A 56,726-nucleotide genomic window follows, 5' to 3' on the forward strand; every position below is an offset into this window, starting at 1 on the left:
TGGTCCCGGCGGTGGCCCGGGTGGTGGTCCCGGCGGTGGCCCGGGTGGTGGTCCCGGTGGCGGCCCCGGCGGTGGTCCCGGTGGTGGCCCCGGCGGTGGTCCCGGTGGTGGCCCCGGCGGAGGCGTTGGCGCCAGCAGCGGTGGGGGCGGTGGCGTTGGTGCTTCAGGCCCCGGCGGTCGCGGCATTGGTGGTTCAGCTGGTGGCAATGGGCTTGCAGCTTTCGGTGGCTCCAGCGGTTTCGGTGGCGGAGGGGGATGTTCAATGAACGGACAGAACGGCGAGGAGCCGTGCCCCTGAGCCAAGGGTGGACAGCCTGCACGTACTCGGCACAGCACGTGCAGGGTCTGTTCCGCAATTCAACGGTATAGCGAGTCTCACAGGTTAATCGTCGGTTCCTGATGCGACCGGCTGGCGGCGTAGCCGCCGGCCGTGCCTCCCCCCCGGCCCGTTATCAGGCTGTTCTCCCGGCGATACGCCCTCTCGGTGATCCGAGGGGGCTTTTTTTTGCGATTTGCCCCTGCCTATCGAAACGAACGGGAGATATGGAAATGCCGATTATGTATTTCGCGTAAACCCGCATCTATGGCAGCATCCGAGGTCTGGGTTGCGCGAGAGGCTAACGGCCACCCGCCACCGCCGCGGGCTCGTGAGGCCCGCTTGATACCGAACAGGCGCTCAACAGGCGCCAGATAAGCAAAAGGAGAAATCGCACATGCTGTCCCGTCAACTGATCAACGCGTTCCTCGGCGCCACGTTTGCGCTGGCATCCCTCGGCGCTGCGGCCCAGACGGCCGACAAGCCCCTGAAGGTCGGCACGATGGCCGGCTCGGACGCGCAGATCTTCGAAGTCGTGAAGAAGGTGGCGCATCAGCGCGGCCTCGAAATCAAGATCGTCGAGTTCAGTGACTACGCACAGCCGAATGCGGCACTCGACGCGGGCGATCTGGACGCCAATGGCTTCCAGCACAAGCCGTTCCTCGACAGTCAGATCAAGGACCGCGGTTACAAGATCGTGAGCGCCGGTCTCACGTACGTCTCGCCGCTGGGCTTCTACTCGAAGAAGTTCAAGTCGCTGGGGGATCTGCCGAGCGGCGCGAAGGTCGGTATCCAGAACGATCCGTCGAACGGCAACCGTGCTCTGCTTCTGCTGCAAAAGGAAGGCCTGATCAAGCTGCGCGCGGGGCTCGACGGCAAGAACGCCACGCCGCTGGACATCGCGGAGAACCCGAAGAAGCTGAAGATCGTGGAACTCGAAGCCGCACAACTGCCGCGCGCCTTGCCGGATCTGGCCGCGGCGTCGATCAATACGAACTTCGCTGCGCAAGCCGGTTTGGTGCCGCAACGTGACGCCATCGCCATTGAAGACCTGAAGGGGCCGTACGCCAACCTGATCGCCGTGCGCACGCAAGATGCGAACAAGCCGTGGGTCAAGCAACTGGTCGACGCCTATCACTCGGATGAAGTGAAGAAGTTCATCGAAACGCAGTTCAAGGGCGCGCTGATTGCAACGTGGTAAGCACTGAAGCCGCTTTCGATGCGCATTGCGCGCATCATTCGCAGTCAATGAAGAACCGGGGTTTCGACCCCGGTTTTTTTACGCCGTCGCCATAGAGAGTGGGATGCGGGCGTGAAAACGGTTGACTAGAATGGAAGCGTGTTCCCGACCGATAGGAGGCCGCCATGTCCATGCTCAACCTTTCGATGATGCTTGTGGCCCTGCTCGTCGGCTTCGCCATCGGCATGGCCGTCGATCATTTCTGGGTGACGCATCACGATGAGCCGTCCGAGCACAAGCGCCTGGACTGGCACGAGATGTGGGATCGTATCCGTCACCAGCATTGACGGCGGAGGTGCATCGGCTCGATGAGGCTCAGCCGCCGCTAGTGTCACGAAGTTTGCGCCAGAGCGTCGAGCGGCTGATGCCGAGCGCTTCGCAGGCGGCGTTGCGCTCGCCGCCGCACGCCGCCAGCGTAGCGTGAATGCGGGCGAGTTCCTCCGCTGCACGCCGGGCTCGGCCCGCCAGGGGCGGCGTTGTGCCGGCATCTGCCTCATCGACGCGAGTTTCGGGGGGGGAATCCCGACCCTCCATTTTTCGTCCGTTGTTCGCTTTTGAAACATCGGATGACGTTATTCCCAACTCTGGCGCAATTTCGATCAATCGCGCGCGGCCGATTTCCCGCGCATCGACGACGTCGGCGCACACGACCGCAATGCGCTCCAGCAGATTCTCCAATTCCCGCACATTCCCCGGCCAGCGATAGGTGGCCAGCAGCGGCAGCAGCGATGCTTGTAGCGCGTCGACGCTCATGCGCGCCCCGGCGCGAGCGAGCGCCCGTTCGAGAAAGAGGGGCGTGAGGCGCGGCAGGTCGTCCATGCGCTCGCGCAGCGGCGGCAACACCATGCGCAGAATGTTGAGCCGGTAGTAAAGGTCTTCGCGGAACAGTCCGGCGACAACTTGCTGCCGAAGATCGCGGTGCGTGGCGGCAATCACGCGCACGTCGCACGGCACGGGTTCGGTCGCGCCAAGACGCAGCACTTCACGTTCCTGCAAGACCCGCAACAGACGTGTTTGCAGCGGCATGGGCATCTCGCCGATTTCGTCCAGGAAGATGGTGCCGTTGTGCGCTGTCTCGAACAGACCCGCCTTGCCGCCGCGCCGGGCGCCGGAGAATGCGCCGTCTTCATAGCCGAACAGTTCGCTTTCGAGCAGCGTCTCGGGAAATGCGGCGCAGTTGATGGCGACGAACGGGTAATCGCGCCGCCGGCTGGCGTTGTGAATGCCCTGCGCAAGCAGTTCCTTGCCGGTGCCGCTCTCGCCGTGGACGAGCACGGTCGAATCGGTCTGTGCGTAGCGGCGTGCCAGCGCGCGCACCTGCGTCATCGCTGCCGAGTCGCCGATCAGGTCGTCGAGGCGGTAGCGCGCCACGAGATGCCGGGGGCGATGACGCGAGCGCAGCGAACGATCCACGCGCGCGAACGACTGCGAGTCCTGGCAGGTGAGCAGCGCACCCGTTAGCGTGCCCTGATCGAGCAGCGGAATGCGGTTGACGACCCACGTCTTGCCCGCCATCGAGACAATGGCCTCGAGTTCCGCGCTCGCGCTCTCCAGCGTACGGGCAATGTCGAGCGCAGGTGCAATGGCATCGAGCGGACGGCCGACGGCGTCGGCGACGGTTACGCCGAGCATGCCTGCCATCGACGCATTGATGGCTTCGATGCGTCCGTTCAGATCGACCGCCGCCACGCCTTCGTGCAAATGCCGCAGCACGGTGTCGAGCCGCTCGCGCCGCTGAGCTTCGATACGCCCGAAGCGCGCAACTTCGAGGGCGGTATCGAACGCGGCGCGTACTGAATCCTGCGAGTAGAGAAAAACGCCAGTGAGTCCGGCGCGCTCGGCCAACTCTGTCACAAGGCCGGGGCCGACGATGACTTCCGCGCCTTCGTCGCGCAGCCGATGCACGAGGTCTTCGGCGTCGTGGGCATCGAAATAGGCGTGCTGCGCGATGTCGAGGTGAAAGGCGCTCTTGAAGCGCTCGAACTCGGGCGCAGGCCGCGCGTAGGACACGAGCGCAATACGCGAGGCAGGCGAGGCGGGCGGGGGTGGGGGCAGGGCACGACGTGCCCTTGCCAGCGCGTGCATCACGTCGAAGCCGGTGACTTTCACCAGCACCACGGGCAGGGCGACGCGCTCGCGCAGAAATGCGCCGTTCGATCCGGCCGCAACGATGCCGTCTACGCTGCCGGCGGGCAAGCGCTCCAATGCCTCGATGACCGCTTCGTAGCCCTTGTCGATGATCTGCACATCGGCTTGCGCAGCGTAGTCGGGCACGATGTCGCGGTACAGCTCGCCGAGCTTGCTGATACCCACCGCCCAGATCACCGGCTTGCGCATGGCGGCCACGGGTTGCGCGAACCCCACACGGGCGCCGCTCGCGGCGGAAGCCGGCAGACGGGGTGGCAAATCGGCGGCGTTGGGCATGACGTAACTCATCGACAATCTTGCGGCGGTGGACTGCTGAGGCCGCAGGGAAAAGATAGCGTATCGTAGCATGATGCGACGTTTTGTTTCATAGTTTGTTTCAAAATGAAACATAATGCGACATGAGCGAAACGCATCAAGCGACAATCGGCTTGACGTAAACGTCACTTCCGCGAAGAATTTCTGCTGACAAATGAACGCGTTAGGTGCGCGACGACGATTACGGCGCGCGCACCGGTGCTCCGCTGGCACGACCATTGCTATAGAAGTGGCCATAACTCAACCCAAGTGCGATTCGGCGGCGTCAGGCTGCCAGTCGCGCACGACACGACCGAGGGACTCAAGTGACGCAAACCATTCGTTCGGCCGGCGCCGCCTTCCGCGAGGCCGTCAAGACCGAGCAACCGTTGCAGGTTGTCGGCGCTATCAATGCCAACCACGCTTTGCTTGCCAAGGCGGCCGGTTTCAAGGCGATCTATCTGTCCGGCGGCGGTGTGGCGGCGGGCTCGCTCGGCCTGCCCGATCTGGGTATCTCCACGCTCGACGACGTGCTGACCGACGTGCGCCGTATCACCGATGTCTGCGATCTGCCGTTGCTGGTCGACGTCGATACCGGCTTCGGTCCGTCGGCGTTCAACATCGCGCGTACGGTGCAGTCGCTCATCAAGTTCGGCGCAGGCGCCATGCACATCGAGGATCAGGTCGGCGCGAAGCGTTGCGGGCATCGCCCCGGCAAGGCCATCGTGAGCCAGCAGGAGATGGTCGACCGTATCAAGGCGGCAGTCGATGCCCGCACCGACGAGAGCTTCGTCATCATGGCGCGCACCGACGCGCTGGCCGTAGAGGGACTTCAGGCCGCCATCGATCGCGCCTGTGCGTGCGTTGAAGCGGGCGCCGACATGATTTTCCCGGAAGCGATGACCGAGTTGCCGATGTACCGCCAGTTCTCCGACGCGGTGAAGGTGCCGGTGCTCGCGAACATCACCGAGTTCGGCTCGACGCCGCTGTTCACCGTGGAAGAGTTGAAGAGTGCACAGGTCGGTCTGGTGCTGTACCCGCTCTCGGCATTCCGCGCCATGAACAAGGCGGCGGAGAATGTCTATCACACGATTCGTCGCGACGGCACGCAAAAGGCCGCACTCGACACCATGCAAACGCGCGCCGAACTCTATGAGAGCATCGGCTACCACGCTTACGAACAGAAGCTCGACGCTTTGTTCGCCCAACAGAAATAACCGAATACCTGATCCTGGAGGAAAGAGCATGAGCGAGACGACTGCCACTGGCTTCAAACCGAAGAAATCCGTTGCCCTGTCGGGGGTAACCGCCGGCAATACCGCCCTGTGTACCGTGGGCCGTTCGGGTAACGATCTGCACTATCGCGGCTACGACATTCTGGATCTGGCCCAGACCTCGGAGTTCGAGGAAATTGCGTATCTGCTGGTGTACGGCAAGTTGCCGACCGTGGCGGAGCTGCGCGGCTACAAGGCCAAGCTGAAGTCGCTGCGCGGCTTGCCGGCTGCCGTCAAGGACGCCCTCGAAACCGTCCCCGCCGCCGCACACCCGATGGATGTGATGCGCACGGGCGTCTCGGTGCTCGGCACCGTGCTGCCGGAGAAGGACGACCACAACGTGCCGGGCGCACGCGACATCGCCGATCGGCTGATGGCCAGCCTCGGTTCGATGCTGCTGTACTGGTACCACTACAGTCAGAACGGCGTGCGCATCGATGTCGAGACGGACGACGACAGCATCGGCGGTCACTTCCTGCATCTGCTGCACGGCGAAAAGCCGTCGGATCTGTGGGTGCGGGCGATGCACACCTCGCTGATCCTGTACGCGGAGCACGAGTTCAATGCGTCCACGTTCACGGCGCGCGTGATCGCGGGCACGGGCTCGGATATTCACTCGGCGATCACCGGCGCCATCGGCGCGCTGCGCGGCCCGAAGCACGGCGGCGCGAACGAAGTGGCTTTCGAGATTCAGAAGCGCTACGACTCGCCCGACGAAGCCGAGGCCGATATCCGTAACCGCGTCGAGAACAAGGAAGTGATCATCGGCTTCGGTCACCCGGTCTACACCGTGAGCGATCCGCGCAACAAGGTCATCAAGGAAGTGGCGCACGAACTGTCGAGCGATCAGCAGAACACGAAGATGTACGACATTGCCGAGCGTCTGGAATCGGTGATGTGGGACGTCAAGAAGATGTTCCCGAATCTGGACTGGTTCAGCGCCGTGAGCTACCACATGATGGGCGTGCCGACCGCGATGTTCACGCCGTTGTTCGTGATTGCGCGCACGTCGGGCTGGAGCGCACATATCATCGAGCAGCGCATCGACAACAAGATCATTCGTCCGAGCGCCAACTACACGGGGCCGGAAGATCAGCAGTTCGTGCCGATCGAAAAGCGCTGAGATTGCCCGACCGGGCATGCCTTGCCCGCACGGCCTGGGGCGGTGGTGACAGGATCTGCGCCACCGCTCCGCACGGGCATCCCGGACATCCACCATGCAGGCACATCGTTTGAACACCGCCACAGGCCGGGCCGACACTTTCCTCACATGATGAACACCGAATACCGCAAAACGCTGCCCGGGACGTCGCTCGATTACTTCGACGCCCGCGCTGCCGTCGAGGCCATTGCGCCGGGCGCTTACGACATGCTGCCCTACACGTCGCGCGTGCTGGCCGAAAACCTCGTGCGCCGTTGCGATCCCGCGGCGCTTACCGATTCGCTCAAGCAACTCATCGAGCGACGCCGCGATCTCGATTTCCCCTGGTTCCCTGCGCGCGTGGTGTGTCACGACATTCTCGGCCAGACCGCGCTCGTCGATCTCGCCGGTCTTCGTGACGCGATTGCCGCACAAGGCGGCGATCCGGCGCTAGTCAATCCGGTGGTGCCCACGCAACTCGTCGTCGATCACTCGCTGGCGGTCGAATGCGGCGGCTTCGATCCGGACGCGTTCGCGAAGAACCGTGCCATTGAAGACCGTCGCAACGAAGACCGTTTCGACTTCATCAACTGGACGAAGCGCGCGTTTCGCAACGTCGACGTGATTCCCCCAGGCAACGGCATTCTTCACCAGATCAACCTGGAGCGCATGAGCCCGGTGATTCAGGTGACGGACGGCGTGGCGTACCCCGACACCCTCGTGGGCACCGACTCGCATACGCCGATGGTCGATGCGCTGGGCGTGATCGCCATCGGCGTGGGCGGTCTGGAAGCGGAGAGCGTGATGCTCGGGCGCGCGTCGTGGATGCGTTTGCCGGATATTGTCGGCGTGGAACTGACGGGCAAGCCGCAGCCGGGCATTACGGCGACCGATATCGTGCTGGCGCTGACCGAATTCCTGCGCAAGGAAAAGGTGGTGTCCGCTTACCTCGAGTTTTACGGCGAGGGCGCCGCCAACCTCACGCTGGGCGACCGCGCGACGATCTCGAACATGGCGCCCGAGTTCGGCGCCACGGCGGCGATGTTCTACATCGATGCACAAACGATCAAATACCTGAAGCTCACCGGCCGCGACGACGCTCTCGTCGCATTGGTCGAGACCTACGCAAAGCAAGCGGGTCTGTGGGCCGACAGCCTGACGAAGGCACGGTACGAGCGCGTGCTCACGTTCGATCTGTCGAGTGTTGTGCGCAATATCGCCGGCCCGTCGAATCCGCACAAGCGCGTGCCGACGAGCGAGCTGGCCGCACGCGGCATCAGCGGTAAAGTCGAGAACGAACCGGGCCTGATGCCCGACGGTGCGGTCATCATCGCGGCAATCACGAGCTGCACGAACACGAACAACCCGCGCAATATGATTGCCGCCGGGCTGTTCGCACGCAACGCCAATCGCGCGGGCCTCGTGCGCAAGCCTTGGGTCAAGAGTTCGCTGGCGCCCGGCTCGAAGGCTGTCACGCTGTATCTGGAAGCCGCCGGGCTGCTGCCGGAACTGGAATCGCTCGGCTTCGGCGTCGTCGCCTACGCCTGCACGTCGTGCAACGGCATGTCGGGTGCGCTCGACCCGATGATCCAGCAGGAAATCATCGAGCGCGATCTGTATGCCACGGCTGTGCTCTCGGGCAACCGCAACTTCGATGGCCGGATTCATCCGTATGCGAAGCAGGCGTTTCTCGCGTCGCCGCCGCTGGTGGTGGCTTACGCCATTGCCGGGACGATCCGCTTCGACATCGAAAAGGATGTGCTGGGTGTCGATGCCGACGGCAAGCCCGTGAGACTTGCAGACCTGTGGCCGAGCGACGAGGAAATCGACGCGATCATCGCGAGCAGCGTCAAGCCGGAACAATTCCGCCGTGTGTACGAGCCGATGTTCGCTGCCTCCGTCGAGCATGGCGAGCCGGCCGAGCCGCTGTACGACTGGCGCGAGATGAGTACCTACATCCGCCGTCCGCCCTATTGGGAAGGAGCGCTGGCCGGTGAGCGCACGCTGCGCGGCATGCGTGCACTGGCGGTGCTGGGCGATAACATCACGACCGATCACCTCTCGCCGTCGAACGCGATCATGGCCGACAGCGCAGCCGGCGAGTACCTCGCGAAGATGGGGTTGCCGGAAGAGGACTTTAATTCGTACGCCACGCATCGGGGCGATCACCTGACGGCGCAGCGCGCCACGTTCGCCAACCCGACGCTCAAGAACGAGATGGTCGTGGTCGACGGGCAGGTCAAGGCGGGGTCGCTCGCGCGCATCGAGCCGGAAGGCAAGATCACGCGCATGTGGGAAGCGATAGAGACGTATATGACGCGCAAGCAGCCGCTCATCGTGATTGCCGGGGCCGATTACGGTCAGGGGTCGTCGCGCGACTGGGCGGCCAAGGGCGTGCGTCTGGCGGGCACCGAGGCGATCGTCGCCGAAGGCTTCGAGCGCATTCACCGCACCAATCTGGTCGGCATGGGGGTGTTGCCGCTCGAGTTCAAACCGGGCACGAACCGCAAGACCCTGGGCATCGACGGCAGCGAAACGTTCGACGTGATCGGTGAGCGCACGCCGCGCGCGGATCTCACGCTGGTCATTCACCGCCAGAAGAAGGACGGAAGCAGCGAACGTGTGGAGGTGCCGGTGACTTGCCGTCTGGATACCGCTGAAGAAGTGTCGATCTACGAGGCGGGCGGAGTGCTGCAGCGCTTCGCGCAGGACTTTCTGGAATCGTCGCAGGCGGCCGCCTGAGGAGAGATGTGATGGCGCATCAGCCACAAATCCGCATTCCCGCCACCTATATGCGTGGCGGCACCAGCAAGGGCGTGTTCTTTCGCCTTCAGGACTTGCCCGACGCCGCACAGGTGCCGGGCGCGGCGCGCGACGCGCTGCTCATGCGTGTGATCGGCAGCCCGGACCCGTATGGCAAGCAGATCGACGGCATGGGCGGGGCCACGTCGAGCACGAGCAAGACGGTCATCGTCGCGAAAAGCGAGCGGCCGGGGCACGATGTGGACTACCTGTTCGGTCAGGTGTCGATCGACCAGAAGTTCGTCGACTGGAGCGGCAATTGCGGCAATCTGTCGGCGGCCGTCGGCCCGTTCGCGATCAGCGGCGCACTGGTCGATCCGGCGCGGGTGCCGCGCGATGGCGTGGCCGTCGTGCGTATCTGGCAGGCCAACATCGGCAAGACGATCATCGCGCACGTGCCGATGACGAACGGTGCGGTGCAGGAGACGGGGGATTTCGAACTCGACGGCGTGACGTTCCCGGCGGCCGAAGTGCAACTCGAATTCCTCGATCCGGCCGCCGAGGAAGACGGTGAGGGCGGTGCCATGTTCCCGACCGGCAATCTCGTCGACGATCTCGAAGTGCCCGGCGTAGGCACTTTCAAGGCGACGATGATCAACGCCGGCATTCCGACCATTTTCCTCAATGCCGAAGACATCGGCTATCGGGGCACGGAGTTGCAGGACGCGATCAACAGCGATCCGAAGGCGCTTGCGATGTTCGAGACCATTCGCGCGCACGGCGCGATCCGTATGGGGTTGATCAAGGACGTGTCCGAAGCGGCAACGCGTCAGCACACGCCGAAGGTCGCGTTCGTCGCGAAGCCGGCCGGTTATACGGCATCGAGCGGTAAGGCCGTGAATGCCGGCGACATCGATCTGCTGGTGCGTGCCCTGTCGATGGGCAAGCTGCATCATGCGATGATGGGCACGGCGGCGGTCTGCATCGGTGCGGCGGCGGCAATTCCGGGTACGCTGGTCAATCTGGCCGCCGGTGGCGGCGCGCGTAGCGCGGTGCGCTTCGGGCATCCCTCGGGCACCCTGCGCGTGGGCGCGGAAGCGAAGCAGGAGGGCGGCGAGTGGACGGTCACCAAGGCCATCATGAGCCGTAGCGCCCGGGTGTTGATGGACGGCTGGGTGCGTATTCCCGGAGACGTGTTTTGACAACGTAATGACAGGAGGTAATCGATGTCTGCCGGTATCTCGAACGTGCGTCCTTCGCCCGACAAGGTTCTCGCGGACATTGTCGATTACGTCCTGACCTATGAGATCCGCAGCGATCTCGCCTTCGACACCGCCCGAAACTGCCTGATCGATACGCTCGGGTGCGGTTTCGAAGCATTGTCCTATCCGGCCTGCACCAAGCTGTTGGGCCCCATTGTGCCGGGTACGGTGGTGCCGAACGGGGCGAAAGTCCCCGGCACGCCGTATCAACTCGATCCGGTGCAGGCGGCGTTCAGTCTGGGCGCCATGATTCGCTGGCTCGACTTCAACGACACCTGGCTGGCCGCCGAATGGGGGCACCCGTCCGACAATCTCGGCGGCATTCTCATGACGGCCGATTGGCTCTCGCGCACCGCGGTGGCGCAGGGTCAGCCGCCGTTGACGATGCGTCATGTGCTTGCCGCCATGATCAAGGCGCACGAGATTCAGGGCTGCCTGGCGCTGGAGAACTCGTTCAATCAGGTCGGCCTCGATCACGTCGTGCTGGTGAAAGTGGCGTCGACGGCGGTCGTCGGCGAAATGCTCGGACTCTCGCGCGACGAACTGATCAACGCGCTTTCGCTCGCGTTCGTCGACGGGCAGAGTCTGCGCACGTATCGTCAGGCCCCTAACACCGGTAGCCGCAAGTCGTGGGCCGCGGGCGATGCGACGAGCCGCGCCGTACGGCTCGCGCTGATGGCGCGCACCGGCGAGATGGGCTATCCGTCGGTGCTCACCGCCAAGACCTGGGGCTTCTACGACGTGCTGTTCAAGGGCAAGCCGTTCGCATTTCAGCGCCCCTATGGTTCGTATGTGATGGAGAACGTGCTGTTCAAAATTTCCTTCCCGGCCGAGTTTCACGCGCAGACGGCCGCCGAGGCGGCAATGACACTTCACAGCCAGTTGCAGGCGATGGGGCGCAGCGCGCAGGACATTCGCTCGGTCAGAATCCGCACGCATGCGGCCGCGATTCGCATCATCGACAAGCAGGGGCCGCTCGCCAATCCGGCCGACCGCGATCACTGTATTCAGTACATGGTGGCGGTGCCGTTGCTATTCGGGCGTCTGACGGCGGCCGACTACGAGGATGCGGTCGCCGCCGATCCTCGTATCGATGCGTTGCGCGCGAATATCGTCTGCGAGGAAGACCCGCAGTTCACCCGCGACTATCACGATCCCGACAAGCGTTCGATTGCCAACGGGCTGAGCGTCACGCTGACCGACGGCACCACGCTCGGCGAAGTGCTGGTCGAATACCCGATCGGCCACATGCGCCGCCGTGCCGAGGGGATTCCGCTGCTCGTGGAGAAGTTCAAGACGAATCTGGCGCGCCGCTTCGCTGCCCGCGCACAAGCGCGCGTCCTCGACATCGCGCTCGATCAGCAACGCTTGGAGGCGATGCCGGTGCACCAGTTCGTGGATCTGATGGTGTGACGTGTTGTTCACGAATCTTGTCGCGCGAGTGCTCGAAGCGAGGCGAGCAGGCGCGCTACCCGAAGCGCTCGCGCGACTCGACAGCGACATCACGGTCGTGCCGGCGATAATCGCCATTGTGACGACCTTGTCCCACCGCGGTTGCGGGCGCAAATTTCCTCCGGTGCTTGCTGATGGGGCTTGATATGTTCGAACCTTACCTCCTGCGATGGAACCTCACGCGTGATGGGGAGGCGTTTGCATCCCTCGCTGGCCATCTTCTGCCTGTGCGTCAGGCAGGCACGCAGGCCATTCTCAAGATCTCGAATGAACGTGAAGAAATTGCGGGCGCGAATGTCATGGCATGGTGGCATGGCGACGGCGCTGCGCCGGTGCTGGCGCATGAGGGCGGAGCCTTGCTGATGCCGCGCGCGCGTTGCTTAGTACGCCGCGTGACGAGGTTGTGCTGCACGGTGATATTCACCACGCCAACGTGCTCGACTTTGGCGACCGGGGTTGGCTCGCCATCGATCCGAAGGGGCTCTACGGCGAGCGCGGCTTCGACTACGCGAATCTTTTCTGCAATCCGGACGGCGAAACGGCACTCACTCCCGGTGTCTTTGTGCGGCGCGTCGACATCGTGACGCACGCCGCAGCGCTCGACCGTCAACGGCTGTTGCAGTGGGTGCTGGCGTGGGCGGGGTTGTCTGCTGTTTGGCGCATGGAGGACGGCGACGATGCCCAGAGCGCGTTAGACGTGGCGCGACTGGCGGCCGCCACGCTCGGCATCGTCGAATGACGCGAGTGCACGGATGACGTGCGCGGCTCAGCCCTTGTGGGTATAGCGCAGGCGAGTCATTTGTTCCGCGCTGTCGGCCAGCAGACCCGCCGCGTCGGCAATCGCCTTCTCCAGCGTAGTGGGGCCGAACGTCAGCGAGAAGCATCCGGAGAACACGCGCGAGAGACTTTCCAGCGCGCTGCGATCGATCGCGCCTGAGAGCAGCGACGCCGTCGCCCCTGCCTTGATCGCCATCTGGGCGGCAATCATCGGCGTCTTGCCCGAAAGCGTCTGCCCGTCGCTGCGGCCTTCGCCGGTAACGAGCCAGTCGGCGCCTTCCACCGCTTGCGGCAGTCCAACGCGCTCGGCCACCACTTCCGCGCCGGAGCGGAACTGCGCCCCGAGCAAATGCAGCGCGAAGCCCAGACCGCCTGCCGCACCAGCACCGGCACGGCTGGCCGCCTCGTTGGCACTGAACGCACGATGGGCATGCCCGGCGAAATGAGCGATGGCACGGTCGAGCGGTTCGACCTGTGATTCGCTCACGCCCTTTTGCGGCCCGAAGATCGCCGTCGCGCCTTGCGGGCCGTTGAGCGGATTGTTCACGTCGGACATGGCGATCAGTTCGCAGTCCTTCAGACGGCCATCGAGCCCGTTCAGGTCGATCGATGCGACGCGATGCAGCGCCGCAGGCACTGGCTGGACGGCTTCGCCAGATTCATCGAGCAAGCGCGCACCGAGACCGACGAGCAGACCTGCGCCGCCGTCGTTCGTACTGCTGCCGCCCAGGCCGATGAGCACACGGCGCGCGCCGGTATCGAGCAGGGCGCGCAACAGTTCGCCGAGGCCGACCGTCGAGCGCTCGGCCACCGGCGTCTGCATGCCGACGGGGTCGGTAATGCTCACCACGTTGGCGCTTTCCAGCACGCCGGTGCCGTCGGGCATGATGCCGTACTCGGCGGTGACCGATGCCTGACCCGCACCGCGCACCGACAGCGGCACTCGTCGACCGCCTGCGGAGAGCAGGGCGTCGAGCGTGCCTTCGCCGCCGTCGGCCATCGGACGCAACCGCAATTCGGCTTGCGGCAGCGCGCGGGCGATGCCGGACGCGATGGCGCGCGCGACTTCCGGGGCACTCAGTGAACCTTTGAACGAATCGGGGGCGATGACGATGATCGGGGCTTGCGCATTGCTGGACATGGAAATCGGGACAGTCGCAAAAGTGGATACGGGTTGGCTGGGTTCACATGCGCCACGTGTGACTATCGGTCCGCTTGTTGTCCTCGCTTATGGCGTACCGGCCGGATGGTTGCTCCAGGGCTCGGTGGGCGGGGTGGCACGTCGGCTCGCAGCAGGGTCGGGCGCGAGGCGGTGCGGCGCAGTGTGACAGAAACCTGCAATATACGCGATTCGGGCCAGCGCGCATTGCGCGAATTGCCATGCTATGAATAACACGAGTAAGATGAGCGCCAACTGGCGGTATGTCGCCCGATAAGCCGTGTGGCCCGCAATGCAAGGCGCGGGGCGTGCGAGGGGGCGGCATTACCAGAGCAGACCGAACAATACGGCGCGAGTTGTGGCCTGACACGGGCGCAAAAGACATTGCGTGGCCAGCAGCCCACCAGTGATAGGGCGCCGGGACCAGATACCAAGCTGTCGTCACGACGATGCCCGGCTTGCCGCAGCGGCTGGAAGACATGGCGCGTGCGACGGCCACTAGCAAGTGTGGAGCGGGGGCATGAACCGGGGAAAAGACAGGAATTCCGGCACGACGCGTGCGGCGCGGCGCGGTGCTACGGGGGCGGTTGCCGCAGCGAGTGTGACGCTCGCTGTGTTGCTGGCCGCTTGCGCGCAGACGCCGCCCGCCGCGTCGTGCAACGATCCGCCTGTGGGCAGCGTCGCCGACGTTGCACCGGAAAATGTAAAAGTCGAGACGTTGCCTGCCTATCGCGATACGGTCGACGACGCGCGCAGTAACGGTGCCGTATGGCAAGGTTCCTCGAAGAAGGCGTTTGCCAGCGTGAGCGCCTGCACGGCGCGTCTCTGGAAGAAGCAACTGCCTTATGCCCGCCTGCAACGGCAGAATGCCGGCACCGGTCAGACACTCCAGCTCTCCTCGCAAGACGACGGCATTCTCGCCATTCTCGATCTCGCACCGCAAAAGCCGGGCAGCCAGGGTTCGCTCTATCTCGGGTCGACCGGCCCGCAGTCGCTTGCCGACGCCGTGCGTCAGTGTCTCTGAGCATCGTGCGACGCGGATAACGGCCGCAGTGTCATGCCGCTGTCACGGCGGCGTCATATAACGGCGGGGTATCATGACGGCGAACGTGCCGCCGGCCGGGCGACACGAAGGCTTTTACCGCATGCGTGCCGATGTCCCATACCGAATCCGTTGATGTCTCAGAAGGGCTCTCCTCCGCTGGCGACGCCGGGCAGGCCCCGCTGAACCCGCGCCAGCAGGCGCTTTTCGACGCCGTTCGCCGCGACGGCTTTCTTACGGTCGACGAACTGGCGGCGCGCTTCGACGTGACGCCGCAGACCATCCGGCGCGACATCAACTTTCTGGCCGAGCGCAAATGGGTGCGCCGCTACCACGGCGGGGTTGGCCTGCCGGGCGGGGCGGAGAACGACGCCTACGACGCCCGTCAGACTCATCTGGCCGATGAAAAGCGCCGCATCGCCGTACGCTTGGCGGAACAAATCCCCGATCACGCATCGATCTTCATCAATCTGGGCACCACGACGGAAGCCGTGGCCCGGGTGCTGTCTCGTCATCGCGGCTTGCGCGTCATCACTAATAATCTGCACGTCGCGGCCATGATGAGCAGCTACGCCGACGCCGAGGTCATTATCACCGGTGGCGTCGTGCGCGCCCGCGACCAGGGCGTGACCGGCGAGGCCACGCTCGACTTCATCCGTCAGTTCAAAGTCGATTTCGGCATCGTCGGCATCTCTGCCATCGACACCGACGGCACGCTGCGAGACTTCGACTATCGAGAGGTCCGCGTGGCCGAGGCGATCATCGCGCACTCCCGCACCGTATTTCTGGCGGCCGATCACAGCAAGTTCGGACGCCCGGCGCTTGTCCGGCTGGGGCACCTGTCTCAGATCGACGCCCTGTTCACCGATCGCCCGGTGCCCGAAAGCATGGCGCAGGTGATCGCCGAGGCGGGCACGCTGGTGCACGTCGCGGACTGACGCAGGTGGCGCTCAGGTCAGATGCGAATTCGCATATTCAGGCAGAGAAATGCGCGAATTCGAAACTCATGCGGCGTGATCTGCTAAAATCCGAGTCTAAATGTTCGTAAACGAATAAAATTTAACGTAAACGAACATTTCCGAACTTTCTCTGATTTAACGCCCATCACACGGGAGTGACGACGTGCAGACATCCACTCAATCGCCATCGGACAACCTGCTTGCGCCTTATGACCTGCTGGTCGTGGGCGGTGGGATCAACGGGACGGGCATTGCGCGCGACGCCGCTGGCCGCGGTCTGCGGGTGTTGCTCGTCGAGCAGGACGATCTGGCGTCTCATACTTCGTCGGCGAGTACCAAGCTGATTCACGGCGGTCTGCGCTATCTCGAGTATTACGAGTTCGGTCTGGTGCGCAAGGCGTTGCAGGAGCGTGAAGTGCTGCTGCGCGCCGCGCCGCACATCATGTGGCCGCTGCGTTTCGTGATGCCGCATATGCCGAATCTTCGTCCTGCGTGGCTGATTCGCGCGGGCCTGTTTCTTTACGATCACCTTGCACGACGCGAAATGCTGCCCGGCTCGCGCGGTATCGATCTGCGCCGGCATCCGGCGGGCGCACCGCTGCGCCGTGAGTTGACGCGCGGTTTCGTCTACTCGGACGGCTGGGTGCAGGACGCGCGTCTGGTCGTGCTCAACGCGCAGGATGCGGCCGAGCGCGGTGCGACGATCCTCACGCGCACGAAGCTCATCGGCGCGGATCGCGGCGAGGCCATGTGGACGGCCCAGCTAGAGACGCCCGAGGGCACGCATCAGACCGTGCGTGCGCGGGCCATTGTCAATGCGGCCGGGCCGTGGGTGGGGCATCTGCTGGGCGACGTACTGCGCCAGAATGCGACGCATCGCGTGCGTATGGTCAAGGGCAGCCATATCGTGACGCGCAAGCTGTTCGATCACGATCACGCCTACATCTTCCAGAACCCGGACAAGCGCATCATCTTCGCGATTCCCTACGAGCGCGATTTCACGCTGATCGGCACGACCGATATCGAGTATCACGGCGACCCCGCGCAGGTCGCCATCGACGACGACGAGATTGCGTATCTTTGCCGGTCGGCCAGCGAGTATTTCACCAAGCCGATCGTGCCTGGCGATGTCGTCTGGACTTATGCGGGCGTGCGGCCGTTGATGGAAGAAGAGGTTTCGAACCCGTCGGCCGTCACGCGCGATTACAAGCTCGAACTGGACGCGCCCGGCACGCGCGCGCCGCTGCTGTCGGTGTTCGGCGGCAAGATCACGACATACCGTCGTCTCGCGGAAGAGGCGATGTCGCATCTGCATGGCCCGCTGGGCTTCACGCACGGCGACTGGACGGCGGGCGCGCCGCTGCCGGGCGGCGACATGGCCGAGCCGGATGCGGGGGCCTTCGAAACGTCGCTGCGCGCCCAGTTGCCGTGGCTGCCGCAGACGCTGGCGCATCGTTATGCGCGCACGTACGGAACGCGCACCCACGTGCTGGTTGGCGAAGCCAATTCGCTCGACGATCTGGGGCAACGCATCTGCGGCGATCTGTATGAAGCCGAGCTGCGCTATCTTGTGCAATACGAGTGGGCGCGCACGGCGCAAGACGTGCTGTGGCGCCGGACCAAGCTCGGGCTACATGTCGGCAAGGACGGCGAAGCTAGCGTGCAGCGATGGTTTGCACAGCACATGGAAATGGCCGCCTGACGCCCGTAGAAAAAAACAGGAGACCAGCGCAATGGCAGGAGGAGCGTACATCCTCGCGTTCGATCAGGGCACGACCAGTTCGCGGGCGTTGCTGTTCGATCGCGATGGCCATGTCGTGGCGACCGCGCAGAAGGAATTCCGTCAGATCTATCCGCACCCCGGCTGGGTCGAGCACGATCCGCGCGAAATTTGGTCGACGCAGGCTGGCGTTGCCGCCGAAGCGTTGACACATGCGGGCGTGGGCGGGAGCGACATTGCGGCCATTGGCATCACGAATCAGCGCGAGACGACTGTCGTGTGGGATCGCCGCACGGGCGAGCCGGTATACAACGCCATCGTCTGGCAGGATCGCCGGACGGCGGATTTCTGCGATGAGTTGCGTGCGCAAGGCAAGGAAAATCTCGTCGCCAGCCGCACCGGACTGCGTGTCGATTCGTACTTCTCCGGCACCAAGATTCGCTGGATTCTCGATAACGTCGACGGCGCGCGCGACGCCGCCGAAGCGGGACACCTCGCCTTCGGCACGATTGATAGCTGGCTCGTATGGCATTTGACGGGCGGCAAGCTGCATGTGACGGATGTGTCGAACGCATCGCGCACCATGCTCTTCAACATCCACACGCTCGCGTGGGACGATGAACTTCTCGCGCTGCTCGGCGTGCCGCGCAGCATGTTGCCGGAGGTGCGCTCGTCGAGCGAAGTGTTCGGACATACGGCCACGCCGCTGTTCCCGGTGCCGGTGCCGATTGCGGGCATCGCGGGCGATCAGCAGGCGGCCCTCTTTGGGCAGATGTGTCTCTCGCCCGGCATGGTGAAGAACACGTACGGCACGGGCTGCTTCATGGTGATGAACACCGGCAGCAAGCCGCAGGCGTCCAGTCATAACCTGCTCACGACGGTGGCCTGGAAGATTGGCAATCGGGTGGACTACGCGCTGGAGGGCAGCATCTTCATCGGCGGTGCGGTTGTGCAGTGGTTGCGCGACGGGTTGGGCATCATCCGCCATTCGCGCGACGTGGAAGCGCTCGCGACCAGCGTGCCCGACGCCGATGGTGTCGTCCTCGTGCCGGCATTCGCCGGGCTCGGCGCACCGCATTGGCAGCCACGCGCACGCGGCACATTGTTCGGCGCGACACGCGGCACCACTGCCGCCCATGTGGCGCGTGCGGCACTCGAGAGCATTGCTTTTCAGACGCTCGACGTCTTGCGCGCGATGGAAGCCGACGCCGGTTTGCATGTGTCGGAGTTGCGGGTCGACGGCGGCGCGGCGGCCAACGATCTTCTGATGCAATGGCAGGCGGATTTGCTGGGGGCGGACGTGGTGCGTCCCAAGGTCATCGAGACGACCGCCGCAGGGGCCGCCTATCTCGCCGGGCTCGCTGTGGGATTCTGGCCGGATATGGACACGCTGCAACGCCAATGGCAGTTACAGCGGCGCTTTTCCCGCAAGCTCTCCGAGAGCGATGTCGATCGTGCTGTCAGGGGTTGGCAGCGCGCGGTGCGCGCCGCCAAGGTCTGGGCGGAAGAGGGCTGAAGCCACCTGACGAGGGTCGGCTTCAGCGCAAGGCTCTTCCGGGCGCCACATGGCGCCGGTCTCCGGCGGCATCATGCCGCCGGTGCCGCCAGCTCGCGCACCGCTCGCGCGGCTGACGGCGGGCTGATTTGGCCGGACTCGCAGGTGCGAGCGACCGGGCGCAGGGACTTAGGGCGCAAGGCCCGGTGCGGCGCATTTGCATAATCCCCTCCCTGTGTATTTCCCATCGTCCGACGTCAATCGATCACTAGTGCAATCCGTCCGCCTCCGGGGCGCTCCCGGCGAGGGATTGGCATCGGGCGTGCCGGGGCCATGTGGCGTGCATGACTTGATTCCCGAGGCGGTCGACCTGGGCGAAGAGACGTTCCCGGAGGCGGACGACTTGCACACTTACCGATGCGAGAAGCATGCCAGTGGCTGCAACTCATTGAATCAACAGGGAAGTTCGATGTTTGATACGGACTGTGCTCAGCCTTTCGGATGAAAACGTTTCAGGAATGAAAGGTGAAGGGGGACGTGGTGCGCGGGACGTAACACGCCGCCGCGGGGGCACCCGTTCAAGGCGTCGGATGCCGCACCGGTGACGGCAAATTGGGCAATGCACTTGACACTCAATGCTGGCGGGCGTTTGCGCCGCCGGCCGAGTACTTATGCAAAGGGTTATCAACAGTAGTTGTGGATATCCTTGCCGGTCTGCCGGTGCGGAACCTGCAAAATCAATTGGATGACGATGGGTCAGGCCGCCGGCTTCTTGCCGACGGTGAAAGCGATCTCGCCCACTCCTGCCACACCGGCGCTGACCTTGTCGCCCGGTTCGAGCGGCCCGACGCCCGCAGGCGTGCCGGTGAAGATCAGATCGCCCGCAGCGAGCTTCACGCTGCGCGAGATCTCGGCGATGAGGTCGGGCACCGACCAGATCAACTCATTGAGATCGCCGGTCTGACGGTTCTCGCCGTTCACGTCCAGCCACACGCGGCCTTCCTTCGGATGACCGACTTCCGCCACCGCGTGGAGCGGGCCGCAGGGTGCCGAGGCGTCGAACGCTTTACCCCAGTCCCATGGACGACGTGTGTCTTTGGCCTGTTGCTGGAGGTCGCGGCGCGTGAGATCGACACCGACACCGTAGCCCCACACCAGCGACAGCGCGTGGCCGGCATCGACATTCTCGCCGTCAGCGCCAATGGCGACGACCAGCTCGATTTCGTGATGCAGCTCGCTCGTGAGCGGCGGGTAGGGCAGCGTGCCTTCGGCGGCAACGACGGCGTCGGCCGGCTTCATGAAGAAGAACGGCGGCTCGCGATCCGGATTGCTGCCCATCTCGCGCGCGTGCGCGGCGTAGTTACGGCCGACGCAGAATACGCGGCGCACGGGGAAACGAGCGTCGCTGCCTGCGACGGCGACCGACGCCTGAGGCGGGGCCGAAATAACAAATTGGCTCATGAGAAGACTCTTGGCTGAAACGAAACAGTAACCGACAAAACACAGGCGCCGACATACGGCGGCGCCTTGAATACCCTCGCGCCTACCGGCGCAAGCGACAGTGGAGTGGCATGAAGCACGGCCTCACTTGGCGAAGACCTGCGACAGGTCGGCAAATGCTTTGAACTCCAGCGCATTGCCCGCCGGGTCGTAGAAGAACAGCGTCGCCTGCTCGCCCACCTGTCCGGCGAAGCGAATATGCGGTTGGATCACGAAACGGGTCCCGGCAGCGCGCAGACGATCGGCCAGTGCATGCCACGCGGGCATGTCAAGGATAACGCCGAAATGCGGGACGGGAACCTCGTCGCCGTCGACCGGATTCGTGATGCGCTTGCCCGCCTCGTCCGGCGAGAGATGCGCGACCAGTTGATGACCGAAAAAATCGAAATCGATCCAGTGATCCGAACTACGGCCTTCGGTACAGCCCATCACGCCACCGTAGAAGCGGCGGGCCGCTTCGAGGTCATCGACGGGAAACGCGAGATGAAAGAGCGGTGTTGCCATGTGGGACTCCGGCGCAATGTGGGGTTGAACGAGATTCGAATGCCGCGTGGACTCGCGGACGTCTTTTTTCCTTGTCCATCGGCGGGCGGAATGCTCTCACCGATTTGCTGTAGATTCTATCCATCGATAAAAATAATCAGAAACGAATAATTCAACCGCTCAGCAACGAAATTTTCGATCAATGATCCGTTACCTGAAAACCTTCGTCACGGCAGCCGAAACCGCTTCGTTCTCGGCGGCGGGCGCGCGTCTCGGACTGACGCAGTCGGCCGTGAGCGCACAGATTCAGCGTCTCGAAGACGATCTCGGCGTGCAGCTCTTCGAGCGAACCGGACGCGCCGTGTCGCTCTCGGACGATGGCCGCCGCCTGCTCGCGCAGGCGCAAGGGGTGATCGCCGGATACCAGGCCATGCGCGGCGAGGCCGGGACGCACGACGCACAAGCAGCACTGGCGCCTATTCATGTCGGTGCGATCCTCACTGTGCAGCTTGGTCTGTTGCCGGGCGCGGTGCAACGCTGGACGGCGCTCGGGGCGATGCCGCATCTGAACATCGTGCCGGGCATGTCGGTGCAATTGCTGGGGCAGCTCGACGCGAAAGAACTCGATCTGGCGGTGATGATCCGGCCCCGCATTGGGGTGCCCGCCGATATGAAATGGCTCACGCTCATGCAGGAGCCTTATGTTGCCATCGCGCCGGAGGGGACTCGCGGCACGGTGGCCGATTGGGTGGCGGAGATGCCCTTCGTGCGCTACAACCGGCGCTCGTACGGTGGCGACCTGGTCGAGCGATACCTGCGACGGCACCGCCTCTGGGTGCGCGAAGGGGTGGAGCTGGACGAGCCCGAAGTCATTCTTCGTCTGGTGCGCGCGCGACTGGGATGGTCGATCGTGCCCGCGACGCTCATCGGCCTGCCCGTCGACGGTCAGGCGGTGGAGAGGGTGGGGAAGGCGGGCAAAGCCGGCGCGGCAGCCGTTCATGGCGTTCGGGTGCTGCCGCTCTCCGGCGCGCCGCTCACACGCGAGCTGGGGGTACTCGTGCGTCAATCGGCGCTCAAACGTGCGCCGGTTGCCACGCTGATGAAATGTCTCGCCGACGAAGCTCAGTCTCTGGGGTAGGTTTCGGCCCTCGATTCCGCTGGCTCCGTTGCTGCTCCGCCCAGTGCTTGCCAAAGCGCGGCCGTGTCTGTCAGACGAGCCCCTTGCGCGTCGAGCCGGGCGCGAGTGGCGTCGAGTGCCTGCCGTTGCGCGTCGAGCAACGAGAGATGGCTGATGCCCCCCACGCGATATCGCTCGCTCGCTATCCGGAACGCCGCTTCCGCCCGGCGGGCGGCATCGTCACGGGCTGTGAGGGCGGCAGCGTCGGCCTCCAGCGCGCGCATGGCGTCGGCGACTTGCGTGAGGCCGAGCAGCACGGTGTCCTGATACGACGCCAGTGCGGCGTCGTAAGCGGCGAGCGCCGAGCGCCGTAGCGCGTGCAACTCGCCGCCGCGAAACAGCGGCTGGAGCAGGTTCATCCCGAGGCTCCAGATGTTGACGCCGTTACCCAGATCAGCCGTTCGCATGCGTTGGGTGCCGAAGCTGCCGGAGAGCGTGAACTGCGGGTAAAGATTCGCAGTCGCCACACCGACGTCGGCGCTCGCCTTGTGCAGCAGCGCTTCCGACGCGCGGATATCCGGGCGTCGCTGGGCCAATGTCGATGGCAGGGAAACGGGAACCGTCTGCGGCAGTGTCAGGCCGTTGAGATCGACGACGGGGGACGTGAACGCCCCCGGGGCTCGACCGGTCAGGCGCGCCAATTGATGATCGTATTGGGCGATCTGCAAGCGCAGCGCGGGTAACTGCGCTTCGGTCTGTGCAACGAGCGCCGCCTGATTCTCGACGTCCAACGGTGCTACGCCTCCCACACGTTGCCGCGCGCGCGTGATACCGAGCTGTGCCCGCTGTGCGCTCGCCATGCCTTCCAGCGCCGAGAGCTGGGCTCGTGCACTGGCTTGCCGCAGGGCCGCCGTCACAACATTGCCCGCGAGCGAGAGCCGGGCGGCTTCCGCTTCGAAGCGCTGGTAGTCGATCTGAGCAGCCAGACCTTCCAGCACGCGTCGATTCCCGCCGAAGACATCCAGCGTGTAAGAGATGTTGACGCTCGCGTTGTATAGGGTGAACGGCCCGGGGCTCGGCACGCTGGTGATGCCGAACGATGCGAGATCGACCTGCTCGCGTGTGCCGGAGAGCTTCAGATCGGCAGACGGCAGCCATCGCGCACCTGCCTGCGCGCGGTAGTCTTCTTGCGCCTGACGCAACTTGGCCTGTGCTTGGCGCAGGGTCGGGCTATCGGCCAGGGCTTGGGCGACGAGCGCGTCCAGCGCGGGCGAGCCGAAGCGGGTCCACCAACGCGATGGCACGTCGTCCCCGGCAGCGAGCGTTTGCGCCGCACCCTGTGTGCCGCCTGTTCCGGCGGTCGAAGAGAGTTGCACGCCGGTCGTGTATCGAGCAACGTCCGTAGGTTCGGGCGTGTGGAAGTCCGGCCCGACCGCGCAGGCGGCGAGTGTTGCGCCAAGCCCGAGTGCGAGCCATCGCAATGCGCTGCGGGCAGGGCGGTGACGATGCGCACGGTGGGCAACTCTCATGATGGCCTCAGTCGAGCGTTCGTTTGTAGAACCTGACGGCCACCGCCATGAGAACGGCGGAGAAGACCAGCAGCGGCCACAGGTCATGCCAGGCGTCGCCCCATCCGTTGCCCTTGAGCAGAATGCCGCGAATGAGCCGGTTGAAATAGGTGAGCGGCAGGACATTGCCGATGGCCTGTGCCCACGCAGGCATGCCGCGAAACGGGAACATGAAGCCCGAGAGCAGCATGTTCGGCAGAAAATAGAACACGGTGAGTTGCATGGCCTGCAACTGATTCTGCGCGAACGACGAGAGTGCGATGCCCACCGTCAGATTGGCCGCGATGAAGACCAGGGCCGCGAGATAGATGGCGATCACGCTGCCTTCGAACGGCACGTGAAAGGCGAAACGCGCGGCGATAAGAATGATGCTTGCCTGAATCAGTCCGATGGCAATGTACGGCACGATCTTGCCCGTCATGACTTCGATGGGCCGCACCGGCGTGGCGAGCAGATTTTCCATCGTCCCGCGCTCGCGCTCACGCACGATGGCGAGCCCCGTCATCATGGCGAGCGTCATCGTCAGAATCACCCCCATTAGTCCGGGGATGATGTTGTATTGCGTGATGCCCTCGGCGTTGTACAGCCGGTGCACCTGCACGTCGAAGGCGCTCTGCCCGCCGGCGAGTGGCGCGAGCGGGCCGGTCAGGTCTTTCTGCGCGACTGACTGCGCGATGGCGGGTAGCGCGCCGAGTGCCGAGGCCATTGCCATCGGGTCTGTCGCGTCGGCCTCGATGAGCACGGCAGGCCGTTCGCCGCGCAACAACCGTCGTGTGAAGTCGGCGGGGATATTCAGCACGAACTGAACGCGTCCCTGCGCCAGCGCGGCGCGTCCCGCTTCCTCGCTCGTGAGCGTCTCGGTCACGTGGAAGTACCCCGAGTGCTCCATTGCCGCCATGAAGCTGCGCGTGAATTCGCTGTCGTCGGCAACGATCGCCGCAGTGGGCATGTGCTTCGGATCGGTGTTGATGGCGAAGCCGAAGAGCGTCAGTTGCACGAGCGGCACGCCCACGATCATCGCGAAGGTCACGCGGTCGCGGCGCAGTTGCAGGAACTCCTTGCACACGATGCTCCACCACCGCGCGATGGAGAACCCCAGCGGCGTGCTCATGCGCGGTCTCCGAAGTTGTCCTTCGCGTGGCTCATCAGGTAGATGAAGACGTCTTCCAGGCTGGTATCGATGGGGGTGACGCGTAGCCCGTGTGTGTCGGCCAGTTCGTGCAGCACCTTGCCCAGCGCGTCGGCGTTCGACCCGCTGACATGCAGCGCGCCGCCGAACGCGACCGTCTGCGCCACGGCGGGTTGTGCGCGCAGTTCGCGCGCCAGATCGACGAGATTGTCGGCATGTACCGTCCATGTCGACAGATGTTGGCTGTCGATGATCTCCGACGCCGTGCCCTTCGCGAGCAACTCGCCGTAGGAGATGTAAGCGAGCTTGTGGCAGCGCTCCGCTTCGTCCATGTAATGCGTGCTCACGAGTACGGAAATGCCGCGTGAGGCCAACTCGTGCAGTTCCTCCCAGAAGTCGCGCCGGGCGCTCGGGTCGACGCCGGCGGTCGGCTCGTCGAGCAGCAACACCCGCGGCTCGTGCAGCATGCACGCCGCGAGTGCGAGGCGCTGTTTCCAGCCGCCCGAGAGTGAGCCGGTCAACTGCTTTGCACGGCCTTTCAGGCCGAGTCCTTCAATGGCGCGATCGACCGCCTCGCGCCGGTTCGGCATGCCGTATACGCGCGCCACGAAATCCAGATTCTCGCGAATCGTCAGGTCTTCCCAGTACGAGAAACGTTGTGTCATATAGCCGACCTGACGCTTGATCTGCGCGCTCTCGCGCACGATGTCGAAGCCCAGGCAGGTGCCGCTGCCCGAGTCGGGCGTGAGCAACCCGCACATCATGCGGATGCAGGTCGTCTTGCCGCTGCCGTTCGGGCCGAGAAAGCCGAAGACCTCGCCGCGCCGCACTTGCAACGATACGTTCCTGACGACGTGCTTGTCGCCAAAGTGCTTGTTCAATCCGTTCACGTCGATGGCGAGATCTTCATGGCCACCGCGACTGCCTCGCAACGCAGCGGTATCGGGCGGCGGTGTGTCGTAGCCGTTCATTGGCGCGTCACCTGCACCGGCTGCCCCGGATTGAGCTTGGCGGCGTCGGCCGGGGCGGGGTGGGCTTCGATCATGTAGACGAGCTTGTCGCGTGTGTCGTTGCTGTAGATGACCGGTGGCGTGTACTCCGCCTGATGGGCGACATAGGTGATGCGGGCGTCGACGCCTGCGCCGCATCCGTCGCAGGCGATACGCACCGTTTGCCCGGCACTCAGGCTGCCTAGCACGGTCTCCGGCACGAAGAAGCGGACCTTGATGTTGCCCGGCGGCAGCAGTCGCACGACGGGGCTGCCTGCCGCAACCCATTCGCCAACGCGATACATCGTGTCGTACACGCGTCCGGCAGCGCTCGCCCCCGGGTGCTTCTGCGCGAGTTGCCAATCGGCCTGTGCGAGTGATGCGCGCGCCGCGTCGACTTGCGCGGCCTGGGCTTGCCGCTGAGCTTCGCGGCCCGGCAACCTCGCCACGGCGAGGCTGCTTTGCAGTTCCTGTACGTGTGCGGTGCTGCTGCGTGCATCGGCACGGCTGGCGTCGAGTTGCTCGCGGGAAATGCCGCCTGCGGCGTATTGCGCCTGATCGCGGTCGAACTGGGCGATCAACTTGTCGCGCACGGCGACGGCCTGCTTGAGTTGCGCGGCCGATACCGCGATTTCGTCGGGACGTTTGCCGGTGTCGAGATCGCGCAATTGCGCTTCGGCGCTGGCGAGTGTCTTGCGCGCGTGGGCCTGTGCGGCAAGTTCGAACGTGGATTCGAGATCGAAGAGGGTGTCGCCCGCTTTGACCTGCTGGCCGCGCCTGACCGACAGGGTCTGAAGCGTTCCGGCCTGCGAAGAGGCGACGTAGACAAACTCGCCTTCTACATAGCCTTGCCACGGCGCGGGGCCGTGATCGCTACAGCCGGCCAGTGCGGCCGTGATGGCAAGGGTCGTCGCGGTAGTGCACATGCGAGTGTATGCCTGCATGACACGCCTCGTGCGTTGCGGTTGTCCGCTGTCACCTTAGCGCAAAAGCGCCGGAGCGAGCAATCCGGGACAATCGGGGCGAGCGCCATGCGCGCGCGGGGACTCTCTGCTATTGTGTGCGCACATGTCCGGCGGCGCACGGGGCGCGCGAGCCGTAGCGGCGCAGCGCACCGGACCTCATGCAAGGAGCTTGATTGATATGCCTCACGACACGTTCGACGAAAACGACTGGAAGCGATTCCTGAAACACATCGGCGAAGACCCGAACCGCCCCGGCCTGCACGAAACGCCGTCACGTGTGCAAAAAGCCTGGCGTCAATGGACGGCCGGCTATGCTCAGGATCCGGCCGAAGTGCTCAAGGTTTTCGAAGATGGGGCGGAGCTGTACAACGAATTGATCGTCGTGCGCGGCATCCCTGTCTATAGCCATTGCGAGCACCATCTCGCTCCGTTCTTCGGCAAGGCGACGATCGGCTATCTACCCAATGGCAAGATCGTCGGATTGTCGAAGCTCACACGTCTGGTCGACTGCTTCGCCCGTCGCCTGCAAGTGCAGGAGCGTCTGACGACGCAGATCGCCGAAGCGCTGATGACGCATCTGCAACCGAAGGCCGTCGGTGTGGTGGTGTCATGCCGTCACATGTGCATGGAAAGCCGTGGCATTCGCACGGCGGGCGAGGAGACGGTGACGTCTGCGATGCTCGGCGAGTTACAGCCCAATCTGGCGTTGCGCACCGAGTTCCTCGCGCTCGCTCGCGACAATTGATCGCGCGACCGACGGTAAGCGGATAAGAAAAAGCGCCGGCGGGGCACTCCCTGCCGGCGCTTTTTTCTTTGTCGAGCGTCTTGGCGTTTGACCGGCTTACCGGCCGTAGCGCGCCACGATGGTCGAGCCGTTCAGCGTATGACCGGCGAGCGCGGCCGAAAGCCCGTTGGCGTCGAGCCCAGCCGGCAACTGACCCGGATCGATATCGGTTGCCGTCACCGTGATGATGTAGTGATGTGGTGTATCGCCGACTGGCGGGCAAGCGCCCCGATAGGCCATCGCCCCGCTGACGTTCTTGCCGACGGTGACTTGCCGGCCAGTTTCGTTACCCGCACCGGCGGCGAGCGACGAGACTGTGGCCGGAATGTTGTAGGCGACCCAATGCACGACACCGCCGCCCTTCGCACCGTCGGGGTCCTTCATCGTGACGACCACGCTGCGCGTGGCTTGGGGCAGATTTTTCCACTCGACGGGCGGGCTGACATTCTTCCCGCCGCACTCGCCCAGTCCGGCGTGAATCGCGGGCAGCAGGCCGCCGTCCGCGAACGCGCTCGACGAGACGCCCATGCCTTCGGCCCGCGCTGTACCTGCGGCGAGCGCCATCGCGATAGCCGCCACGCCTGCCACGCACGTCGCGCCCGTGGATGAAAGCCGTTTCATAAGCATGCCTCCTATTTGGCAGATGCAATGATGAGTTTGAATGGTAGTGCAAGCAGTGCCGTGCCCGCCACACCGGCACACCATAGCCCGATAAACCACCCCCAGCGAATCAGGGTCTGCTGCCACGGGCTGCGTACGACAGCCCGTTCGCGCTGCCTGCGCGCTGCGGGGCGCACGAGATCAGTGATGGTACGCATCGTGAGTCACTTTGCCGCGAAATACCCAGTAGGCGAGCATCGTGTAGGCGATGATCACCGGAATGATGAAGGCCGCGCCCCATAGCGTGAACGACAGACTCGAATGTGGCGCGGCGGCGTCCCAGAGCGTGATGCCGGGCAGAATCGCATAGGGATAGACGCTGATGAGCAGGCCGCTGTAGCCGAGAAACACGAGGCCGATGGCGAGCCAGAACGGTGTCGCGTCGTGCGCACGGCGCAGCACCCGGCGCATGGCGAGCGTGACGCCCCCGACGAGGAACGGCACCGGCAGGCATCGCCAGAACCACTGCTCGTCGAACCAACGCTCGGCCACGAGCGGCAATTGCAGCGGTGTCCACAGCGAGACGACAGCCATGGTCGCCACGAGCGCCAGTGTCAGCGGCCAGGCGAGCACCCGCAGGCGGCGCTGCAAATCGCCCTCCGTCTTGCCGATCAGCCAGCACGCGCCGAGCAGCGCGTACGTCGCGAGCAGGCCCAGGCCGGTGAACAGATTGAAGGCCGTGAGCCAGGCGAAGGCGTCTCCCGCGAACTGGCCGTTCTCCACCGGAATGCCGGACAGATACGCACCGATTGAAACGCCCTGAAAGAATGTCGCCCCCGCCGAGCCACCGATGAAAGCCAGATCCCACCACTGCCGGGTGCGGCGCGATTTGCCGCGAATCTCGAACGCCACGCCGCGAAAGACCAGGCACACCAGCATGAACACGAGCGGCAGGTACAGCGCCGAGAGCAGCACCGAATACGCCATCGGAAACGCGGCGAGCAAGCCGGCGCCGCCGAGCACGAGCCAGGTCTCGTTGCCGTCCCAGACCGGGGCGACGGAGTTCATCATCGTGTCGCGTTCGCGCGCGTCGGGGAAGAACGGAAAGAGAATGCCGATGCCGAGGTCGAAGCCGTCGAGCACCACGTACAGAAACAGGCCGAGGGCGATGATGGCGGCCCAGGCTAAGATCAGATCCATGAAATTCTCGCTAAGGTCGATGTCGTGTCGGGCGAAGATCAGGTCGAGTGCGCGCGGTCGATATCCATCCGCCCGGACAGGCCCGACAGGGCTGGCGCGGTTTGCGGCACGAGGTGCCCGTCGTGCGGCGCATGGCCGTTGCCGGAGGCCGTCGACGGATCGCCGGGCAGTACCGGGCCGTTGCGCAGAATCTTCAGCAGGTAATACACGCCGGTGCCGAACACCAGGAAGTAGGCCAGCACGAGAATCAGCAGCGAGACCTGCACCTGCTGGGCGCTGACCGGCGATAGGGCATGCGCGGTGCGCATCACCCCGTAGACGACCCACGGCTGGCGTCCGGCCTCGGTGGTGACCCAGCCGGCGAGCAGGGCTACGAAGCCTGTCGGCGAGAGCACGAGCATGGTGCGGGCGAAGCCGCGCGATGTGAAGAGCGTGCCGCGACGGCGCAGCCACACGGCGGCGAGTGCTGCAGCGATCATCGCGAGGCCAAGGCCGACCATGATGCGAAAGCTCCAGAACACCAACGGCACGTTGGGGCGTTCGTCTTTCGGAAACTCCTTCAGGCCGCGAATCTCGCCGTCCCAGCTATGCGTGAGAATGAGGCTGCCCAGATGCGGTATTTCGAGCGCGTAGCGTGTGGTCTCGGCCTCCATGTCGGGCCAGCCGAACAGGTTGAGCGGCGTGCCGCCGGTCTTCGTCTCCCAAAGTCCCTCGATGGCGGCAAGCTTGGCAGGCTGATGCTCCCGCGTGTTCAGTCCATGAAGATCGCCCACGACGGCTTGCAACGGCGCGAAGATCAGCAGCAGCCACATGGCCATCGAGAACATCGTTTTGACGGCCGGATCGCGGCGGCCGCGCAGGAGATGCCACGCGCCGGTGCCCGCCACGACCAGCGCGGCCACCACGAACGCGGCGATGCTCATGTGGGCCAGGCGATACGGGAAGGATGGGTTGAATATCACGTCCCACCATGACAGCACGACTACGCGGCCGTCGACGATTTCGTAGCCCTGCGGCGTTTGCATCCAACTGTTCGACGCGAGAATCCAGAACGTCGAAATCAGCGTGCCGATGGCCACACACAAGGTCGCGGCGAAGTGCGCACGCGGGCTCACGCGATTCCAGCCGAACAGCATGATGCCGAGGAAACCGGCTTCGAGGAAGAACGCCGTCATCACCTCGTAGGCGAGCAGCGGACCTGTGACCGCACCGGCGAAGCTTGAAAAGCCCGACCAGTTGGTGCCGAACTGGTAGGCCATCACCACGCCTGAGACCACGCCCATGCCGAAACAGACGGCAAAGGCCTTCGACCAGAAGCGGCAGAGATCGAGATAGTGCTGCTGACGTGTTTTGAGCCAGAGACCTTCGAGAACGGCGATGAAACTCGCCAGACCGATGGTGACAGCGGGGAAAATGATGTGAAACGAGACCGTGAACGCGAATTGCAGGCGGGCGAGGTCGAGGGCTTCCGGAACGGCAGTCATGTTGCGCTCTATGTATGCAAATTAACCCTGTCTTGTATGGCGTCAATAGTCAGAATGCGCCATTTATTTACATGCATATTAGAGGTTGCTGCGTTGCAGCATGCGTGACAAGTCGTCACATGTGGCGCATTGACGCGGCATATGGGAGGATGCCGAGCGACGCTACTTGTATGTTTTTCAAGGGATTTATGTCGGCGTCCCATGCGACGTCATGTCACACGGGAGCGACGTGCCGCGACGCCCGCGTGTTAGCTGAGCAGTCCGGCGCCGATGTTGATCGACAGCCCGAGTACGGCCAGATTGAAGAAGAACGAGAGGACCGCCTGCGCGAGCGCGGCGCGTCGCATGCGGCGCGATTTCAGTGCAACGTCGGCGGTTTGCGACGCCACGGCGATGGTGAACGAGAAGTAAAGGAAGTCCCAGTAATCCGGATCGCAGTCGCGGTCCGGCCACGCCAGTGCATAGGGCGATTCCGTGTCCGTGAAGTACAGGCGTGCGTAGTGCAGCGTGTAGATCGTCGGCACGAGAAACCAGCCGGCGATGAGTGTGGTTGCGGCGAACAGGACATGTTCGGATGTCTGGTGCGGGATGCCGGATTTGGCCCCGGCAAGAATGTGGATGATGGCGGCCACACTCGCAATGGCCGACAGGCTGACTACGCTGAGCACGACGGCGGCGCTCTGGTCTTCTTGTTCGGCGAAGCGCTCGATGCTGCGTTTGGGCGCGGTGACCATCATGAACCAGATCATCGCCAGATAAGACCAGGCGCCTGCGTTCCAGCCGATCAGTGTGCGCGTGACGGCACTGGGCTCGCCTTTCACGACCATCTGAACGAGCAGACCGGCAATGAGGCCAATGACGATGGCAATGAGCAATCGAGGGTGAAAGCGAATCAGATGCGGGAAGAGCTTGGCATTCATGAAGGATGTCCGAACGGTGACAGCGGGCGGTTCGATTATCCACCAACGCCGTCACTTGCCCGATCAACGGGACAGCACCAGTACGACGAAAATCGTATTGATTGCCGCGTGCAGCACGATGGGGGCGGTGAGGCCGCGCGTTTTCTTCGCCAGCCAACCGGCCGTGAGCCCGATCAGCAGATAGAAGAGGAAACGCCGGGCGTCGACGTGAACGGCCGCGAAGATCGCCGCTTGCCACAGGTTCGAGGCGAAGAAGCTCATGTGGCGCGTCAGGCCGCCCAGCAGACAGCCGCGGAAGACGAATTCCTCGACAATCGGCACCGCGACGGCAAGCAGCAACAGGGCGAGCCACGTACCGCCCAGTTGCGCCGCACCGCGTGCGATCACCTCGGCCCACTGAGGCACCTGCCCGCCAGCCGCCCCGTGACGCGTGGCCACCCAGCCACCGAGTGCAGCGAGCGCGACGAGGACGACAGGCCAGATGAACCATCTCACCTTCCACTTGCCGGTGCCGAGCCACTGGCGCCAGCCGAAGCGCCATAGCGTCATGCACAGGGCAAGCGCGATGACGCCGAGCGTTACGGCGTGCGCGACGGCGAGTCTGGGTTCGAGCAGCGGCATATTGTTGCCGACCCGCAGCGTTAATTGTCCCGCCATGAGGACGGGCACGACCCCCGTGATCACGCAGAGCACCGCCAGACCATACCAGGCGTGGCGCAGGCCGATGCCATCGAACAGAGGAACGGTCGGGCGTCCCTTGCGCGCGCGTACGGTGCCGACATAGTGCACGGGGAACATCAGCAGGCCCGGCGACAGGGCGACGAGGAGCACGCTGCCTACGAGCGTGGCCAACAGTGAGAGGAATACCAGTCGAAACGCTGCGGCGGGTTCGATCGTCAGCAGTACCCCGTACGATTGGGAGAGCGGCCAGAGGTTGCCCTTCTCGTGTTCGAGCGATGCCTGGAGGGCAGCCTCCGTCGCCTTGACATCGCCGGCGGCGAGACCGACCTGCAGACGAAGCGCGCGATTCTGGGGTGTCTCATTGGCGCCTTGAGGCGACGTTGCCAGCGCACGCTGCGCGCCGGCAGCGTCGCCTGCCTGAAGCAGGGCACGTGCACTTGCGTGCGGATCGACCTTCAGCCCCGCCTTCTGCATGCGTTGCAACACCTCGCGCGCCGTGGTGCCCGGCAGCACGTCGTGCGCGGTATTGATCCATGAATTCGCGACCCATGGTGTCTTGGGCACAGGGGCATCCATCAGCAAACGCTTTGCCTCGTCCTTCCGGCCCGTCGTCGCGAGATAGCGAACGGCACTCAGCAGCACCGGAGTATCCGGCGCCAGTCTGGCGGCTTCCACTGCCTGCAAACCGGCATTGCGCGTGTCCTGGGTCGCCTGATACGCGGTGGAGAGGGCGGCATGCAGACTTGCGCGATCCTTCTCCGGCCAACGCCCGGCCTTGGGCAGGAGGGCAGTGCCCTGCGCAATCGCTGCCTTGCCATAGACACCCTGTAGCAGATATAGCGCGACCTCCGGTACCTCCGAAAACCTGGTTTTCAGATCCTGCTGACACGCTTCCAGGTCTTTCTGGGCTTGCCCGGCCCATCGCAACTCATCCGACCAGGAGAAATTCTGCATGAACCGGCAGCGCGCCATGGCGAGCACGGCGTCGTCGGGCCGGGCGTGCACGGCAGCGGTGTAGTCCGAGGCGATCTGACGATATTTGGTGAGAGAGGCCGCGTCGACCTGCTTGGACGTCTCGTCGAGGTTCAACAGGCCCTGAGGCGGCGAGGCGGTGGCTTGTGCGGCGTTGAGATGCGCAAGTGGCGAGAAGCCGAGCGCCGCGACCACCAGACAGAGAAAGGTGCGGTACACGCGAGAAGTCCAGGAGTGTTGTTGTCGCTCACCGCTGGAAACGCGGCTAGCCTGAGTGGGAATAACGACCGATAGCGGGTGAACTGTAGCAGGTCAGAGGCAGGTCAGAGCGGGCAGGGCACAGATATGGTGCGCCGCCGCATCGCGATGCGGCATTTTGTGCCCGTTACCGTGTCACCGGTAGCGTGACAGGCGCGCTGCGGCGCACTGTCCATGGCACGCCGCCCATGATGGATCGAGCGGGTGTCAGGCCTTGCGTTGCGGGGCTTGACGAGGAATGCACGCCTGCCGGCGCAGGCACATGGCACGCCACTTGCTAGCCCTTGGGTAAGGCCAAAGGCGGCCGAGTGAAGACAAGCGAATTTTCTGCACCGCATGCATGCCCCCGCGTAAGCGGGGACTTCGGGGCAACGGCGTCCCGAAGCCATAGGCCTGTTCACAGGCGTACGGCTTCGGGACGCTTTTTTTTTGGCATACGAACACGAGGGTATCCATGAGCACGCTCACGCAATCGTTGAAAAGTGGCAACTGGCGCGCGCTGGTTGCGTGTTTTCTCTACTTCGACACGGGTTTCACCGTCTGGGTGATGCTCGGGCCTCTGGCCCCGTTCATCGGTAAAGACATCGCGATGACGCCCGCGCAAACCGGTTTTCTCGTGGCCGTGCCGGTGTTGGGGGCCGCCATTCTGCGCGTCACGCTGGGCAATCTTTATCAGGCCTTCGATGGCCGCAAGATCGCGTTGATGGGACTCGCGCTCTCGGCCATTCCGTCTGTGGTTTTGCTGCTCATGCCGGGCACGCCGTCGTACACACTGCTGCTGGTGCTCGGTGTGCTCCTCGGCATTGGCGGGGCGAGCTTCGCCGTAGCGTTGCCGATGGCAGGCAGCAACTATCCGCCGAAGGTGCAGGGGCTGGTGCTCGGTCTCGCTGCGGCGGGCAACATCGGCGCGGTGCTCGATGGCTTCATGTTCCCCGGACTGGCCGAGCACTACGGGTGGGCGCACGCGGCGGGCGCCGCACTGCCGTTGCTCGGCCTCGCTGCGTTGGCGCTGGTGTTCTGGGCGAAGGATCAGGGTGTGAAATCGGGCAGTGCACCGCGCGCGTTCACGAGCTTCATCATCAGCGTGTTCGGTCTCGTTGCACTCGTGCTGTGCGTGCATGCGGGCGCTTTCGGTGAAGGTAAGGCCGGTGTGCTGTTGCTGCCGGTGCTGGGCGCGCTGCTCGCGATTGCCGTGCTGCCGCGTCATTATCGCGGCGTGCTGGCCGAGCGCGACACGTGGGTCATCATGCTGGTCTACAGCATCACGTTCGGTGGTTTCGTCGGCATGTCGTCGTATGTCACCACGTTGCTTATCTCGTTGTACGGCATGCCGCGTATCGAAGCGGGTCTGTTCATGTCGCTGCTCGCGTTTCTCGGCGCGCTGGTACGTCCCATCGGCGGTTTGGTCGCCGACAAGATTTCCGGTGTGCGCGCACTCGTGCTGCTGCTCGCGGCGATTTCGGCCATCGACCTGATCTTCGCCGCGTGGATGCCTCCGCAAGGTGCCGGTATCACACTACTCGTGCTGGTCTACGTGTGCTTCGGTCTTGGCAACGGCGCGACGTTCCAGCTCGTGCCGCAACGCTGGCAAGGCAAGACGGGCCTCATGTCGGGCATCATCGGTGCTGCCGGCGGCATCGGCGGCTTCTATCTGCCGGTGATCATGGGCATCGCGAAGGAGTCGACGGGCAGCTATCAGATGGGCTTTGCCACGTTCGGTGCATTGGCGGCGCTTGCGTTCGTGCTGGTTGTTGCCCTGCGCACGCACTGGATGTCGTGGGCACTGCCGAAGGAAGTGGCTGGCGGTGCGGTTCTCGCCGGTGGCGTGGCGCACGTCGAGTAAGCCAAGCGCGCTTGTTCCGCACGGCCCGTCGATGCTTCGGCACGGCGGGCCGTTTTGTTTCCCCGCAACGCATCGCATAGACTGTCGGGCAAGATCGTATTCCCGCAGGAGACACCATGCGTCTGGGCGTTCCCAGCCTCTCGGCGTTGCAGGCCTTCGAGGCCAGCGCCCGTCATCAGAATTTCGCGCAGGCCGCACAGGAGCTTGCGCTCACGCATGGCGCCGTCTGCAAACGCGTCGGCGAACTCGAGAAGCATCTCGGCGTGGCGTTGTTCGAGCGCGTGAAGCAACGGCTGGTCCTGACACCGGCCGGTGCGGAGTACGCCAAGCGCATTCGCGTGCATCTCGACCAGATTCGACGCGACACGCTCGACGTCGTCCAGCAAGGGCGGGAGACGGCGTTGGAAATTGCCGTCGGCGTGACATTCGCCGCGCAATGGCTGATTCCACGACTGGACGATTTCTACGCGAACACACGCGACGTTCGCCTTCACATTCTCGGGCGCGATCAACCGGTGTTTTTTGAAGACTCCGCGTTCGACGCCGCGATCTACTTCAGCACGCGGCTATGGCCCGGCATGCCGGGTACCGCGCTCATTACCGACGATTCGCTCGTGCTTGTCGCGGCACCCCGTCTGCTGGAGGGGCGGGCGTCGCTCTCGCTGGAACAGATCGGCGCATTGTCGTGGATCTGCCCGCGCGACCTGCCGCGCGTGTGGGACGACTGGCTCGCGTCGCTGGGCGTGCACGACGCGTCTGCCGTCGGGCAGGACGTCAAACCCCTGCGCAGCGCGCAGCGTTACGACATGTTCATCATGGCGATCAACGCGGCGGCGGCGGGGCTTGGCATTGCCTTGCTGCCGCGCGTGCTGATCGAGCGCGAACTGGCCAGCGGCACGCTGGTGCAGGCGCATCCGCATACGCTCGCCAATCCGCAGACCATCTACTTCTCCTATCCGGCGCAGCGCCGCGACTGGGCGCCGTTGCGTCAGTTCGACGCCTGGCTGCATCAGGCGGTCGAGACTTATCGGGCAGACAGTGCCGACAGATCGGGGTTTTCGCGCAGCACCTGTTCGTAGAGGCCCTGATAACCCAGCCATGCCACGTAGTCGGAGCCGAGCAGACGATACACCTCGCGGGCTTCGCTATCGGAGAGCACTTCGAGTGGGCCGGCGGCCTCGGCGAGCAACTGCACTTGCGCGCATCGCTCCATCGCGAGAAAGCGATAGGCCGCCGCGTCGACCGACGAACCCACCGTCAGCAACCCGTGATTGAGCAGCACGGCGGCGCGCTTGTGTCCCATCGTCTGAGCGATGCGACGGCCCTCGTCGGCACCGAGCACCAGCACGTCGCCGCGAAACAGCACGTGATCGTCGTAGAAGAGGCAGGCTTCCTGATTGATCGGGGCCAGCGGGCGTGTGCGTGCGGAGAAGGCGCGTCCGTGGGTCGTGTGCGTGTGCGCGGCCGCCGTCACATGGGGCAGGGTGGCGTGAATGCCGGCGTGAATCGCCATGGCTGCGGCATTGACCGGACCTTCACCCTGATGCAGGCCACCCGCCTCGTCGACGAGAATCAGATCGTCCGGATGAATGGATGAGAAGTGCTGCGCGTAGCGATTGACCCAGAAGCGGTCTTGAAACTCGGGGTCGCGCACGGTGATGTGGCCGGCGATGCCCTCGGCGAGACCGAAGCGCGCGAAGATCCGGAACGCCACCGCGAGACGCAGCTTCCGGTCGGCGCGTTCGTCCTCGACGTTATCGAACGCACGCGGCTTGGGCAGCGGTGCGCCAAGTGGCGTGGGAATGGTAAAAGCCTCGTGCGGCGTGTTCATTGGGGCGCTCCATCGGGTGGGGATGCCGTGCATGCCGCGTCCGGAAGATGTCGTGGCGCGGCGCATCGGCTGACAGCGAATTGTCCGGGGACAGGCGCGCCACGTCTATCGACGAAAAGTCACTGGTCATGTACCTGCCGCGCCGGTTGCCGTCATGCCCGGCGTATGGACAATCCCTGGGGATGGCTCGCCCGGCCGGAACAGTCCGTTGAGCGTCGCACCGCTGGCTGCGTCTTCGAAGCCGTCGAAGCGGCCTTCGGCAAGTGCCGTCGCCGCTCGAATGAAGCCGCCCCATGCGGCGCGGGCAAGGGCGCCGCCGACGCTCACGCGTCGCACCCCAAGGTCGGCCAGATCTTGCAACGTCAGCGGCGACGTCGCCCCGATCAGCACATTTACGGGTTTGGGCGCGACGGCCGCGACAACGGCCCGGATTTGCTCGACCGACTGAATACCCGGCGCATACAGGCAATCGGCACCCGCTTCGGCATAGGCTCGCAGGCGCGCGATGGTGTCGTCCAGATCGGGCACGCCGGCGAAGAAATTCTCCGCACGGCCAATGAGGAGCGTGTCGCCACCGGTCTCGTCGATGGCGCGGCGGGCGGCCTTCATGCGCGCGACGGCTTCGTCGAGCGGGAAGAGCGGCGCGTTGACGCTGCCGGTCGAGTCTTCGATCGACAACCCGGCAACGCCGGTTGCCACAGCCATCTTGACGCTCTGCGCCACGTCATCGGGCGTTTTGCCGAAGCCGCTTTCGAAGTCGGCGTTGACCGGCAGATCGGTGGCGTCGACCAGGGTTCGCAAATGTGCGAGTACCGTGTCGCGCGTCACGCCGTTGTCGGGATGCCCCGTCGACCAGGCAAACCCCGAACTGGTCGAGGCGATGGCCTTGAAGCCGGCGTGTTCGAGATACCGGGCGCTGCCGGCGTCCCACGGATTCGGGATCACAAAGCAACCGGCGAGGTGGAGTTTGCGAAAGGCGGCGCGTTTTTCTGCGGTGCTGTGTGGCATGGCATGTCTCCTTGATGGGGGCGCAGTTCCTTGCACGCTGCGCGCGGAATTCACGATCATCGCGGTTTTGCGCGGGGCTCGCAAGGCAGGCCAGGGGCATGTGAGGCGTAAGTCGACTGCCAGACGTTTTTCGTATGTCGAACCGGGATAGAGGGCTGCGCATTCGCTGTAACCGGCCGTAACAACCATTTTTTGCGGCAGCACGGGAATAAGCACGATTCAACTCGCGTTATGCAATCATCTCCACTGTATTTTCAGGATGTCCGACGTGAGTTCTTCACCTCCCCCAGTTTCTTCCGTGTCTGCACGCAAGCCCGGCATGACGTTGTATGAAGACGCCAGGTACACCCGTGTGGCGATGCTGCTGCATTGGGCTGTCGCATTGCTGATGCTCGGCAACGTCGCCATCGGTCAGACAATCGCGTTGCTGTCCGATGCCACGCTCGAGAAGATCGACGTGCGCTTCTGGATCGATCTCCACAAGTCCATCGGCATCACCGTGCTGGGCTTCGCGATCCTGCGCATTCTGTGGCGTGCGACGCACCGTCCGCCGGCACTCTCGCAAGTCTTTGCTTCGTGGGAGCGTGCGGCCGCGCATCTGGTGCATTGGTTGCTGTATGTCGCCATCTTCGCGCTGCCGCTCTCGGGCTGGGCGCATGACTCGGCGTGGGTGGCGGCATCGACGCACCCATTGATGCTGTTCGGCAGCGTGCCGTTTCCACGCATGGATTTTCTGATGGCGATGAACGATGCGAGCAAGGACTCCTGGCACGAACTGCTGGGCAACGTTCACACCTACTGTGCCTACAGCTTGTACGTGCTGCTGGCATTGCATATCGGCGGTGCGCTCAAGCATCAGTGGATCGATCGCCACCCGGTGCTCGGCCGGATGCTGCCATGAACGCCGACATGACGATGAAAGCGTCGCGGCTCGACGCGGCACGCGAGGCGCACTCGCCGCGCTTCACGCTGCCGCCGACGCCGTTCGCGAGTTGGCTCGTGCATACCGGTGTGGCGGTGTTGTGGTGCCTGTTGTTCGCGCAGGCGTTCTTCCTCAAGGGGGTGTTCGCCTGGGGGACCGGGGTGGCCTACGTCGTATATGACACGGCGCTGCTCGCGTTCGTGTTCTGGCAGGCGTGGCGTCTGATGCGTCCCGATCCCGAAGAGACAGCGGTCCTGGCGAGTCACGATGCCGCCAACGTTCGGTTGACGCTCGGCGTCGTGGTCGCGGCTCACAACGAGGCGGCAGCACTGCCGGTGACGTTGCGTGCGCTCATGGCGGGTCGCAAGGTGCCCGACGCCATTGTCATCGCCGACGACGGATCGCAGGATGGCACGGTCGCGCTGCTTACCGGCGAGTACGGTCTCACGGACCCCGGCCTGGGGGGCCTCAGCGCGCCGAGCCGCCGCGACTCGAATCTGCGATGGCTGCGCGTGCCGCACGGTGGCAAGGCGCGCGCACTCAACGCGGCGCTGGTCGGCATGGAGACGGACATCGTGATGACGGTCGATGCCGACACGTTGCTCGACGTCGGCGCGTGTGCCGCGATGCACGACGCGTTTGCGCGTCGCCCGAAGTTGGTGGCTGCGACCGGTGTGCTCACCCCGGTGTGCGGCAACACGGCGAGCGGGCGTGTGTTGCAGTTTTTCCAGACGTACGAGTACATCCGCAACTTCGTCTCGCGCTTTGCCTGGATGCGCGCAGACGGCCTGCTGCTGATCTCGGGGGCGTTTGGCTGTTTCCGCCGCAAGGCAGTGCTGGCCGTGGGCGGATTCGACCCGGCGTGCCTGGTCGAGGATTACGAACTGATCCATCGCCTGCGCCGTTATTCGGTCACGCATGGGCGAGGATGGGAGGTTCGCGTGGTGGGAGGTGCGCAGGCGATCACCGATGCGCCGGGCACGCTGACGAGTTTCCTGCGTCAACGCCGTCGTTGGTTTGCGGGGTTTCTCCAGACGCAATATTGGTATCGCGATATGGTCGGCAACGGCCGTTACGGCAATCTGGGACGTTGGATGCTGCCGGTGAAGGCGTTCGACGCGCTTCAGCCGATCTATGGTCTTACCGCTTTCGCGCTGCTCGTGACGTTCGTGTGCGAGGGGCATTACGGTGTGGTGCTGCCGGTGTCGGGCATCATCCTTGGCAAGATCGTGCTCGATCTCGGCTTTCATCTCTGGTCGGTACACGCCTATCGGCGCTGGACCGGGCACCGCACGGGCACGAGCCTCGGGCTGGCGTTTTTCGCAGCCGTGCTGGAGCCGTTTTCGTTCCAGTTGATGCGTCACGCGGGGGCGGCGCTGGGGTGGGGCCATTTCCTCACCGGACGCCAACGTTGGGGTGTTCAGGTGCGACGCGGTATTCTGTCGGGCGAGCGCGGGACGGAGGTGTCCCGCGACAGGTGACTTTCCGGCAGTGTTCTTTTTCCGATGATTCGATCTTCGATGTGGTTGGCCATGGTGGGGGTGCTCGGCGGCGCGGTGAGTGCCGGGTGCAGTGCGCCTGAGCGCAGGCCGTCCGGCCCCGACTATGCGGCGCTGGGAGGCGCGGCTGAAGTGCGCGGCGACTGGGATGGCGCGCGACGGGCCTTCGGGCAGGCGGTACTGGTGGCCGATCAATCGGGCTGGCCGGCATCGCAACGCGCGGCCATTCACTTCGACTTCGGCCGGGCGCTGGGTTCGCTCGGTCGCATGGAGGCGGCGCGCAAGGTGCCGTACGCATACGTCGAGCTACTCGACGATTACGCGTTGGCGTTGGGCGGCGCGGGCGATGCCGAAGCCGCCACCCGCATCATCGACCGTGCGGCGAAGATACGCGCCGGTCTGGCCGATGCGCCACCGGGGCAGGCGAGTTCGCGCACACCGTACGGCACGCATTGTGGCCAACTGGCGGCGGGGGCGCGATGAACTTCCTCCGCGTTCCTCTGGAAAGCGCCGGTGACTTCGACGAAATCATCGACGTTCGTACCCCGCTCGAATTCGCTGACGACCACATCCCCGGCGCCATCAATGCGCCGGTGCTCAGCAACGAGGAACGGGTGATCGTCGGCACGATGTACAAGCAGGTGTCCCCGTTCGATGCCTCGCGCGTGGGCGCGGCCATGGTCGCGCGCAACATCGCCACCCATCTTGAGACGACTTTCGCCGACCGGCCGCGCAATTGGCGAGCGCTCGTCTATTGTTGGCGAGGCGGCATGCGTTCCGAATCGATGACCGTCATCATGAACAAGATCGGCTGGCGTGCACGCCAGCTCGAAGGCGGTTACAAGACCTACCGGCGTGATGTCGTGGCGTCGCTCGACGCGCTGCCGCCGACGCTCGATTACATCGTGCTGGCGGGGCACACGGGCAGCGGCAAGACTCGGCTGCTGCATGCGCTGGCCGAAGCAGGGGCACAGGCACTCGATCTCGAGGCGCTTGCCATGCATCGTGGTTCCGTGCTCGGCGCGATGCCGGACGTGCCGCAGCCCTCGCAGAAATCGTTCGATACCTCGTTGATCGGCGCGTTGCGTGGTTTCGATCCCAAGCGGCCGGTGTTCGTCGAAGCGGAGAGCCGCCGGATCGGACGCATTACGCTGCCCGAGTCGCTGATGACTTCGCTGCGCGGCTCGACGGTCTGTGTCGAGGTGAGCGTTTCTCTCGAAGAGCGTGTCGATCTGTTGCTGCAGGAGTACGGCCATCTGTTGGCGTTGCCGGGCCACTTCCGCACACAACTGCTTCGGCTGGTGCCGCTTCACGGACGCGCTGTCATCGATCAATGGCTTGCGATGTTCGATGCCGGACAGCAACGAGAACTCTCGGAAGCGCTCATCACCAGACATTACGATCCCGCGTATTCGCGAAGCGCTCGAAAGATGCTGCCGGGGCTGGCGACAGCCATCCCGTTCGGGTTCCATCCGGGGGCGCAAGACCTGCGCGGGCAGGCGCAGGCCTTGCTCGCACTCACTTCACCAGCAGACAGATCCGGGTGCGCAACTGGGCCGGAGGCGTCGAGCGGGGATCGTTGAGATATTGCTCGAACATCGGGAAGTCGGCGGGCTCCAGGCCACTGTTCGGCAGCCATTCCGAAAAGAGCCACTGATAAGGCCGATTCATCTCGTTATACGGCCCGGTGTACGTCAATACAGCACAGCGCCCGGCGGGAATCTCGAAGCGTTCCAGATCCTTGCCGACATCGGCGTTAGCGGGCACGGACACGCCCGCTAATGAACGCAATTGTTCGACGGGTACCTGTTCGGGATCGTCGAGGTAGACCCCGAATCCGGTGGCGTCGGGGTGGGCCAGCCCGTGGGCCGATGCGAGCATGAATGCGCGCACGAACACGGAGCCGATTTCCTGATAGCTGCCGCTGTGCTTGAGCACGGCGAGGGTTGTGGCGGGGAACGACTCGACGGCGATCGGATACATGGTGAGCTCCTTGGGATCGATGGGTCCGGAGCGAGCGTCGCGGTAGCGTCCCGGCGGCATGCCGAAGAACGCGCCGAAGGCCCGGTTGAAGGCCGCATCCGACGCATAGCCGGCCCGCGACGCCACAACACGCATCGAATCCTCAGACCCGGCCAATGCCACGGCCGCACGATGCATGCGAATGCGCTGCATCGTGGCGTTCACCGTCTCACCGAGCAATGCGCGGTAGATCCGGTGAAAGTGATACGGCGACAGACATGCCAACTCCGCGAGGTGGTACAGATCCGGCGTACTGTCCGGATGACTGGCAAGCCATGCCAGCACGGGCTCCATGCGTTGGGCATATCGAAGACGGGTCTCGGGTTTCATTTGCGCTCCTTGGACGCCAATGTATCGTCGGGCGATTTGCCGATTTTGCGATTTATGGGGTCGGGCTATCGGTGCCGGCCGATAGGGTAGCAAACGATGCGAGGGGACGCTAACCGCTCGCCGTGGAGTCGACTGCTGCGGGAACCCGTGAAGATCGTCGTAGAATGGCAGATCCTTCGCGCCGCCGGTTCCGAATCCACGCGCGATGTCACAACGTCAGGTGATCCAGCCTTGAAAAGCCAAACGACCGAGTTCGTCATCACTGAAAAAAACGTCGATGCGCAGGACGAAGAACAGCGAATCATCGATGTGCTTGCCTCCGTCCTGGAAGGGCTGGGCAGCGTGGTCGGATCGAATACCGAACTGATTTTGCACGACCTGCGCCATCCGGATCACTCGACAGTGGCGCTCGTCAATGGCCATGTCACGGGCAGGCGCATCGGTGATCCCATTATCGCGGCGCCGGTCGAAGACAAGGGCTTCGATTTGCTGCTTCGAAAGCGGCCTGCGCCGCAACCCATGACGTCGACCATCGCGCAATATCAATCGCGCACGCGCGACGGCCGTGAGCTTGCTTCGACCACGGTGTTGCTGCGCAATCGGAAGGGCCAACCGTTCGCCTCGGTGTGTGCCAATGCCGATCTCACTGAATTCCAGATGCTCGCGGCGGTGTTGGGGCGGCTTACCCCTCGGCAGGAAACGCCCAAAGCGACCGAGCCACCGGAGCATCCTACAGTCGACGATCTGATAGAAGACATCATCGCGGGCGCGATGGCGACCGTGGGTAAACCGGTGACCCTGATGGACAAGGCTCAGAAGGTGCGCGTGGTGGCAGAACTGCAGCGTCGTGGCCTGTTTATGATCAAGGGGGCCGCCGATCGCGTTGCCGCCGCGTTGCGCGTCACGCGCTTTACTGTCTACAACTATCTCGACGCGTTGAGTGACCCTGCAGAGGGCCGCGACGTCGCCAAGCGAAGTGGTGCGGGCAAGGCAGAGGGCAGCGGTGGCGCGGGCAAGCCCCCTCCCAAAACACGCAAGGTTGCGGCAAAGCCATCACCAAGCGCGCGCGGCCGCAGCCATTCGCGTTGAAGTGGGCTGACGCCTGCCGGCCGGGTCGTTGCCAGACCGATGGGCGTTGATGCCTTGTGCGCTCAGAATCGATGACGCATGCCCAGACCCGCCCCCGTGCGCGTGCTACGACCGCCAAACGTGAAGATGGGGCTATTCGGATCGGTCACTGAGCCCCCACTCAGCCAATTGCGATCGACAGTGGCGTAGACATCCGTTCGTTTCGAAAGAGCGTAGTCGACTAGCGCGTAGGTGGTCCGGATCTTGCCGCTGTCGCCGCCGTTCAGATTTCGCACGTTATCCATCATGGCCCCTGCCGATAGGGTCCACGCAGGCGAGAACCGGTAGGTCATCCCGAGCGACACGTAGGCATCCACCCGGGCGGCGGTCTGCGTGCCGGAGCCCAATACGGTATTCGTGTTGGCGAGCAGGCTGGTGTTCGCGAGCGGCTGCCCGACGCTGCTGCCGGGCGAAAATCCGGCGTCACGTCGTGCGTTCAGGTACATCGCATAGACCGTTGCGGGACCGAAGTCATACTTCGCGCCGCCGCCGATGATGGTCAGCTTACGACTGGCGACATCGCGCGACTGGTGGGCGAGCACACCGATTTCCAGTCCCGCCTGATTGAACGTCAATCCGATGGCATTAGTGCTGCCCACGGCGGTGCTCCCTGCCTGATTACCGAATCCATGTTGCAGTTCGACGGTGAAGGCCCCGCGCGAGATCGAGTAGTCAACGGTGTTGTCGTAACGCACACCGATGATGCGCGGCAGATAGGCGTTCTCGATGTAGTTGCCGATGCCCAGCGCATCGAAGTCGCTCAACAGGCCAAACGGAATGCCATAGATGCGCCCGAACAGCAGGCGTCCCCAAGTCGGATTGGCTAACCCGACCCAAGCCTGGCGGCCGAACAACTGTCCCTGCTGATCGAACGTCCCATCGGAGGGCACGAACCCGCTCTCCAGCGTGAACATGGCCTTGGTTCCGTCGCCAAGGTCTTCGACCCCCTTGATGCCCCAGCGGCTTCCCTGAATTCCCCCGGACGTCATGGCGTACGTGTCGCCAACGCCATTCGCGCCCTTGACATTCGACGTGTAGCGCACACTCGCGTCGATTACCCCGTACAAAGTGACGTTGGACTGCGCCCGAACCACAGGCGCCACCGCAAGGCATGAAATACCGGCAAAGAACGCAGTCAGCGATGATTTCATCAAGGATTTCGATGCGATATTCATTTAGTTATCCTATTTAATAATGCTCGTCTTGTTTTCTGACGCTCCCCGTAAGGCGATGGGTTGGACTGCCCGAAATCAGTCAGGCGTCATCGCGGCGATCAGTTCGATTTCCACTGGGATGTTGAACGGCAGCGTGTAGACGCCGACGGCGCTGCGTGAATGGAGTCCGGCGCTGCCGAACAGCGAGATCAGCAGGTCGGACGCCCCGTTGACGACGATATGTTGACGATGAAAGTCGGCGGTGGAGCAAACAAAAGCCGTGAGTTTCACGATGCTCTCGATACGATCCAGCCCGCAGTAGTTGTGCAGTGCGGCTAGCGCGTTGAGGGCGGCCAGCCGGGCCGCCTGTGCGGCGCGCTCTTCCGTCACGTCTGCGCCGACGCGTCCGGTGATGATGGGTGTGAAGCCCTGCATCGGGCCTTGCCCCGAGACGTACAGCAGCCGCTCGTGCCGGGACACGGCGACATAAGACGCCGCAGGGGCGGGCGGGGCAGGAAGGACTAACGAAAGCGAGTGAAGTTTTTCGATGAGCGTCATGGTGGATCAGCAGGCAGTGCGCTGGACGGCGTCCAGATAGGTGTCGATGTCAGTCGGGCTTGTGTATAACCACGGTGATACCCGCAGACGCCCGTCGCGGACTTCGACGTCAATACCTAGTGCGCCAAGTCGCGTCTTGAGCGATTCGGCGTCATCGACGGCGAAGCTGGCAATGCCTGCCCGCGACGCGGGCGTGATGCAGGAGAATCCGAGCGCGGTCATCCCGCCGCACAATTGCGACATGCGAGCCTGAAGATACGTATGGATTGGGGCCCAACCCACGCGCTCGAGCCACGCTAGAGTGGCATCGAGCACATACAGAGCGGGATAGTTGACGTGCGCATAGCCAAGCGAGGCTGAGGGGGCCAGATTTGCATAGCCGCGCCAGGCTGGGCGCAGGCGTGCACTTGCCCGCCCGGACGTCCACAGCACGGCCAGCCCGAAGCCACTGATCAGCCATTTGAATACGGCGCCGCAGTAGACATCGGCGCAGCGGGCATCGAACGCGATGGCGCCCATTGCCTGGATGCCGTCGACCACGAGGAGGGCGTCGACTTCGCGGCATCGCGCGCTAATGCGGTGCAGGTCGACCGCTGTGCCGGTACTCCAATGCACGTGCGAGACGGCGACCACGCGCGTGTTCACCGTGATACCCGCACATAGTGCTGCGGTGCGCTGCGATTCGGTGTCCGTGACGATGTGCCGAACGACGGCCCCTTGTTGGCGCGCGCGATCCCAAGCCGAGATCACGGAGGGGAACTCATCGGCAAGCAGGACGATCTCGTCGCCACGGCTCCATGGCAGGCTATCCGCCACGAGATTGAGCGATGCCGTGGTGCTGTTGGTGAAATAGCAGTCGCCGGCCCGCCCCACGCCCAACATCGCACGCAGTCTCTGCTCGGCCGCCTTGGCGACACGTTGCCACTGATCGCGTCCGTTGATGCCCGCCTGTTTGGCCTGTTCGTAGAATGCCGCGGCAGCATCGCCTTGTCCCTTCCACGATAATCCCGCAGCGGCCGTATTCAGGTAGACGCGGGTCTGGCTGTAAGGGAACGCCCGGCGAATGGCGGCCAGATCGGCGTCGGTTGCGAGCGTGTTCATGCGCCACGCCCCACGGCGACGCGGCCTTTACGTTGGGCGAGAAGCCAGTAGATTGTGCCGACCATGCCCCAGACAAGCAGGATTGCGTACGGACGCCAATCCGTATCGACACCCACCGCGATGATGCCGAGCGCGAGCAACATGCCAAAGGCGGCGAGTCGTCCGATCGCCTGCTTGCCGATGCGGAATTTCGCCTCGGCGTGAAGCTCCGGGTGACGCGTGCTCAGGCGCAGTGCCGACCAGCAATTGCTGAAGTACTTGAGCATCGTCGGAATGTTCACGGCCAGAAACAGGAAGATCAGATCAGTGCCGAGAAAGAGTCCCAGCAGGCTGCACCCATAGACGACCGTCGTGGCGACATGCGGAGTTTGCCAGCGCGGGTGCACGCGAGCGAGAGCCGTCGGCAGTATGCCGTCGCGGCCCATTGCAAACAGGAAGCGCGTGAATGTCATGAATACCGCGTTGATGCTCGTGGAGATGGCAGTGACCGCGGCAAGAATCACGAGCGGCAAGTTGAACGCGCCGAGAAAATGTGCGCCTGCGTCGATGAGTGGGGCATCGCTCGCGGCGAGAGCGGGGGCGCCCATCACACCCAAGGCGACCGAGGAGACGGCAAGGTAGACCATGCCGCTCAGCCCCACAGCCCAGGCAATGCCGCGTCCGATGGCCGAACGCCCGTTGCGGATTTCCTCCCCCACTTCCGTCGCGCTCTCGATTCCCATGTAAAGCGTGATGAGCAACGGCAGCGAGGCGATCACACCACCCCAGCCGAAGCCGAGCGCTGGCTGGAAGTGGATGGCTTGTACGCTGCCGATCCCGGCGACGACGAAGACGGCGAAAGCCAACAGCTTGAGCAGCACGAGATAGCGCTCAAGACGAGCGGCGATGTGTACGCCGAAGAGGTTTGCCAAATAGAAGATGGTCATGATCGCGAACATCGCCGGCTTGTCGGGCACCGCCACAGCCTTGGACAGATACTTCACCATGACGAGCGCCAGCACCACGATGGCGCCGGTGTTACCGAGAATGCGCAGCCAGGCGACCATGAACCCCACGTAAGGGTGGACGAAGCGGGCAGGCCAGTCGTACGACGCTCCAGAGCGCGGAATGATCGACCCCATGTAGGCGTAGACCACCGCAAACACGATCATGGGCAGTGCGGCAATGAGCAGCGCAACGGGCATTCCGCTACCGGCAACTTTGGCGGCCGGGGCCATGACGGAGAAGATCGATACGCCGACGGCCGAACCGACGCCGATGGCAACCACATCGACGATGTCGATGCCTTTCTTTAGTTCTGAACCGGATGTGGACATGATGACTCCCAGAATTCCCGAACGCTCGCGGGGCAATGGATTGGCAAAGACAACGAAGCACGGCGCCATGTCTCGTTGTCGAATGCCGCAGAGTCTTCCACAGAAAATATAGGTGTTCAATAAAATGTTGAAATAATGGTTTTTCTTCAACATTTTGTTGATATCGGAATCCAGGCACCACGGGCGTTTCCGGGCGGTCTCGGGATTTACCCTGTCGTGGATGACTCTGTGCAGTCGAACGTGGCTCAGTCGTGTCGCTTTACGGGCACGATCGGTGTGAGCGCCGGGCCGCTGGCTCAGTCGCCGAACTGCTCGAGCATGCGCTGCTTCGTATAGTCGACGAAGGCTTTCGCGAGTTGCGAGGGCGGGTACTGCGTCGAGGTGACGAGCGAGAAGCCCGACAAGACGGTCGGCTCGAACGGCTTGACGACGACGCGTCCCGCCGCATACCGGGCCGTGATCTGATCGATGATCGCCACCCCCGCGCCGTGTTGCACCAGCACGCAAATCGCTGCGGACAATTGCGACTCCGCACTCATCACCCGGTCGATCTGCCGCTCGGCGAAGATGCGATCGATATACATCCGCCCGTCGAATTCCTTCGGATACGACACGAACGACTCGTCGCGCAAATCTTCGGGATGGATCACGTCGCGGTTTGCGAGACGATGGCCAAGCGGCAGGATGCACCGCATGGGGGCGCGATGCAGCGTCTCGACGTTTACGCCGGCATGGGTGAGCGGATGGGCGATGAAGCCGACGTCGCAACGGCGCCCGACCACCATATCCACCACGATGCTCGACGCGTGAATCAGCAGCGTGGTGCTGATGCCCGGATGTTCGCGCATGAAGCCGGTCAAGGTCGTCGGCAGGAATTCCAGCGCGAGGGCAGGCGCACCCGCAATATGCAGCGAGCCGCGCCGCAGCGACTTGATCTGCTCGGCGGTTTGCGCAATGCGGTCGATGCCCGCAAACGAGCGCTCCACTTCCTCGAACAGCACCAACGCTTCGGGCGTCGGGTTCAATCGGCCGTTGATCCGGTCGAATAAGGAAAACCCTACGTCGGCTTCCAGGTCGTTGATCAGGCGCGTGACCGCCGGTTGCGAGATGTGAAGCATGTCGGCCGCGCGGGTGACCGTCTGGCGCAGGATCAGCGCGCGAAATGCCTCCAACTGCCGGATCTTCATCGAAACCTCATCTGAACCATCCCATAACATTTGCGTATGGTTGGTTTAAAAAAAGTGATTTGACGGTGAGTGTGTCGAAAATGACTCTACGAAAACCACGCAATAGTTTGATTTTTTTTGTAATTCCGGGCCATAACATCACATAACACTGCATCACGCAAGGAGCTTCTCGATGAAGACTGTCGTTCCCCAAACGCTTCGCAAGCTTGGCCGCGCCGCCGTATCGATCGGTGCTGCCGGACTGGTATTCGGTGCCACAACCGCTCATGCCGACACGACACTGTATGTCGGCGCCTACGGCGGTTCGTTTGAACAGATGCTCAAGAAGGACGTCATTCCCGGTTTCGAACGGGCGAACCCTGGCACCAAGGTGGTGATCGTGCCGGGCGATTCGACGACGACCCTCGCCAAGCTCCAGGCGCAAAAGGGCAAGGCCGGCATGGACGTGGTCTTCCTGGACGACGGTCCGATGTATCAGGCCATCCAGATGGGCTTCTGCGGCAAGCTCGCCAACGCACCGGTCTATCAGGATCTTTACGACATCGCGAGATTCAAGAACGGCAACGCCGTGGCCGCCGGGCTGATCGCGACGGGGATCGCCTACAACACGCGTTTGTTCCAGTCGAAGGGCTGGCCCGCGCCGACATCGTGGAAAGAGCTTTCCGATCCGAAGTACAAGGGCAAGCTCGTGATGCCGAGCATCAAGAACACCTACGGCCTGCACGCGTTGCTCGTCGAATCGAAACTCAACGGTGGCAGCGACGCCAACATCGATCCGGGTTTCCGTGAAATGGAGAAGATCGCACCGAACGTGCTGTCGTTCGACCCGTCGCCGGGCAAGATCGCCGAGCTGTTCCAGGCGGATGAAGTCGGCATTGCCGTATGGGGCAACGGCCGCGTCCAGGCGCTGCGTCAGCAGGGTATCCCGGTCGAATTCGTGTATCCGAAGGAAGGCGCGGTAGCCCTCAGTATGGCAATGTGTGCAGTGGACAAATCGGCCAACGACGCGCTTGCGCAGAAGTTCATCCAGGCGATTCTCTCGCCGCAGACGCAAGCCATCCTCGCCGAAAGCCAGGGGGTTGCGCCGTCCAACAAGAAGACCCAACTGTCGATGGCTGTTGCGGCACGTGTGCCGTCGCCCGCGCAGATCGATAAGCTCGTCCGTGTCGACTGGGACATCGTCAACGCCAAGCGCGCCGAGTGGACGCAGCGCTGGAACCGTCAGATCGAGCGTTAAGGCGCAAGGGATCACAAGCGTCATGAGCACTCCATATTTGCGTCTCGAGCAACTCGGCAAACGCTTTGGCGACACCGTCGCGGTCGAGGGCGTCGATCTTTCGATCGAGCAGGGTGAATTCATCTCCCTGCTCGGCCCGTCCGGCTGCGGCAAAACCACCACGTTGCAGATGATCGCCGGGTTCGTCGCCCCGAGCACGGGTCGCATTCTGCTCGAGGGCCGCGACCTCACACCGGTGCCGCCGGAAAAACGTGGCCTCGGTATCGTGTTCCAGAGCTACGCGCTGTTTCCGCACATGACCGTGGCGCAGAACGTGGCTTTCGGGCTGGACATGCGCCGCGTCGACCCCGCGCGGAAGCAACGCCGTGTGCAGGACGCTCTGGAGCTGGTGCACCTCGGTCAGCATGCGCAGCGCTACCCCCGCGAACTCTCGGGCGGTCAGCGTCAGCGTGTGGCGCTCGCCAGGGCGCTGGTGATCGCGCCGCCCGTGCTGCTGCTCGACGAGCCGCTGTCGAACCTCGACGCGAAGCTGCGCGAGCAGATGCAGGATGAGTTGCGCGCCATTCAGCGCAAGGTCGGCACGACCACCATCATGGTCACGCACGATCAGGCCGAGGCGCTCGCCATCAGCGATCGCGTGGTGTTGCTCAACGCCGGACGTGTGGTGCGCATCGATACGCCGCACGACGTGTACGAAGACCCGCGCGCCACGTTCGCCGCGCATTTCATCGGGCAGACCAATCTCATCACCGGTCACCTCGACATGCACGGCGGCGTGGCCGTGCTCGATGCGCAAGGGCACCGGCTCGCCGTCTCGCCTGCGCACGCAGGCCCAGTGTTGGCGGGCGGCGCAAGGGGGGCGAAGGGGGCGAGTGGCCCGGCAACGTTCAGCCTGCGGCCCGAGCGCATTCGCCTGACGTCGGCGACGGCGGGCCGGCTCGCCGGCCGCGTGGGGCAGCGTAGTTTTCACGGCAATCACTGGGTGCTCACGGTGTCCACGGCGCTCGGTGAACTGCGAGTGCTCGTATCGAATGACGGTGTTGTCGCCGCGAACGATGGCGAGGCGGTGGGGCTCGATTGGGCCGATGACGCGCTGCGTCTCGTGCAGGAGGGCGCATGAACGCCGCGACGTCTAGGCCATCGGGCGTCCCCGCCGTGCCGGACACGAATGCGACTGCTGCGGTTTCACCCGAGATCGCCAGCCAGCGGCGGGCCGCCTGGGCGCTGGTCATGCCGGCGACGATTTATTTCCTCGTGCTGCTGGCGGTGCCGCTCGTACTGACGTTCGTGCTGAGCCTGCATGGTTTCGACCCGAATCTGGGCGGGATACTGCCGACAATCTCGTTGCAGCACTACGTCGACATTCTGACGGACAGCTATTTCTACGAGATATTCCTGCGCACGTTGCTGCTGTCCGTTGGTGTGACGCTGCTGTGTGTGCTGGTCGGCGTGCCCGAGGCGTATTTCCTGTTCCGCATGCGCGATCCGTGGCGCTCGCTCTGTCTGGTGCTGGTGCTCGGGCCGCTGCTGATCTCGGTCGTCGTGCGCACGCTCGGCTGGTCGATCCTGCTGGGGCGTGAAGGCCTGGTGAACACGGTGCTCGTGAAGTTGGGGCTCGTCGATCATCCGCTGCAGATGCTCTTCACGATGGGCGCGGTCACGGTGGCGCTTGTCCACGTGCTCGTGCCGCTCATGGTGCTGTCGGTGTGGACTTCGCTCACCCGGCTCGACCCGGCGGTGGCGCACGCCGCGCGCTCGCTCGGTGCGGGACGTGCGACGGTGATGTGGCGCGTGGTGCTGCCGCAGATCACGCCGGGCATTCTCTCGGGCAGCCTGATCGTGTTCGCACTGACGGCGAGCGCCTTCGCCACCCCTGCGCTCATTGGCGGGCGCCGCCTGAAAGTCGTGGCGACCACGGCTTACGACGAATTTCTCGGCACGCTGAACTGGCCGCTGGGCGCTGCCATCGCCATCGTGCTGCTGATCGTCAATGTAGCCATCATCAGCGGGTACAACCGCGCACTCGAGAAGCGCTTCACGCGCCGTCTCGGCTGAGGAGGAGGGCATATGAATCGGCAAGATCCTCAGTACGATCGTAACGGTGCGGCGGCGCTCGCGTTCCATGTGCTGTTCCTCGTCTTCATCCTCGCGCCGCTGGTCGTGGTGTGTCTGGTCGCGTTCACGCCGGACAACTTCCTGTCGATTCCGACGGCGCACTTTTCACTGCGTTGGTTTTCGTCGTTGATGAGCGACGAGGACTTCCAGTCGGCGCTGCGCACAAGTCTGTGGCTGGGCGTGACGTCGGCCAGCGTGTCGACGGCGTTGGCGGTGCCCACGGCGATGGGGCTGGCACGCTACCGGTTCCCGGGGCGGGATGCGATCAATTCATTCTTGCTCTCGCCGTTGATGATTCCGCCGGTGGTATTGGGCATTGCCTTCCTGCGGCTGTTCACGCTGCTCGACATGGGCGGATCGTTCGTGAGCCTCGTGGCTTGCCATGCGCTACTGATTTTCCCGTACGCGCTGCGCCTTATCATGTCGGCGCTCGTCGGGCAGGCCGATGAGGCGGAGCGTGCAGCGCGCTCGCTCGGCGCAGGACGCTGGACGACATTTCGCCGTATCACGCTGCCGGCGATTCTGCCGGGGGTGGCGGGCGGCTGGGTGCTGGCGTTCATCAACAGTTTCGACGAGCTCACGGCCACGATCTTCGTCACGTCGCCCACGACGATCACGCTGCCGGTGCGCATCTACATGAACATGAGCGAGACGGTCGATCCGAGTGTGGCGGCGATCTCGACGCTGCTTATCGGGCTGACGCTGGCGGTGATGCTGCTGCTCGATCGCATTTATGGGCTGAACAAGGTTCTGGTTGGAAATCACTAAAACATGCAAAAGACATACGATATCGCCGTCATAGGCGGTGGCCTCGTCGGCATGGCGATTGCCTACGGGCTCGCCAAACGCGGACAACGCGTCGTCGTTTGCGATGGCGAAGATAATTCGCTGCGTGCCGCACGCGGCAACTTCGGATTGGTCTGGGTGCAGGGTAAAGGCAGTACCTGCACGGACTATGCACGCTGGTCGTTGCACTCAGCCAACACATGGCAGGGCTTTGCCGACGAGCTGTTCGTGCGCACTGGCGTGCCTGTCGGCTTTCAGCGGCCCGGTGGCTTCAACATCGCGCAAACACCGGAGGAACTGGCGGTCAAGGTCGAAAGCATGCGCAAGTTGCAGGAAGCCGAGCCTGCGCTGGTGTACGAGGTGCTCGATCATGACGCGCTGGCCGAGCGCCTGCCGGCAATCGGTCCCGACGTGGCGGGCGGCATTTATTCCCCGAACGACGGTCACGTCAGCCCGCTGTACACGTTGCGCGCACTGTTCGCCGCATTTGAACAGGCGGGCGGCGAGTATGCGCCGAACGGGCGCGTGACCGACATTCGTCAGGTCGGCAGCGCGTTTCGCGTGAGCACGGGCGATACGTCGTTCGACGCCGGGCGCGTAGTGCTTGCCGCCGGTCTCGGCAATCGCGATCTCGCGCCGATGGTGGGACTGAGCGCTCCGGTCAAGCCGCTGCGCGGCCAGATTCTCGTGACCGAGCGCGTCAAACCGTTTCTCTCGTACCCCACGATCTATGTGCGTCAAACCGTCGAGGGTTCGGTGATGCTCGGCGACTCGGCCGAAGACGTGGGCTTCAACGATGGCGTGACACCGGACGTGCTCGCGGATATCGCGCGGCGTGGCATCGCGCCGTTCCCTTTGCTAAAGAACGTGCGCGTGGTGCGCGCCTGGGGGGCATTGCGCGTAATGACGGCCGACGGTCTGCCGATCTACGAGGCCTCCGAGGCTTGCCCGGGCGCGTTCCTCGCGACCTGCCACAGCGGTGTGACGCTGGCCGCTGCCCATTGTGAAACCATCGCGCCATGGATTCTCGGCGCGCCGCGTCCCGCGCTTCTGGATCATTTCTATGCCAAACGTTTCGCTGCTTAAGTCGCTGGCGCGCAAGGATAGCGCGACGGTACGGATGTTCATCGAGGGCACCCCGGTCGACGTACCGACCGACATGAATGTGGCCGCCGCCTTGCTTTTGGCGGGCGTGACGGCTTGCCGGACCACGCCCGTGACGGGCAGCGAGCGTGCGCCGTTCTGCATGATGGGCGTGTGTTTCGACTGTCTCGTGGAGATCGACGGTGTGCCGAACCGGCAGGGGTGCATGACGCCCGTGCGTGAGGGCATGCGGGTGCGTCGAATGGATGGTGCGAGGAGTGTGGCATGAGCACGAAGATCGTGGATTTGTTGGTGATTGGTGCCGGCCCCGCAGGGTTGGCGGCGGCATTGGAGGCAAAGCGTCACGGGCTTGCACCGCTGGTGGTCGATGAAAACGGGTTACCCGGTGGTCAGATCTATCGCAACGTCAGCCGCTCGCCACTGGCCGACCCAGCGGTGCTCGGGCCGGACTATCTGCGTGGACGTGCGCTCGTCGATGCGTTCACCGACGCCGGCATCGCCTATTGGCCGCAGACGCTCGCCTGGCAGATCGGCGGGGACAGACGGGTGTCCGTTACGCGGCAGGGCGCGGGCGGCGGAACGCTGCAAATCGAAGCCGGCGCCATCGTGCTTGCGAGCGGTGCGCAGGAGCGGCCGTTCCCGATTCCCGGTTGGACGCTGCCCGGTGTCATGGGCGTGGGCGCGGCGCAAACGCTGCTCAAGGCGTCGGCGCTGGTGCCCGATTCGCCTGCGGTGCTGGCCGGGTGTGGCCCGTTGCTCTATCTGTTTGCGTGGCAACTCATCAATGCCGGTGTTCCAGTGCGTGCCATTCTCGATACGGCCGAACTCAGCGGGCGACGCGACGCCTTGCGTCACGCAGGCGGGGCCTTGCGGGCGCCGTCGTACCTGATGAAGGGTTTCAAGCTGCTGCGTGCGATTCGTGCAGCGGGTGTGCAGCACGTCAAGCATGTCGAGGCGTTGCGTGTGATCGGTTCCACGCAGGCCGAAGGCATCGAGTATGTCGTGGCTGGCCGCACGGCGCGCATCGACACGGCGCTGGTGCTGCTGCATCAGGGCGTGATTCCGAATACGCAGGTCACGCGCTCGATCGGTTGCGAGCACGAGTGGGACGAGGCGCAGTTGTGCTGGCGTCCGAAGACCGATGCCTGGGGCGAGACGAGTCTGCCGGGCATTTTCGTGGCCGGTGACGGCGCGGGGATTGGCGGGGCGCTGGCCGCAGAGCCGTCGGGGCGGCTTGCGGCCGTGCAGGCCGCCGTGAAGCTTGGCAAGCTCGACAACGCGAAGCGCGACTCTCGCGCGCTTTCCCTGCGCCGCGAGCTGTCGGCGCACACGGCGATTCGACCGTTTCTCGACGCGCTGTACCGGCCGGCCCAGGCCTTCCGCGCACCGGCAGACGACGGCACCATCGTGTGCCGTTGCGAAGAGGTGACGGCGGGAGACGTGCGCCGCATGGCGGGGCTGGGCTGTGTCGGCCCGAACCAGACGAAGAGTTTTTCGCGTTGCGGCATGGGCCCGTGTCAGGGCCGCTTCTGCGGCCTGACGGTCGCGGAGCTGCTGGCGCAAGCCCAGGGCTGCGCGGTGCCGGAAGTCGGTTACTACCGGATCCGTCCGCCGATCAAGCCGGTCACGCTGGGCGAGTTGGCCACCGCGGTCGAGGCCCCCGAATTCCTGAGCGAGCGCGCAGGCTTCCCCAAGTAGGTGAGGTGGGCTCGCGCCTCTCACCTGCTTCTTTTTATTCTCTTTGGAGACGTGGTTAATGAGCGATATTCAACGCCATCACACGAATGCACGGATGAGCCGTGTCGTGGTGCATAACGGAACGATCTACATCGGCGGCCAGACGGCCGACGATCGCAGTCAGGACATCACCGGGCAGACGCAGCAGGTGCTCGCGAAGATCGACGGGTATCTGAA

51 protein-coding genes and 1 pseudogene (1 of these 52 running past the window's edge) are annotated in these 56,726 nt (G+C 64.1%); 30 read left to right on the top strand and 22 right to left on the bottom strand.

The genetic code is table 11. The features are described 5' to 3' along the window. The 3 genes from PHO31112_RS27440 to PHO31112_RS27275 all read left to right on the top strand — a co-directional run. On the top strand, positions 1–266 hold a 266-nt coding region (locus PHO31112_RS27440; protein ID WP_217427070.1), incomplete at its 5' end, for a hypothetical protein. A gap of 447 nt (positions 267–713) precedes the next feature. Further along, positions 714–1,517 (top strand): MetQ/NlpA family ABC transporter substrate-binding protein, encoded by an 804-nt coding sequence (locus PHO31112_RS24030; RefSeq protein ID WP_150623816.1) that lies wholly within the window; start codon positions 714–716, stop codon positions 1,515–1,517. Between the two features lie 164 nt (positions 1,518–1,681). After that, complete coding sequence (locus PHO31112_RS27275; RefSeq protein WP_174977107.1) at positions 1,682–1,843, top strand: hypothetical protein; 162 nt, start codon at positions 1,682–1,684, stop codon at positions 1,841–1,843. Between the two features lie 28 nt (positions 1,844–1,871). On the opposite strand, the gene prpR is transcribed toward PHO31112_RS27275, so the two are convergent. Continuing rightward, complete coding sequence (gene prpR / locus PHO31112_RS24035; protein ID WP_343042792.1) at positions 1,872–3,980, bottom strand: propionate catabolism operon regulatory protein PrpR; 2,109 nt, start codon at positions 3,978–3,980, stop codon at positions 1,872–1,874. A gap of 344 nt (positions 3,981–4,324) precedes the next feature. Here prpR and prpB point away from each other — a divergent pair, with 344 nt between their 5' ends. The 6 genes and pseudogenes from prpB (at position 4,325) to PHO31112_RS28285 (ending at position 12,608) form a co-directional block, all read left to right on the top strand. After that, positions 4,325–5,215, top strand: coding sequence for a methylisocitrate lyase (prpB, locus tag PHO31112_RS24040; RefSeq protein ID WP_010806244.1), 891 nt, complete (start codon positions 4,325–4,327; stop codon positions 5,213–5,215). 28 nt (positions 5,216–5,243) lie between these two features. Further along, a complete protein-coding gene (gene prpC / locus PHO31112_RS24045) occupies positions 5,244–6,395 on the top strand; it encodes a bifunctional 2-methylcitrate synthase/citrate synthase (protein ID WP_150623818.1) in 1,152 nt (383 codons plus the stop codon). Between the two features lie 147 nt (positions 6,396–6,542). Then, entirely contained in the window at positions 6,543–9,155 is a 2,613-nt protein-coding gene (gene acnD / locus PHO31112_RS24050; protein WP_150623820.1) for a Fe/S-dependent 2-methylisocitrate dehydratase AcnD, read from the top strand. 11 nt (positions 9,156–9,166) lie between these two features. Continuing rightward, complete coding sequence (prpF, locus tag PHO31112_RS24055) at positions 9,167–10,357, top strand: 2-methylaconitate cis-trans isomerase PrpF (protein ID WP_150623822.1); 1,191 nt, start codon at positions 9,167–9,169, stop codon at positions 10,355–10,357. A gap of 24 nt (positions 10,358–10,381) precedes the next feature. Continuing rightward, on the top strand, positions 10,382–11,830 hold the full coding sequence (locus PHO31112_RS24060; RefSeq protein WP_150623824.1) for a bifunctional 2-methylcitrate dehydratase/aconitate hydratase: 1,449 nt from the start codon (positions 10,382–10,384) through the stop codon (positions 11,828–11,830). 185 nt (positions 11,831–12,015) lie between these two features. Then, positions 12,016–12,608: pseudogene (locus tag PHO31112_RS28285) on the top strand (aminoglycoside phosphotransferase family protein). Between the two features lie 27 nt (positions 12,609–12,635). Here the strand turns inward: PHO31112_RS28285 and PHO31112_RS24070 are convergent. After that, complete coding sequence (locus PHO31112_RS24070) at positions 12,636–13,787, bottom strand: glycerate kinase (RefSeq protein ID WP_150623826.1); 1,152 nt, start codon at positions 13,785–13,787, stop codon at positions 12,636–12,638. Between the two features lie 538 nt (positions 13,788–14,325). Here PHO31112_RS24070 and PHO31112_RS24075 point away from each other — a divergent pair. The 4 genes from PHO31112_RS24075 to glpK all read left to right on the top strand — a co-directional run bounded on the left by PHO31112_RS24075 (position 14,326) and on the right by glpK (position 19,042). Then, entirely contained in the window at positions 14,326–14,829 is a 504-nt protein-coding gene (locus PHO31112_RS24075) for a hypothetical protein (RefSeq protein WP_150623828.1), read from the top strand. 131 nt (positions 14,830–14,960) lie between these two features. Next, positions 14,961–15,785: a DeoR/GlpR family DNA-binding transcription regulator gene (locus tag PHO31112_RS24080; RefSeq protein WP_150623830.1), complete on the top strand. Its 825-nt coding sequence runs from the start codon at positions 14,961–14,963 to the stop codon at positions 15,783–15,785. 184 nt (positions 15,786–15,969) lie between these two features. Further along, positions 15,970–17,508: a glycerol-3-phosphate dehydrogenase gene (glpD, locus tag PHO31112_RS24085; protein WP_150623832.1), complete on the top strand. Its 1,539-nt coding sequence runs from the start codon at positions 15,970–15,972 to the stop codon at positions 17,506–17,508. Between the two features lie 31 nt (positions 17,509–17,539). Continuing rightward, positions 17,540–19,042, top strand: a complete 1,503-nt coding sequence (glpK, locus tag PHO31112_RS24090) for a glycerol kinase GlpK (protein WP_150623834.1) — start codon at positions 17,540–17,542, stop codon at positions 19,040–19,042. 735 nt (positions 19,043–19,777) lie between these two features. On the opposite strand, the gene PHO31112_RS24095 is transcribed toward glpK, so the two are convergent. Both PHO31112_RS24095 and PHO31112_RS24100 read right to left on the bottom strand, forming a co-directional pair. After that, a complete protein-coding gene (locus PHO31112_RS24095; RefSeq protein WP_150623836.1) occupies positions 19,778–20,482 on the bottom strand; it encodes a fumarylacetoacetate hydrolase family protein in 705 nt (234 codons plus the stop codon). A gap of 123 nt (positions 20,483–20,605) precedes the next feature. Then, on the bottom strand, positions 20,606–21,025 hold the full coding sequence (locus PHO31112_RS24100; RefSeq protein ID WP_150623838.1) for a VOC family protein: 420 nt from the start codon (positions 21,023–21,025) through the stop codon (positions 20,606–20,608). Between the two features lie 181 nt (positions 21,026–21,206). On the opposite strand from PHO31112_RS24100, the gene PHO31112_RS24105 reads away from it, so the two are divergent. Continuing rightward, a complete protein-coding gene (locus PHO31112_RS24105) occupies positions 21,207–22,142 on the top strand; it encodes a LysR family transcriptional regulator (RefSeq protein WP_150623840.1) in 936 nt (311 codons plus the stop codon). Here PHO31112_RS24105 and PHO31112_RS24110 read toward each other — a convergent pair. From PHO31112_RS24110 to PHO31112_RS24125, 4 genes are read right to left on the bottom strand one after another with little or no spacing between them, the layout of a single operon-like run. Continuing rightward, complete coding sequence (locus tag PHO31112_RS24110; protein WP_150623842.1) at positions 22,127–23,650, bottom strand: efflux transporter outer membrane subunit; 1,524 nt, start codon at positions 23,648–23,650, stop codon at positions 22,127–22,129. The two genes, PHO31112_RS24105 and PHO31112_RS24110, sit on opposite strands and share 16 nt — an antisense overlap. A gap of 7 nt (positions 23,651–23,657) precedes the next feature. Then, positions 23,658–24,800 carry an ABC transporter permease gene (locus tag PHO31112_RS24115; protein WP_150623844.1) on the bottom strand — a complete coding sequence of 381 codons (1,143 nt, stop codon included), beginning with the start codon at positions 24,798–24,800 and terminating at the stop codon, positions 23,658–23,660. Next, positions 24,797–25,789: an ABC transporter ATP-binding protein gene (locus PHO31112_RS24120; RefSeq protein WP_150623846.1), complete on the bottom strand. Its 993-nt coding sequence runs from the start codon at positions 25,787–25,789 to the stop codon at positions 24,797–24,799. Before PHO31112_RS24120 ends, PHO31112_RS24115 begins: the two co-directional genes overlap by 4 nt. Next, positions 25,786–26,751, bottom strand: a complete 966-nt coding sequence (locus PHO31112_RS24125; RefSeq protein ID WP_246178529.1) for an HlyD family secretion protein — start codon at positions 26,749–26,751, stop codon at positions 25,786–25,788. Before PHO31112_RS24125 ends, PHO31112_RS24120 begins: the two co-directional genes overlap by 4 nt. A 199-nt stretch (positions 26,752–26,950) precedes the next feature. Between PHO31112_RS24125 and folE the strand changes: the two genes are divergently transcribed. Continuing rightward, positions 26,951–27,517, top strand: a complete 567-nt coding sequence (folE, locus tag PHO31112_RS24130) for a GTP cyclohydrolase I FolE (protein ID WP_150623848.1) — start codon at positions 26,951–26,953, stop codon at positions 27,515–27,517. Between the two features lie 96 nt (positions 27,518–27,613). Here the strand turns inward: folE and PHO31112_RS24135 are convergent, their stop codons facing one another. From PHO31112_RS24135 to PHO31112_RS24160, 6 genes are all read right to left on the bottom strand, one after another. Next, the gene (locus tag PHO31112_RS24135; RefSeq protein WP_150623850.1) at positions 27,614–28,177 is read right to left on the bottom strand and encodes a YbhB/YbcL family Raf kinase inhibitor-like protein; all 564 of its coding nucleotides are present in this window, start codon (positions 28,175–28,177) and stop codon (positions 27,614–27,616) included. An 11-nt stretch (positions 28,178–28,188) separates the two neighbouring features. After that, positions 28,189–28,374, bottom strand: a complete 186-nt coding sequence (locus PHO31112_RS24140; RefSeq protein WP_150584035.1) for a hypothetical protein — start codon at positions 28,372–28,374, stop codon at positions 28,189–28,191. After that, a complete protein-coding gene (gene cydB / locus PHO31112_RS24145) occupies positions 28,358–29,356 on the bottom strand; it encodes a cytochrome d ubiquinol oxidase subunit II (protein ID WP_150623852.1) in 999 nt (332 codons plus the stop codon). The genes PHO31112_RS24140 and cydB overlap by 17 nt, the downstream gene beginning before the upstream one ends. A gap of 38 nt (positions 29,357–29,394) precedes the next feature. Continuing rightward, entirely contained in the window at positions 29,395–30,840 is a 1,446-nt protein-coding gene (locus tag PHO31112_RS24150; protein WP_150623854.1) for a cytochrome ubiquinol oxidase subunit I, read from the bottom strand. Between the two features lie 248 nt (positions 30,841–31,088). Continuing rightward, positions 31,089–31,760, bottom strand: coding sequence for a DUF1345 domain-containing protein (locus PHO31112_RS24155; RefSeq protein WP_150623856.1), 672 nt, complete (start codon positions 31,758–31,760; stop codon positions 31,089–31,091). 63 nt (positions 31,761–31,823) lie between these two features. Continuing rightward, positions 31,824–33,632, bottom strand: coding sequence for a type II CAAX endopeptidase family protein (locus PHO31112_RS24160; protein WP_150623858.1), 1,809 nt, complete (start codon positions 33,630–33,632; stop codon positions 31,824–31,826). 493 nt (positions 33,633–34,125) lie between these two features. On the opposite strand from PHO31112_RS24160, the gene PHO31112_RS24165 reads away from it, so the two are divergent. Both PHO31112_RS24165 and PHO31112_RS24170 read left to right on the top strand, forming a co-directional pair. Beyond that, positions 34,126–35,514: an MFS transporter gene (locus tag PHO31112_RS24165; protein WP_150623860.1), complete on the top strand. Its 1,389-nt coding sequence runs from the start codon at positions 34,126–34,128 to the stop codon at positions 35,512–35,514. Between the two features lie 116 nt (positions 35,515–35,630). Beyond that, positions 35,631–36,593: a LysR substrate-binding domain-containing protein gene (locus tag PHO31112_RS24170; protein ID WP_150623862.1), complete on the top strand. Its 963-nt coding sequence runs from the start codon at positions 35,631–35,633 to the stop codon at positions 36,591–36,593. On the opposite strand, the gene PHO31112_RS24175 is transcribed toward PHO31112_RS24170, so the two are convergent. Both PHO31112_RS24175 and PHO31112_RS24180 read right to left on the bottom strand, forming a co-directional pair. Next, a complete protein-coding gene (locus PHO31112_RS24175; protein ID WP_150623864.1) occupies positions 36,539–37,345 on the bottom strand; it encodes a class II aldolase/adducin family protein in 807 nt (268 codons plus the stop codon). The genes PHO31112_RS24170 and PHO31112_RS24175 overlap by 55 nt on opposite strands. Before the next feature lie 126 nt (positions 37,346–37,471). Further along, positions 37,472–38,353: an isocitrate lyase/PEP mutase family protein gene (locus PHO31112_RS24180; protein ID WP_246178531.1), complete on the bottom strand. Its 882-nt coding sequence runs from the start codon at positions 38,351–38,353 to the stop codon at positions 37,472–37,474. A 319-nt stretch (positions 38,354–38,672) separates the two neighbouring features. Here PHO31112_RS24180 and PHO31112_RS24185 point away from each other — a divergent pair, with 319 nt between their 5' ends. From PHO31112_RS24185 to mnmH, 4 genes are read left to right on the top strand one after another with little or no spacing between them, the layout of a single operon-like run. Next, the gene (locus PHO31112_RS24185) at positions 38,673–39,254 is read left to right on the top strand and encodes a cytochrome b (protein WP_150623916.1); all 582 of its coding nucleotides are present in this window, start codon (positions 38,673–38,675) and stop codon (positions 39,252–39,254) included. Continuing rightward, complete coding sequence (locus tag PHO31112_RS24190; protein ID WP_150623866.1) at positions 39,251–40,756, top strand: glycosyltransferase family 2 protein; 1,506 nt, start codon at positions 39,251–39,253, stop codon at positions 40,754–40,756. The genes PHO31112_RS24185 and PHO31112_RS24190 overlap by 4 nt, the downstream gene beginning before the upstream one ends. Positions 40,757–40,780: 24 nt before the next feature. Next, on the top strand, positions 40,781–41,257 hold the full coding sequence (locus PHO31112_RS24195) for a hypothetical protein (protein WP_150623868.1): 477 nt from the start codon (positions 40,781–40,783) through the stop codon (positions 41,255–41,257). Next, entirely contained in the window at positions 41,254–42,357 is a 1,104-nt protein-coding gene (mnmH, locus tag PHO31112_RS24200) for a tRNA 2-selenouridine(34) synthase MnmH (protein WP_150623870.1), read from the top strand. Before PHO31112_RS24195 ends, mnmH begins: the two co-directional genes overlap by 4 nt. Here the strand turns inward: mnmH and PHO31112_RS24205 are convergent. Next, on the bottom strand, positions 42,293–43,126 hold the full coding sequence (locus PHO31112_RS24205; RefSeq protein ID WP_150623873.1) for an AraC family transcriptional regulator: 834 nt from the start codon (positions 43,124–43,126) through the stop codon (positions 42,293–42,295). The two genes, mnmH and PHO31112_RS24205, sit on opposite strands and share 65 nt — an antisense overlap. 147 nt (positions 43,127–43,273) lie before the next feature. On the opposite strand from PHO31112_RS24205, the gene PHO31112_RS24210 reads away from it, so the two are divergent. After that, complete coding sequence (locus PHO31112_RS24210) at positions 43,274–44,215, top strand: helix-turn-helix transcriptional regulator (protein ID WP_174995864.1); 942 nt, start codon at positions 43,274–43,276, stop codon at positions 44,213–44,215. Between the two features lie 62 nt (positions 44,216–44,277). On the opposite strand, the gene PHO31112_RS24215 is transcribed toward PHO31112_RS24210, so the two are convergent. The 5 genes from PHO31112_RS24215 to PHO31112_RS24235 form a co-directional block, all read right to left on the bottom strand. Continuing rightward, the gene (locus PHO31112_RS24215) at positions 44,278–45,405 is read right to left on the bottom strand and encodes a porin (protein WP_174995865.1); all 1,128 of its coding nucleotides are present in this window, start codon (positions 45,403–45,405) and stop codon (positions 44,278–44,280) included. Positions 45,406–45,504: 99 nt separating this feature from the next. Next, positions 45,505–45,966: a RidA family protein gene (locus tag PHO31112_RS24220; RefSeq protein ID WP_150623879.1), complete on the bottom strand. Its 462-nt coding sequence runs from the start codon at positions 45,964–45,966 to the stop codon at positions 45,505–45,507. A gap of 6 nt (positions 45,967–45,972) precedes the next feature. Next, on the bottom strand, positions 45,973–47,067 hold the full coding sequence (locus PHO31112_RS24225) for an aminotransferase class V-fold PLP-dependent enzyme (protein WP_150623881.1): 1,095 nt from the start codon (positions 47,065–47,067) through the stop codon (positions 45,973–45,975). Further along, positions 47,064–48,383 carry an APC family permease gene (locus PHO31112_RS24230; RefSeq protein WP_150623883.1) on the bottom strand — a complete coding sequence of 440 codons (1,320 nt, stop codon included), beginning with the start codon at positions 48,381–48,383 and terminating at the stop codon, positions 47,064–47,066. Before PHO31112_RS24230 ends, PHO31112_RS24225 begins: the two co-directional genes overlap by 4 nt. A gap of 296 nt (positions 48,384–48,679) precedes the next feature. After that, positions 48,680–49,570 carry a LysR substrate-binding domain-containing protein gene (locus PHO31112_RS24235; RefSeq protein ID WP_246178532.1) on the bottom strand — a complete coding sequence of 297 codons (891 nt, stop codon included), beginning with the start codon at positions 49,568–49,570 and terminating at the stop codon, positions 48,680–48,682. Positions 49,571–49,742: 172 nt separating this feature from the next. On the opposite strand from PHO31112_RS24235, the gene PHO31112_RS24240 reads away from it, so the two are divergent. The 8 genes in view from PHO31112_RS24240 to PHO31112_RS24275 are tightly spaced (at most 58 nt apart) and all read left to right on the top strand, a layout consistent with a single transcriptional unit that may run on beyond the window. Continuing rightward, positions 49,743–50,807: an ABC transporter substrate-binding protein gene (locus tag PHO31112_RS24240; RefSeq protein ID WP_150623888.1), complete on the top strand. Its 1,065-nt coding sequence runs from the start codon at positions 49,743–49,745 to the stop codon at positions 50,805–50,807. Positions 50,808–50,829: 22 nt separating this feature from the next. Beyond that, entirely contained in the window at positions 50,830–51,927 is a 1,098-nt protein-coding gene (locus PHO31112_RS24245) for an ABC transporter ATP-binding protein (RefSeq protein WP_150623890.1), read from the top strand. Next, positions 51,924–52,862, top strand: a complete 939-nt coding sequence (locus PHO31112_RS24250) for an ABC transporter permease (RefSeq protein ID WP_246178535.1) — start codon at positions 51,924–51,926, stop codon at positions 52,860–52,862. Before PHO31112_RS24245 ends, PHO31112_RS24250 begins: the two co-directional genes overlap by 4 nt. A 12-nt stretch (positions 52,863–52,874) precedes the next feature. Then, positions 52,875–53,690, top strand: coding sequence for an ABC transporter permease (locus tag PHO31112_RS24255; protein ID WP_150623891.1), 816 nt, complete (start codon positions 52,875–52,877; stop codon positions 53,688–53,690). 3 nt (positions 53,691–53,693) lie between these two features. Next, entirely contained in the window at positions 53,694–54,794 is a 1,101-nt protein-coding gene (locus PHO31112_RS24260; protein ID WP_150623892.1) for an NAD(P)/FAD-dependent oxidoreductase, read from the top strand. Continuing rightward, positions 54,772–55,080 (top strand): (2Fe-2S)-binding protein, encoded by a 309-nt coding sequence (locus PHO31112_RS24265; RefSeq protein WP_150623893.1) that lies wholly within the window; start codon positions 54,772–54,774, stop codon positions 55,078–55,080. The genes PHO31112_RS24260 and PHO31112_RS24265 overlap by 23 nt, the downstream gene beginning before the upstream one ends. Then, a complete protein-coding gene (locus PHO31112_RS24270; protein ID WP_150623894.1) occupies positions 55,077–56,510 on the top strand; it encodes an FAD/NAD(P)-dependent oxidoreductase in 1,434 nt (477 codons plus the stop codon). The genes PHO31112_RS24265 and PHO31112_RS24270 overlap by 4 nt, the downstream gene beginning before the upstream one ends. Positions 56,511–56,568: 58 nt before the next feature. Then, positions 56,569–56,726: the start of a RidA family protein gene (locus PHO31112_RS24275; RefSeq protein WP_150623895.1), read on the top strand. Its footprint extends 199 nt past the window's final position; 158 of the gene's 357 nt are visible here — the first part of the coding sequence; its start codon is at positions 56,569–56,571; its stop codon lies off the right edge, out of view.

It is taken from the genome of Pandoraea horticolens (assembly GCF_902459555.1).
Taxonomy (GTDB): Bacteria; Pseudomonadota; Gammaproteobacteria; order Burkholderiales; family Burkholderiaceae; genus Pandoraea; species Pandoraea horticolens.

Bases quoted from the DNA above. Each gene is read 5' to 3' on its own strand.
- PHO31112_RS24030 (WP_150623816.1), top strand. From the start codon at position 714: ATGCTGTCCCGTCAACTGATCAACGCGTTCCTCGGCGCCACGTTTGCG.
- PHO31112_RS27275 (WP_174977107.1), top strand. From the start codon at position 1,682: ATGTCCATGCTCAACCTTTCGATGATGCTTGTGGCCCTGCTCGTCGGC.
- prpR (WP_343042792.1), bottom strand. From the start codon at position 3,980: ATGCCCAACGCCGCCGATTTGCCACCCCGTCTGCCGGCTTCCGCCGCG.
- prpC (WP_150623818.1), top strand. From the start codon at position 5,244: ATGAGCGAGACGACTGCCACTGGCTTCAAACCGAAGAAATCCGTTGCC.
- acnD (WP_150623820.1), top strand. From the start codon at position 6,543: ATGATGAACACCGAATACCGCAAAACGCTGCCCGGGACGTCGCTCGAT.
- prpF (WP_150623822.1), top strand. From the start codon at position 9,167: ATGGCGCATCAGCCACAAATCCGCATTCCCGCCACCTATATGCGTGGC.
- PHO31112_RS24060 (WP_150623824.1), top strand. From the start codon at position 10,382: ATGTCTGCCGGTATCTCGAACGTGCGTCCTTCGCCCGACAAGGTTCTC.
- PHO31112_RS24070 (WP_150623826.1), bottom strand. From the start codon at position 13,787: ATGTCCAGCAATGCGCAAGCCCCGATCATCGTCATCGCCCCCGATTCG.
- PHO31112_RS24075 (WP_150623828.1), top strand. From the start codon at position 14,326: ATGAACCGGGGAAAAGACAGGAATTCCGGCACGACGCGTGCGGCGCGG.
- PHO31112_RS24080 (WP_150623830.1), top strand. From the start codon at position 14,961: ATGTCCCATACCGAATCCGTTGATGTCTCAGAAGGGCTCTCCTCCGCT.
- glpK (WP_150623834.1), top strand. From the start codon at position 17,540: ATGGCAGGAGGAGCGTACATCCTCGCGTTCGATCAGGGCACGACCAGT.
- PHO31112_RS24095 (WP_150623836.1), bottom strand. From the start codon at position 20,482: ATGAGCCAATTTGTTATTTCGGCCCCGCCTCAGGCGTCGGTCGCCGTC.
- PHO31112_RS24100 (WP_150623838.1), bottom strand. From the start codon at position 21,025: ATGGCAACACCGCTCTTTCATCTCGCGTTTCCCGTCGATGACCTCGAA.
- PHO31112_RS24105 (WP_150623840.1), top strand. From the start codon at position 21,207: ATGATCCGTTACCTGAAAACCTTCGTCACGGCAGCCGAAACCGCTTCG.
- PHO31112_RS24110 (WP_150623842.1), bottom strand. From the start codon at position 23,650: ATGAGAGTTGCCCACCGTGCGCATCGTCACCGCCCTGCCCGCAGCGCA.
- PHO31112_RS24115 (WP_150623844.1), bottom strand. From the start codon at position 24,800: ATGAGCACGCCGCTGGGGTTCTCCATCGCGCGGTGGTGGAGCATCGTG.
- PHO31112_RS24120 (WP_150623846.1), bottom strand. From the start codon at position 25,789: ATGAACGGCTACGACACACCGCCGCCCGATACCGCTGCGTTGCGAGGC.
- PHO31112_RS24125 (WP_246178529.1), bottom strand. From the start codon at position 26,751: ATGCAGGCATACACTCGCATGTGCACTACCGCGACGACCCTTGCCATC.
- folE (WP_150623848.1), top strand. From the start codon at position 26,951: ATGCCTCACGACACGTTCGACGAAAACGACTGGAAGCGATTCCTGAAA.
- PHO31112_RS24135 (WP_150623850.1), bottom strand. From the start codon at position 28,177: ATGAAACGGCTTTCATCCACGGGCGCGACGTGCGTGGCAGGCGTGGCG.
- PHO31112_RS24140 (WP_150584035.1), bottom strand. From the start codon at position 28,374: ATGCGTACCATCACTGATCTCGTGCGCCCCGCAGCGCGCAGGCAGCGC.
- cydB (WP_150623852.1), bottom strand. From the start codon at position 29,356: ATGGATCTGATCTTAGCCTGGGCCGCCATCATCGCCCTCGGCCTGTTT.
- PHO31112_RS24150 (WP_150623854.1), bottom strand. From the start codon at position 30,840: ATGACTGCCGTTCCGGAAGCCCTCGACCTCGCCCGCCTGCAATTCGCG.
- PHO31112_RS24155 (WP_150623856.1), bottom strand. From the start codon at position 31,760: ATGAATGCCAAGCTCTTCCCGCATCTGATTCGCTTTCACCCTCGATTG.
- PHO31112_RS24165 (WP_150623860.1), top strand. From the start codon at position 34,126: ATGAGCACGCTCACGCAATCGTTGAAAAGTGGCAACTGGCGCGCGCTG.
- PHO31112_RS24170 (WP_150623862.1), top strand. From the start codon at position 35,631: ATGCGTCTGGGCGTTCCCAGCCTCTCGGCGTTGCAGGCCTTCGAGGCC.
- PHO31112_RS24175 (WP_150623864.1), bottom strand. From the start codon at position 37,345: ATGAACACGCCGCACGAGGCTTTTACCATTCCCACGCCACTTGGCGCA.
- PHO31112_RS24180 (WP_246178531.1), bottom strand. From the start codon at position 38,353: ATGCCACACAGCACCGCAGAAAAACGCGCCGCCTTTCGCAAACTCCAC.
- PHO31112_RS24185 (WP_150623916.1), top strand. From the start codon at position 38,673: ATGACGTTGTATGAAGACGCCAGGTACACCCGTGTGGCGATGCTGCTG.
- PHO31112_RS24190 (WP_150623866.1), top strand. From the start codon at position 39,251: ATGAACGCCGACATGACGATGAAAGCGTCGCGGCTCGACGCGGCACGC.
- PHO31112_RS24195 (WP_150623868.1), top strand. From the start codon at position 40,781: ATGATTCGATCTTCGATGTGGTTGGCCATGGTGGGGGTGCTCGGCGGC.
- mnmH (WP_150623870.1), top strand. From the start codon at position 41,254: ATGAACTTCCTCCGCGTTCCTCTGGAAAGCGCCGGTGACTTCGACGAA.
- PHO31112_RS24205 (WP_150623873.1), bottom strand. From the start codon at position 43,126: ATGAAACCCGAGACCCGTCTTCGATATGCCCAACGCATGGAGCCCGTG.
- PHO31112_RS24215 (WP_174995865.1), bottom strand. From the start codon at position 45,405: ATGAAATCATCGCTGACTGCGTTCTTTGCCGGTATTTCATGCCTTGCG.
- PHO31112_RS24220 (WP_150623879.1), bottom strand. From the start codon at position 45,966: ATGACGCTCATCGAAAAACTTCACTCGCTTTCGTTAGTCCTTCCTGCC.
- PHO31112_RS24225 (WP_150623881.1), bottom strand. From the start codon at position 47,067: ATGAACACGCTCGCAACCGACGCCGATCTGGCCGCCATTCGCCGGGCG.
- PHO31112_RS24230 (WP_150623883.1), bottom strand. From the start codon at position 48,383: ATGTCCACATCCGGTTCAGAACTAAAGAAAGGCATCGACATCGTCGAT.
- PHO31112_RS24235 (WP_246178532.1), bottom strand. From the start codon at position 49,570: ATGAAGATCCGGCAGTTGGAGGCATTTCGCGCGCTGATCCTGCGCCAG.
- PHO31112_RS24240 (WP_150623888.1), top strand. From the start codon at position 49,743: ATGAAGACTGTCGTTCCCCAAACGCTTCGCAAGCTTGGCCGCGCCGCC.
- PHO31112_RS24245 (WP_150623890.1), top strand. From the start codon at position 50,830: ATGAGCACTCCATATTTGCGTCTCGAGCAACTCGGCAAACGCTTTGGC.
- PHO31112_RS24250 (WP_246178535.1), top strand. From the start codon at position 51,924: ATGAACGCCGCGACGTCTAGGCCATCGGGCGTCCCCGCCGTGCCGGAC.
- PHO31112_RS24255 (WP_150623891.1), top strand. From the start codon at position 52,875: ATGAATCGGCAAGATCCTCAGTACGATCGTAACGGTGCGGCGGCGCTC.
- PHO31112_RS24260 (WP_150623892.1), top strand. From the start codon at position 53,694: ATGCAAAAGACATACGATATCGCCGTCATAGGCGGTGGCCTCGTCGGC.
- PHO31112_RS24265 (WP_150623893.1), top strand. From the start codon at position 54,772: ATGCCAAACGTTTCGCTGCTTAAGTCGCTGGCGCGCAAGGATAGCGCG.
- PHO31112_RS24270 (WP_150623894.1), top strand. From the start codon at position 55,077: ATGAGCACGAAGATCGTGGATTTGTTGGTGATTGGTGCCGGCCCCGCA.